The organism is Mesorhizobium sp. CA7 (assembly GCF_020165015.1).
Taxonomy (GTDB): Bacteria; Pseudomonadota; Alphaproteobacteria; order Rhizobiales; family Rhizobiaceae; genus Mesorhizobium.
In genome coordinates this window covers 112,699-168,676 of sequence record NZ_JAIUHH010000010.1, presented here as the reverse complement: position 1 = coordinate 168,676, position 55,978 = coordinate 112,699, and the positions used below count along the sequence as shown (strand labels likewise).

At 57.9% G+C, this 55,978-nt stretch carries 60 protein-coding genes and 1 pseudogene (1 of these 61 cut by a window edge); 36 read left to right on the top strand and 25 right to left on the bottom strand.

Annotated elements, in window-relative coordinates; genetic code table 11:
* Positions 1-88: 88 nt before the first annotated feature.
* Positions 89-580, bottom strand: coding sequence for an endonuclease domain-containing protein (locus tag LB552_RS18965; RefSeq protein WP_224609252.1), 492 nt, complete (start codon positions 578-580; stop codon positions 89-91).
* A gap of 25 nt (positions 581-605) precedes the next feature.
* Here LB552_RS18965 and lepA point away from each other — a divergent pair, with 25 nt between their 5' ends.
* Together lepA and LB552_RS18955 are read left to right on the top strand one after the other, a co-directional pair.
* Positions 606-2,411, top strand: coding sequence for a translation elongation factor 4 (gene lepA, locus LB552_RS18960; RefSeq protein WP_224609249.1), 1,806 nt, complete (start codon positions 606-608; stop codon positions 2,409-2,411).
* 47 nt (positions 2,412-2,458) lie between these two features.
* Positions 2,459-3,622, top strand: coding sequence for a DNA cytosine methyltransferase (locus tag LB552_RS18955; RefSeq protein WP_224609246.1), 1,164 nt, complete (start codon positions 2,459-2,461; stop codon positions 3,620-3,622).
* On the opposite strand, the gene LB552_RS18950 is transcribed toward LB552_RS18955, so the two are convergent.
* Together LB552_RS18950 and LB552_RS18945 are read right to left on the bottom strand one after the other, a co-directional pair.
* A complete protein-coding gene (locus tag LB552_RS18950) occupies positions 3,609-4,283 on the bottom strand; it encodes an MAE_28990/MAE_18760 family HEPN-like nuclease (RefSeq protein WP_224609243.1) in 675 nt (224 codons plus the stop codon). The genes LB552_RS18955 and LB552_RS18950 overlap by 14 nt on opposite strands.
* Positions 4,280-5,338 (bottom strand): DUF262 domain-containing protein, encoded by a 1,059-nt coding sequence (locus tag LB552_RS18945; RefSeq protein WP_224609240.1) that lies wholly within the window; start codon positions 5,336-5,338, stop codon positions 4,280-4,282. The genes LB552_RS18950 and LB552_RS18945 overlap by 4 nt, the downstream gene beginning before the upstream one ends.
* Before the next feature lie 34 nt (positions 5,339-5,372).
* Between LB552_RS18945 and LB552_RS18940 the strand changes: the two genes are divergently transcribed.
* The 12 genes from LB552_RS18940 to LB552_RS18885 all read left to right on the top strand — a co-directional run bounded on the left by LB552_RS18940 (position 5,373) and on the right by LB552_RS18885 (position 15,832).
* Positions 5,373-5,819 (top strand): very short patch repair endonuclease, encoded by a 447-nt coding sequence (locus LB552_RS18940; protein ID WP_318012052.1) that lies wholly within the window; start codon positions 5,373-5,375, stop codon positions 5,817-5,819.
* A gap of 80 nt (positions 5,820-5,899) precedes the next feature.
* Positions 5,900-6,412: a hypothetical protein gene (locus tag LB552_RS18935; RefSeq protein ID WP_224609237.1), complete on the top strand. Its 513-nt coding sequence runs from the start codon at positions 5,900-5,902 to the stop codon at positions 6,410-6,412.
* Entirely contained in the window at positions 6,409-6,930 is a 522-nt protein-coding gene (locus LB552_RS18930) for a hypothetical protein (RefSeq protein WP_224609234.1), read from the top strand. Before LB552_RS18935 ends, LB552_RS18930 begins: the two co-directional genes overlap by 4 nt.
* Positions 6,931-7,134: 204 nt before the next feature.
* Entirely contained in the window at positions 7,135-7,482 is a 348-nt protein-coding gene (locus LB552_RS18925; RefSeq protein ID WP_140845287.1) for a hypothetical protein, read from the top strand.
* A 175-nt stretch (positions 7,483-7,657) separates the two neighbouring features.
* Positions 7,658-8,029: a hypothetical protein gene (locus tag LB552_RS18920; RefSeq protein WP_224609232.1), complete on the top strand. Its 372-nt coding sequence runs from the start codon at positions 7,658-7,660 to the stop codon at positions 8,027-8,029.
* Positions 8,030-8,121: 92 nt separating this feature from the next.
* On the top strand, positions 8,122-8,712 hold the full coding sequence (locus LB552_RS18915; RefSeq protein ID WP_224609229.1) for an endonuclease domain-containing protein: 591 nt from the start codon (positions 8,122-8,124) through the stop codon (positions 8,710-8,712).
* 56 nt (positions 8,713-8,768) lie between these two features.
* Positions 8,769-9,395 carry a CDGSH iron-sulfur domain-containing protein gene (locus LB552_RS18910; RefSeq protein WP_224549836.1) on the top strand — a complete coding sequence of 209 codons (627 nt, stop codon included), beginning with the start codon at positions 8,769-8,771 and terminating at the stop codon, positions 9,393-9,395.
* Between the two features lie 53 nt (positions 9,396-9,448).
* The gene (locus tag LB552_RS18905) at positions 9,449-9,751 is read left to right on the top strand and encodes a cupredoxin family copper-binding protein (RefSeq protein ID WP_224609226.1); all 303 of its coding nucleotides are present in this window, start codon (positions 9,449-9,451) and stop codon (positions 9,749-9,751) included.
* A 328-nt stretch (positions 9,752-10,079) separates the two neighbouring features.
* Positions 10,080-12,101 (top strand): hydantoinase/oxoprolinase family protein, encoded by a 2,022-nt coding sequence (locus LB552_RS18900; RefSeq protein ID WP_224609223.1) that lies wholly within the window; start codon positions 10,080-10,082, stop codon positions 12,099-12,101.
* Between the two features lie 249 nt (positions 12,102-12,350).
* A complete protein-coding gene (locus tag LB552_RS18895; RefSeq protein ID WP_224609220.1) occupies positions 12,351-14,519 on the top strand; it encodes a malate synthase G in 2,169 nt (722 codons plus the stop codon).
* Between the two features lie 113 nt (positions 14,520-14,632).
* Positions 14,633-15,214: a DUF308 domain-containing protein gene (locus LB552_RS18890; protein WP_224609290.1), complete on the top strand. Its 582-nt coding sequence runs from the start codon at positions 14,633-14,635 to the stop codon at positions 15,212-15,214.
* 30 nt (positions 15,215-15,244) lie between these two features.
* Entirely contained in the window at positions 15,245-15,832 is a 588-nt protein-coding gene (locus LB552_RS18885) for a TetR/AcrR family transcriptional regulator (protein ID WP_224609287.1), read from the top strand.
* 28 nt (positions 15,833-15,860) lie between these two features.
* Here the strand turns inward: LB552_RS18885 and LB552_RS18880 are convergent.
* Positions 15,861-16,760, bottom strand: a pseudogene (locus LB552_RS18880) (YifB family Mg chelatase-like AAA ATPase); the annotation flags it as partial.
* Between the two features lie 122 nt (positions 16,761-16,882).
* Between LB552_RS18880 and LB552_RS18875 the strand changes: the two are divergent.
* From LB552_RS18875 to LB552_RS18850, 6 genes are all read left to right on the top strand, one after another.
* Positions 16,883-18,679 carry a recombinase family protein gene (locus LB552_RS18875; protein WP_224609284.1) on the top strand — a complete coding sequence of 599 codons (1,797 nt, stop codon included), beginning with the start codon at positions 16,883-16,885 and terminating at the stop codon, positions 18,677-18,679.
* Between the two features lie 387 nt (positions 18,680-19,066).
* Positions 19,067-19,567 (top strand): hypothetical protein, encoded by a 501-nt coding sequence (locus LB552_RS18870; protein ID WP_224609217.1) that lies wholly within the window; start codon positions 19,067-19,069, stop codon positions 19,565-19,567.
* A 10-nt stretch (positions 19,568-19,577) separates the two neighbouring features.
* Positions 19,578-20,009, top strand: a complete 432-nt coding sequence (locus LB552_RS18865) for a hypothetical protein (RefSeq protein WP_224609214.1) — start codon at positions 19,578-19,580, stop codon at positions 20,007-20,009.
* A 134-nt stretch (positions 20,010-20,143) separates the two neighbouring features.
* Positions 20,144-21,163, top strand: coding sequence for an SDH family Clp fold serine proteinase (locus LB552_RS18860; RefSeq protein WP_224609212.1), 1,020 nt, complete (start codon positions 20,144-20,146; stop codon positions 21,161-21,163).
* An 81-nt stretch (positions 21,164-21,244) separates the two neighbouring features.
* A complete protein-coding gene (locus LB552_RS18855; protein ID WP_224609209.1) occupies positions 21,245-23,989 on the top strand; it encodes a DNA polymerase in 2,745 nt (914 codons plus the stop codon).
* A gap of 598 nt (positions 23,990-24,587) precedes the next feature.
* Positions 24,588-24,959 carry a hypothetical protein gene (locus LB552_RS18850; protein ID WP_224609206.1) on the top strand — a complete coding sequence of 124 codons (372 nt, stop codon included), beginning with the start codon at positions 24,588-24,590 and terminating at the stop codon, positions 24,957-24,959.
* A 52-nt stretch (positions 24,960-25,011) separates the two neighbouring features.
* Here the strand turns inward: LB552_RS18850 and LB552_RS18845 are convergent, their stop codons facing one another.
* Positions 25,012-25,275: a helix-turn-helix domain-containing protein gene (locus tag LB552_RS18845; RefSeq protein ID WP_224609204.1), complete on the bottom strand. Its 264-nt coding sequence runs from the start codon at positions 25,273-25,275 to the stop codon at positions 25,012-25,014.
* Positions 25,276-25,380: 105 nt separating this feature from the next.
* Here LB552_RS18845 and LB552_RS18840 point away from each other — a divergent pair, with 105 nt between their 5' ends.
* From LB552_RS18840 to LB552_RS18830, 3 genes are all read left to right on the top strand, one after another.
* Positions 25,381-25,710: a hypothetical protein gene (locus LB552_RS18840; protein WP_224609201.1), complete on the top strand. Its 330-nt coding sequence runs from the start codon at positions 25,381-25,383 to the stop codon at positions 25,708-25,710.
* A 10-nt stretch (positions 25,711-25,720) separates the two neighbouring features.
* A complete protein-coding gene (locus tag LB552_RS18835; RefSeq protein ID WP_224609198.1) occupies positions 25,721-26,266 on the top strand; it encodes a hypothetical protein in 546 nt (181 codons plus the stop codon).
* A gap of 90 nt (positions 26,267-26,356) precedes the next feature.
* A complete protein-coding gene (locus LB552_RS18830; RefSeq protein ID WP_224609195.1) occupies positions 26,357-27,529 on the top strand; it encodes a hypothetical protein in 1,173 nt (390 codons plus the stop codon).
* A 14-nt stretch (positions 27,530-27,543) separates the two neighbouring features.
* Here the strand turns inward: LB552_RS18830 and LB552_RS18825 are convergent, their stop codons facing one another.
* Positions 27,544-27,855: an ArsR/SmtB family transcription factor gene (locus tag LB552_RS18825; RefSeq protein WP_224609192.1), complete on the bottom strand. Its 312-nt coding sequence runs from the start codon at positions 27,853-27,855 to the stop codon at positions 27,544-27,546.
* A gap of 438 nt (positions 27,856-28,293) precedes the next feature.
* On the opposite strand from LB552_RS18825, the gene LB552_RS18820 reads away from it, so the two are divergent.
* Entirely contained in the window at positions 28,294-28,740 is a 447-nt protein-coding gene (locus LB552_RS18820) for a hypothetical protein (protein ID WP_224609189.1), read from the top strand.
* Positions 28,741-28,785: 45 nt separating this feature from the next.
* On the opposite strand, the gene LB552_RS18815 is transcribed toward LB552_RS18820, so the two are convergent.
* The 6 genes from LB552_RS18815 to LB552_RS18790 all read right to left on the bottom strand — a co-directional run bounded on the left by LB552_RS18815 (position 28,786) and on the right by LB552_RS18790 (position 34,238).
* Positions 28,786-29,040, bottom strand: a complete 255-nt coding sequence (locus LB552_RS18815; protein WP_224609186.1) for a hypothetical protein — start codon at positions 29,038-29,040, stop codon at positions 28,786-28,788.
* A 284-nt stretch (positions 29,041-29,324) separates the two neighbouring features.
* Positions 29,325-30,254, bottom strand: a complete 930-nt coding sequence (locus tag LB552_RS18810; RefSeq protein ID WP_224609183.1) for a hypothetical protein — start codon at positions 30,252-30,254, stop codon at positions 29,325-29,327.
* On the bottom strand, positions 30,255-31,502 hold the full coding sequence (locus tag LB552_RS18805) for an MBL fold metallo-hydrolase (protein WP_224609180.1): 1,248 nt from the start codon (positions 31,500-31,502) through the stop codon (positions 30,255-30,257).
* A 23-nt stretch (positions 31,503-31,525) separates the two neighbouring features.
* Positions 31,526-31,981: a hypothetical protein gene (locus LB552_RS18800; protein ID WP_224609177.1), complete on the bottom strand. Its 456-nt coding sequence runs from the start codon at positions 31,979-31,981 to the stop codon at positions 31,526-31,528.
* Positions 31,982-32,185: 204 nt separating this feature from the next.
* On the bottom strand, positions 32,186-32,803 hold the full coding sequence (locus LB552_RS18795; RefSeq protein ID WP_224609175.1) for a TIR domain-containing protein: 618 nt from the start codon (positions 32,801-32,803) through the stop codon (positions 32,186-32,188).
* Between the two features lie 4 nt (positions 32,804-32,807).
* On the bottom strand, positions 32,808-34,238 hold the full coding sequence (locus LB552_RS18790) for an SIR2 family protein (RefSeq protein WP_224609172.1): 1,431 nt from the start codon (positions 34,236-34,238) through the stop codon (positions 32,808-32,810).
* 212 nt (positions 34,239-34,450) lie between these two features.
* On the opposite strand from LB552_RS18790, the gene LB552_RS18785 reads away from it, so the two are divergent.
* Positions 34,451-35,443 carry a hypothetical protein gene (locus LB552_RS18785; RefSeq protein ID WP_224609169.1) on the top strand — a complete coding sequence of 331 codons (993 nt, stop codon included), beginning with the start codon at positions 34,451-34,453 and terminating at the stop codon, positions 35,441-35,443.
* An 81-nt stretch (positions 35,444-35,524) separates the two neighbouring features.
* Positions 35,525-35,965, top strand: coding sequence for a MucR family transcriptional regulator (locus LB552_RS18780; protein WP_263481686.1), 441 nt, complete (start codon positions 35,525-35,527; stop codon positions 35,963-35,965).
* Between the two features lie 15 nt (positions 35,966-35,980).
* Here LB552_RS18780 and LB552_RS18775 read toward each other — a convergent pair whose 3' ends face one another.
* The gene (locus tag LB552_RS18775) at positions 35,981-36,349 is read right to left on the bottom strand and encodes a YybH family protein (protein ID WP_224609167.1); all 369 of its coding nucleotides are present in this window, start codon (positions 36,347-36,349) and stop codon (positions 35,981-35,983) included.
* A gap of 120 nt (positions 36,350-36,469) precedes the next feature.
* A complete protein-coding gene (locus LB552_RS18770; protein ID WP_224609164.1) occupies positions 36,470-36,802 on the bottom strand; it encodes a hypothetical protein in 333 nt (110 codons plus the stop codon).
* Between the two features lie 174 nt (positions 36,803-36,976).
* Between LB552_RS18770 and LB552_RS18765 the strand changes: the two genes are divergently transcribed.
* From LB552_RS18765 to LB552_RS18750, 4 genes are all read left to right on the top strand, one after another.
* Positions 36,977-37,444: a hypothetical protein gene (locus LB552_RS18765; protein ID WP_224609162.1), complete on the top strand. Its 468-nt coding sequence runs from the start codon at positions 36,977-36,979 to the stop codon at positions 37,442-37,444.
* 147 nt (positions 37,445-37,591) lie between these two features.
* On the top strand, positions 37,592-38,278 hold the full coding sequence (locus LB552_RS18760) for a thermonuclease family protein (protein WP_224609160.1): 687 nt from the start codon (positions 37,592-37,594) through the stop codon (positions 38,276-38,278).
* Positions 38,279-38,296: 18 nt separating this feature from the next.
* Positions 38,297-39,280: a HEPN domain-containing protein gene (locus LB552_RS18755; protein WP_224609157.1), complete on the top strand. Its 984-nt coding sequence runs from the start codon at positions 38,297-38,299 to the stop codon at positions 39,278-39,280.
* Positions 39,281-39,314: 34 nt separating this feature from the next.
* Positions 39,315-40,436: a hypothetical protein gene (locus tag LB552_RS18750; RefSeq protein ID WP_224609155.1), complete on the top strand. Its 1,122-nt coding sequence runs from the start codon at positions 39,315-39,317 to the stop codon at positions 40,434-40,436.
* A 17-nt stretch (positions 40,437-40,453) separates the two neighbouring features.
* On the opposite strand, the gene LB552_RS18745 is transcribed toward LB552_RS18750, so the two are convergent.
* The 11 genes from LB552_RS18745 to LB552_RS18695 form a co-directional block, all read right to left on the bottom strand.
* Entirely contained in the window at positions 40,454-41,059 is a 606-nt protein-coding gene (locus tag LB552_RS18745; protein WP_224609152.1) for a hypothetical protein, read from the bottom strand.
* On the bottom strand, positions 41,059-41,544 hold the full coding sequence (locus tag LB552_RS18740) for a hypothetical protein (protein ID WP_224609150.1): 486 nt from the start codon (positions 41,542-41,544) through the stop codon (positions 41,059-41,061). The genes LB552_RS18745 and LB552_RS18740 overlap by 1 nt, the downstream gene beginning before the upstream one ends.
* A 107-nt stretch (positions 41,545-41,651) precedes the next feature.
* Positions 41,652-42,287 (bottom strand): recombinase family protein, encoded by a 636-nt coding sequence (locus LB552_RS18735; protein WP_224609147.1) that lies wholly within the window; start codon positions 42,285-42,287, stop codon positions 41,652-41,654.
* 103 nt (positions 42,288-42,390) lie between these two features.
* Entirely contained in the window at positions 42,391-42,630 is a 240-nt protein-coding gene (locus tag LB552_RS29895) for a DUF6527 family protein (protein WP_411966304.1), read from the bottom strand.
* A gap of 217 nt (positions 42,631-42,847) precedes the next feature.
* Positions 42,848-44,302 carry a HesA/MoeB/ThiF family protein gene (locus tag LB552_RS18725; RefSeq protein WP_224609142.1) on the bottom strand — a complete coding sequence of 485 codons (1,455 nt, stop codon included), beginning with the start codon at positions 44,300-44,302 and terminating at the stop codon, positions 42,848-42,850.
* On the bottom strand, positions 44,299-44,727 hold the full coding sequence (locus LB552_RS18720) for an E2/UBC family protein (RefSeq protein ID WP_224609139.1): 429 nt from the start codon (positions 44,725-44,727) through the stop codon (positions 44,299-44,301). Before LB552_RS18720 ends, LB552_RS18725 begins: the two co-directional genes overlap by 4 nt.
* Before the next feature lie 2 nt (positions 44,728-44,729).
* Complete coding sequence (locus tag LB552_RS18715) at positions 44,730-44,969, bottom strand: multiubiquitin domain-containing protein (protein WP_224609136.1); 240 nt, start codon at positions 44,967-44,969, stop codon at positions 44,730-44,732.
* Positions 44,970-45,198: 229 nt separating this feature from the next.
* The gene (locus LB552_RS18710) at positions 45,199-45,432 is read right to left on the bottom strand and encodes a hypothetical protein (protein ID WP_224609133.1); all 234 of its coding nucleotides are present in this window, start codon (positions 45,430-45,432) and stop codon (positions 45,199-45,201) included.
* 169 nt (positions 45,433-45,601) lie between these two features.
* Positions 45,602-45,961, bottom strand: a complete 360-nt coding sequence (locus LB552_RS18705) for a hypothetical protein (RefSeq protein ID WP_224609130.1) — start codon at positions 45,959-45,961, stop codon at positions 45,602-45,604.
* Positions 45,954-46,181 carry a hypothetical protein gene (locus tag LB552_RS18700; protein WP_224609128.1) on the bottom strand — a complete coding sequence of 76 codons (228 nt, stop codon included), beginning with the start codon at positions 46,179-46,181 and terminating at the stop codon, positions 45,954-45,956. The genes LB552_RS18705 and LB552_RS18700 overlap by 8 nt, the downstream gene beginning before the upstream one ends.
* A gap of 237 nt (positions 46,182-46,418) precedes the next feature.
* Positions 46,419-47,618 (bottom strand): DUF4339 domain-containing protein, encoded by a 1,200-nt coding sequence (locus LB552_RS18695; RefSeq protein ID WP_224609125.1) that lies wholly within the window; start codon positions 47,616-47,618, stop codon positions 46,419-46,421.
* 571 nt (positions 47,619-48,189) lie between these two features.
* Between LB552_RS18695 and LB552_RS18690 the strand changes: the two genes are divergently transcribed.
* The 6 genes from LB552_RS18690 to LB552_RS18660 all read left to right on the top strand — a co-directional run.
* Positions 48,190-49,026: a glycoside hydrolase family protein gene (locus LB552_RS18690; protein WP_224609122.1), complete on the top strand. Its 837-nt coding sequence runs from the start codon at positions 48,190-48,192 to the stop codon at positions 49,024-49,026.
* Positions 49,027-49,041: 15 nt separating this feature from the next.
* Positions 49,042-50,127, top strand: coding sequence for a trypsin-like serine peptidase (locus LB552_RS18685; RefSeq protein ID WP_224609278.1), 1,086 nt, complete (start codon positions 49,042-49,044; stop codon positions 50,125-50,127).
* 1,490 nt (positions 50,128-51,617) lie between these two features.
* Positions 51,618-52,706, top strand: coding sequence for a hypothetical protein (locus LB552_RS18675; RefSeq protein ID WP_224609120.1), 1,089 nt, complete (start codon positions 51,618-51,620; stop codon positions 52,704-52,706).
* A gap of 10 nt (positions 52,707-52,716) precedes the next feature.
* Positions 52,717-53,634, top strand: a complete 918-nt coding sequence (locus LB552_RS18670; protein WP_224609117.1) for a trypsin-like serine protease — start codon at positions 52,717-52,719, stop codon at positions 53,632-53,634.
* A gap of 74 nt (positions 53,635-53,708) precedes the next feature.
* Positions 53,709-54,878, top strand: a complete 1,170-nt coding sequence (locus tag LB552_RS18665; RefSeq protein WP_224609114.1) for a trypsin-like serine peptidase — start codon at positions 53,709-53,711, stop codon at positions 54,876-54,878.
* Between the two features lie 115 nt (positions 54,879-54,993).
* A protein-coding gene (locus LB552_RS18660) for a S8 family serine peptidase (protein WP_224609111.1) crosses the window boundary here: on the top strand, positions 54,994-55,978 show its 5' portion. The gene runs 935 nt beyond the window's last position; only the first 985 of its 1,920 coding nucleotides appear in the window; the start codon lies at positions 54,994-54,996; its stop codon lies off the right edge, out of view.

Sequence of the window (55,978 nt, the reverse complement as noted above, 5' to 3'; positions counted from 1 at the left end):
TCCCTTCTCCCCTTGTGGGAGAAGGTGGATCGGCGCGCAGCGCCGAGACGGATGAGGGGTGCTCCAGCGGAGCGAGACCTCCACCCGCTCACCGCCAGGGCTGCAGGCTAGTGTCCTTCACATAGGCGATGATCGTATCGCAGACGCCGCTCATATCTTTCAGGATATCGTCGTTCCAAAAGCGCAAGATCCGAAATCCTCTCGCCTTCAACTCAGCTCCACGCTCCAAATCCGATTCCGAGTCCGCGTGCTGGCTGCCATCCAGCTCGACGATGAGCCGCGCCTCGAGACAAGCGAAATCGGCGACGTATTTTCCAATGGGCACCTGCCGGCGAAACTTGATCCGATCGAGCCTGCGGTCGCGCAATTCCTGCCACAGCTTGTGCTCAGCCTCCGTCATCTCGCGGCGGAGCGTCCGGGCAAAGCTGCGTTTGGCTGGGTGATGGGCTAGTGCGGCATTGCGCCAGACTACCTGGCCGCTGAGTTCCGTCCAACACCCCTCATCCGTCTCGGCGCTGCGCGCCGATCCACCTTCTCCCACAAGGGGAGAAGGGAAAAAGGCGTTCCGCTTGCCCCTCAACCCCGCCCCTGCTAAAGCCCGCCGCATGACGACGCCCCTCGACCACATCCGCAATTTCTCCATCGTCGCCCATATCGACCATGGCAAATCCACGCTTGCCGACCGGCTGATCCAGCTCACCGGCACGCTGGAGGAGCGCGACATGAAGGAGCAGGTGCTGGACTCGATGGATATCGAGCGCGAGCGCGGCATCACCATCAAGGCCCAGACCGTTCGGCTGAACTACCGCGCCAAAAACGGCGAGGACTATGTGCTGAACCTCATCGACACGCCCGGCCATGTCGATTTCGCCTATGAGGTGTCGCGTTCGCTGGCCGCCTGCGAGGGCTCGCTGCTGGTGGTTGACGCCTCCCAGGGCGTCGAGGCGCAAACTTTGGCCAATGTCTACCAGGCCATCGACAACAACCACGAGATCGTCGTGGTGCTGAACAAGGTCGACCTGCCGGCGGCCGAGCCCGAGCGCATCCGCGAGCAGGTGGAGGAGGTGATCGGCCTCGACGCCTCCAATGCGGTGCTGATCTCGGCCAAGACGGGGCTTGGCGTGCCCGACGTGCTGGAGGCGATCGTCCACCAGCTGCCGCCGCCGCGCGAGGGCGACATCGCGGCACCGCTCAAGGCCATGCTGGTCGACAGTTGGTACGACGCCTATCTCGGCGTCATCGTTCTGGTGCGCGTCATCGACGGCGTGATGAAGAAGGGCCAGACCATCCGCATGATGGGCACCGGCGCGAAGTACCTCGTCGAGCGGACGGGCGTGTTCAAGCCTGCCCGCGTCAATGTCGACGAGCTCGGCCCCGGCGAGTTCGGCTTCTTCACCGGCTCGATCAAGGAAGTGGCCGACACCCGCGTCGGCGACACCATCACCGAGGATCGCCGCCCGACCGCCAAGGCGCTTCCCGGCTTCAAGCCGGCGCAGCCGGTGGTGTTCTGCGGCCTGTTCCCGGTCGATGCCGCCGATTTCGAGGATCTGCGCGCCGCCGTCGGCAAATTGCGGCTCAACGATGCGAGCTTTTCCTATGAGATGGAAACCAGCGCCGCGCTCGGCTTCGGCTATCGCTGCGGCTTCCTCGGTCTGCTGCATCTGGAAATCATCCAGGAGCGGCTGGAGCGTGAGTTCAACCTCGACCTCATCGCCACGGCGCCGAGCGTCGTCTACCGCCTTAACCTCAATGACGGCTCGGTGAAGGAACTGCACAACCCGGCCGACATGCCCGACGTGGTCAAGATCGCCTCGATCGAGGAGCCGTGGATCCGTGCCACCATCCTGACCCCCGACGACTATCTCGGCGGCATCCTGAAGCTTTGCCAGGACAGGCGCGGCATCCAGGCCGATCTCTCCTATGTCGGCAAACGCGCCATGCTCACCTACGACCTGCCGCTCAACGAGGTGGTGTTCGATTTCTACGATCGGCTGAAGTCAATCTCCAAGGGCTACGCCTCCTTCGACTATCATCTGACCGATTATCGCGAGGGCGACCTGGTGAAGATGTCGATCCTGGTCAATGAGGAGCCGGTCGACGCGCTGTCGATGCTGGTGCATCGCACGGCGGCGGAAAAGCGCGGCCGAGCCATGTGCGAGAAGCTGAAGGAGCTGATCCCGCACCATCTGTTCAAGATCCCGATCCAGGCCGCAATCGGCGGCAAGGTCATCGCCCGCGAGACCATCTCGGCGCTCAGGAAGGACGTCACCGCCAAATGCTACGGCGGCGACGTGACCCGCAAGCGCAAGCTGCTCGACAAGCAGAAAGAAGGCAAGAAGCGCATGCGCCAGTTCGGCAAGGTGGATATTCCCCAGGAGGCGTTTATTCAGGCGCTGAAGATGGGGGATTGAGAATTTTATCCCTCGAGTTCTATCAACGGTGCGGCTAAAATGCCGAAATGATTCGAGAATCCAAACCTTTGCGCCTGGTTAGTCTGTTCAGCGGGATTGGCGGTTTCGAGCAAGGCTTGGAGAAGGCTGGATTCAGCACGACTCTGATGTGTGAGTCGGATCCTGTTGCAAGAGCGGTTCTGGCCCATCGCTTTCCCGAAGTTGAGATCGCACCCGATGTGACGAAGCTCAACTCAATTCCCAATTGCGATATAGTAACGGCTGGATGGCCTTGCCAGGATATTAGCTTGGCGGGCGGCATGAAGGGCTTGAGGGGAGATCGTTCCAGTTTAATAGGCGATGTTTTCCGCTTGATTGCAGAAAGCGATCACAAGCCAGAGTACGTCTTGCTTGAAAACGTGGCATTTGCTCTTGATTTGCACAAGGGAGAGTCCGTCAGGTTCGTAACCACTCAACTTGAGCAACTTGGCTATCGCTGGGCGTACCGGATACTAGACACTAGGTACTTTGGCCTCCCACAACGTCGTCGCCGTTTGTTCGTGCTAGCATCACTCCACGACAAGCCAGAAGCAATCTTGTTGGATGGCATTCAGGGCGAAGCCCGATCGAATTCGCCAGAGCCGAAAATGGTTGGATTTTATTGGACTGAGGGAAACCGGGGTCTTGGATGGTCCCCTGAAGCCATCCCTCCTTTGAAAGGTGGGTCGGGTCTCAGTATACCTTCTCCGCCTGCTATCTGGGATCGTCACACATCGAGTTTCGTCTCGCCAGGTATCAAAGATGCTGAACGTCTACAGGGCTTCGAACGAGATTGGACTGAGGCCGCTGACGCTTTTCCAAAGGGAACTAGAAAAAGGTGGCTATTGGTTGGGAATGCTGTAAGCGTGCCCGTTGCCCAATGGATCGGCCAAAGGATTATAGGCGCAAGAACAGGTGTGGACGACTGGAAAACAGTGCCGCATAGCGATCGCCTTCCAAAGGCTGCATACGGTGGTCCAAATGCCCCGGTTACGGAACTGTCTGTGACCAGCGAGGGGCCGGCACACCCAGATATCGCGAATCTGAGCGACTTCGAACTTAGTGATTTCTATCCAGTGTCAAAAAGGGCAATCGCAGGCTTCACCGGTCGCTTTGAAGTTGCCCCACTTCGGAAAAATCAAGAATTCCTTCAGGACTTGCGCCGGTATTTGAGCCTCCCTAAGGCTGCTTGAGATAGCCCTTCGAGTCTCTGTAATGCTCAAGCGCTGTCACATAGGAAAGCATAAATTCTCTCACACGGCCTAGCATCTCAAGAAGGTCGGAAGCAGTGACCTTCTCGCCCGCCTCCGCAAACGATTCTAGACCGTGAGCTAAAGCATTGCGTCTTTCTCGCACATTTTCAAGATCGCTACCGCCTAAAGTATGCGGAGGCGCTGCCCAGGTAATCGCCAAGCTGTCCTTCAATCGCACGGCAGTTGTCTGGCCAAAGTTTCCGCTGAACGGAAGGCGGTCTTTTTTGGATTCTTCCCAAGACGGCCGCCCCGTCATGAATGGCACGAAATCTGTCAGAAGATTGCCGTGATTAGTTCCTGCCTGCATCCTATCGAGAAATGCCGCCTGTACGACGTCCAACCTCCAGTAGTCTGTTACGTCGCTGGATGGAATATTCTCTAGCTCGATCTGCTCGCGGATAGATCTCATGACGGAGCGCATCGCACTCTCAAGGGCATTATAAAGCATCACATATGTCGTTGCTCTCAGAGAGGCAATCAACTGCCGCTTCTGGTGATAGCTCCTGGTATTTGCTTTCTGACGCTTTTCCAGCTCCCGCGTGGAGTCCAAAATAGCTTCAAGTTCATCCAGTTTTGCCCTAAGGGTAACAGTCTCGTTCATGCCTGTTCTAAAATTTTGTCTCGCACGAATTCAATTCTAGACCTGAGGCGGGGGCCGCTATTGCTAGCATCTGTTCGTACAAGTTGGTAGAAATCTGGCTCATCCAACCAATCAAAATTCGCACTGTCTAATTCAGGACGTTCGCGCAACGCCAAACAGGTTCCCACGGAGATCGCTTCGAATCGGACCCTCGGAACCTGCTGCGTTTTCTCGTTACGAAAGAACGCATTTGCTGAGTTATCGGCGATAAAATTCATAACTCGATCAAATTCCGCGGACATGGCGCTTGCCTCGTTTGGAGTAAGGCCTTGATTATACTTCTTAAAATAGCTATCAATAAACCGACGAACGTCATGTGTAAATAGTTTATAGTAATTAGAGTACACAAAAAATCGAGCTACCAATTCCTGTCGCTCACTTTCCCAGTTTTTATTTCCGCGGGAGCCTTTGCCTGGGGCGAGAAGCTTAAAAACCTCTCGATTTGCGCAGTCAATAACGAGATCGAGGAATGGTCCCTGGTACGCTCCTTTTCTTATTTCGGCGTCACTTAATTGCTTCGATGACGTATTTATCCTACGAAACAGTTCGACACGGGAGCTTTCATCGGTACCTTCTTCGAGGACAAACGACCTAATTGGGCTATTTAGAAAGCGTTTTTTCGTAACTGAGGGTAGTTTGCTGAACTTAAGACCATTTAACGAGTCAAGCTTCTCTAAGTTAACAAGCCGAAAAACATCATTCTTAAAATCGACAAGGGTACGTATCCGTTGCGATCCGTCAACGACCTCAAGTCTCCCGCCGACTTCGTAGAAAAAGATCGGGGGTATGGGAATACGCAGCAGTAAACTCTCTATGAAATACGATTTCTGATCATTGTTCCACTGTAGCGAGCGCTGGTACGTTGGAACATATATATCGCCCTCATCAGGGTTATCGTCTTTATATTTCCGTATTAGCGTGTCCACCGGAAAATCGGTAACCAGGTAGCGGACCTCGTTACGAGCTGTTTCCACCGCATCCTGGATGTCGGATTCACTGAGTTCCTGATTCGTCATAATGTCATCGCATTGCTGAGCCGATGCATTTCTAATGCCACAGAAAACATCCTTTCAAAAGATGACGCTGTTTGAAAACGTTCCCGCTGCCAGACGTCACCTGATGTCGAAGGTGCGCTCGAAAAATACCAAGCCGGAACTCATCCTTCGAAGGCACCTTCACTCCCTTGGATATCGATATCGATTGCATCAGGCCAAGTTGCCTGGGTCACCGGACATCGTGTTTGGGCCTAGAAAAGCTGCCATCTTTGTGCATGGCTGCTTCTGGCACCGGCATCACGGCTGCCCAAAAGCGACAACCCCAAAAGCCAGAAAAGAGTTTTGGGAAGCCAAATTTCGAGCGAACATAGAGCGAGATGCGAGGAAGATTTCTGAGCTAAGTCAGATCGGTTGGAGAGTTATGATAGTATGGGAATGCGAGACGTCGGACTTAGAGTCGCTTAACCCAAAAGTTGCCAGCTTCCTTGAGGCACATAGTTAGATCGACATACTTTCATCCTCAATCTCGCTTCTCCAGCGCTCCACATCGGCGTATCCTCTCCCCAGCTTGGGGCGACGCACATGCGCTCCACCTCGGACACCATCGCCGCGATCGGCCTCGCCATCGGCGGCGCTTTGGGCATCGCGGGCACGTTCGTTGCCGGCGATGCGCTGCGCGAGACGCTGTGGACCATCGATGGCGTCGGCATCGTCGTCGCCACGGCGCTGCTCACCATGAAATACCAGCGGCTCGGCAATGATCTCGTCGCGGCCGGGTTCCTCACCTTCCTGGCCGGCGAAAGCCTGCTTCTGGCCGGCAATGCGGCGGGCCTGCAGGCCAGCGTGCCTTCCTATGCCGGCGGCATTGCGTTGTGGGCGGCGGGGCTGGTGATGGTCAGCGCGCAGGCCACTTTCGCGCTTTGGATACGGCTCATGGCCTCCGTCGCCGCCGTGCTGTTCTCCGTCTCCGTCCTGATGATCCTGTGGGGCGCGCCGCTCTTGCCCATCTCGGCGCCGCTGCCGGCGCTCGGCTATCCGTTCCTGGTGCTGACCTTCATCGGCTGGATCTGGGCCTTGCTGAAGCCGGAGCGTTGAGCGCGAAGGCGATGCCCGCGCCGCTCGAAATCCGTAACAGCCCGTCGGGAAAGATCCTGCCCGCCGTCGGGCCGTTCCTGCTCGGCGGCATTTTCGGCTTCGGTGCGCTGCAGGGCGTGACTTGGGGGGCCAACAGCGGGCATGTGCTGTGGATCGCGCTGCTCGCTGTCGCCTGCCTGGGCCTCGGCGTATTCATCGCTCGCGGCGCCTTCGACAATTCGGTCAAGGTGGTGCTGAACCGCCAGGGTTTCCGCGATGCTCGCGCCGGCGACGTGCTGGTGCCGTGGAGCAAGGTGCGGAGCGTGCGGCTCGCCGCCGGCGGCAAGGGCGCGGCGATGCTCAATTTCGAGCTCACCGAGGAGCCGCCCGACGCAATCCGCTATTCCTCCGCCAACGCCTTCGGCCTGATGCCCTTCGGCCGGAACATCGTGCATATGGAAATCTCCTCGCTCGACGTGCGGGGAGAGGAGATGGTGGACGCGGTGAGGACATTCGCGCCGCATGTGGTGAGGCGCTGACTTTCCCTTCTCCCCCTGTGGGAGAAGGTGGCCGAGAAGCGGCCGGATGAGGGGTGTTCCAGCGGAGTGAGACGTCGGCTTTCCCTGGAACACCCCTCATCCGTCTCGGCGCTGCGCGCCGAGCCACCTTCCCCCACAAGGGGGGAAGGGGAGGTCGCGCCTCGCGCCCACCCGTGCTCTACTTCCCTCCTGGGGGACCTTGCCATGATTCGCGCTCTGCTCGCCTTCCTTCTGCTCACCTCGCCGGCTTTAGCCGCCGACATGTCGGTCTTCGTGCGCAACCAGCGTTCGGACGGCGTCGCGGTCGAGCTGTTCAGCCGCGACAGCCAAAAAGTCTGGCCGGGCGACGACAAGGTGTTCCTCATCCGCCCGAAGGCGCGAAAGTCCGTGCCGATCTCCTGCGAGCCGGGCGAGCATATCTGCTGGGGCGCCTGGGTGAATGGCGACGATTCCGTCACCGCTGGGGTCGGCCCCGACAACGACCAGCCCTGCGACACCTGCTGCTTCATCTGCACCGAGCATTCGACCGAGACGGTGGATCTGGCGGAGTAGCGGGGCGTCGAAGCTGCCAATCTCCCCCCAAGAGGGGGAGATCGGCCAATCGCTACGGTCTCACCAATCACCCCAAATTGCGTCAGCCATTTTTCGCCGCCACCCCTTGGCATATGCGCCCGCCATGTCATCATCCAGCCATCGGCCGCAGGGGCCGATTCGACCGGGGGTTCTCATGTCTTCCACCTTCGCGCGCCGCGTTGCCGCCGCGCTTTCGCTTGCCGTCCTCATCGCGCCCGCCGCCCGTGCCGGCGACGTCACCTTCCAGATCAAGAACAATCATCCCAACGCCATGCGCGTCGAGCTCTACAGCCAGGACCGCGACTATGTCTGGCCGGGCGAGGGCAAGGATTTCTATCTCGACGACGGCGAGACCAAGCAATTGCCGATCTCGTGCAACGAGGGCGAGAAGATCTGCTACGGCGCCTGGGTCGACGGCGATGAAGAAACCTATTGGGGCGTCGGCCCCAACAACAAGGAAACCTGCGAGGACTGCTGCTACACCTGCAGCGGCGGCCAGACCGAGGAGATCGACCTGGAGGAGTAGCTCTTCTCCTTCTCCCCTTGTGGGAGAAGGTGGATCGGCGCGCAGCGCCGAGACGGATGAGGGGTGCTCCAGCGGAGTGAGACGCCGGATATTTGAGCCATCACCTACATCGGCCAGTCTTCTGCCATGCCCCCCAACCCGTAACCCCGGCCAAAAGGAATTTCGCTCGGTCGATGCGCCGTGAGTCGACCGACGCGGAGGACCGTCTATGGCAGGAATTGCGCGGTCGTCGTCTCGACAACATCAAATTTAGGCGGCAAGTGCCGATTGGTCGGTTCGTGGCGGATTTCCTTTGCGCCGAGGCCAAGCTCGTCGTTGAGATTGACGGCAGCCAGCATGCGGAATCGCGCCATGACCAGGAACGCGATGCCGAGCTGAAAGTCAGGGGCTTTCGCGTGCTGCGGTTCTGGAACGACGATGTGCTGAAGGATTTGGATGCTGTCTGCGACACCATCATTGCCTATGTGAGGGATGAGAGTCTGCAACCCTGGCGGCAGCGGTGCATCGGCGTTCCTGCCAAGCTGGAGCACCCCTCATCCGTCTCGGCGCTGCGCGCCGAGCCACCACCCGGCCCTTCGCAGGCTCAGGGCGTTCGAAGCTCGAAAAGCCAAGCAATTGGCTTTTCGTCCGCTAACGCGGACCGCTTCTCACCCCACAAGGGGAGAAGGGGAGTTCATTCTTGACGCCCCTCTCACCATCGCCCTAGCCTCGCCTCAACCCAACAGGAGACCCCACCCACATGGCAGGCACGGTCGAAGGCGAGAAGATCGACGTTTCCTTCAGCGGCAAGCGTTGCATCCATTCGCGCAATTGTGTGCTCGGCAACCCGCATGTCTTCGTGCCCAACGCGCCGGGCGAGTGGATCCACCCTGACGCGGCAAGCGTCGAGCAGGTCGTGGCGCTGGCGGAAAACTGCCCGTCGGGCGCCATCACCTACACCAGAAAAGATGGCGGGCCGCAGGAGAAGCCGCCGCTGGTCAACACCGTGCGGTTGCGCGAGAACGGGCCGCTGGCCGTGCATGCCGAGATCGTGCTCGGCGAGGAGACCTTCCTGCGCGCAACGCTCTGCCGCTGCGGCCTGTCGCAGAACAAGCCGTTCTGCGACAACAGCCACATCAAGGCCGGCTTCACCGCCACAGGCGAGCCGCCGCTGAAGGAGGCGCAGGTGCTGGAGGCGCGGGACGGCCCACTGACGGTCACGCCTACCGTCAACGGCCCGCTCAAGGTTGAAGGCAATGCGGAGATCGTCACCGGCACCGGGCATACCATCGCGCGGACCACCAAGGTTTTCCTCTGCCGCTGCGGGCATTCGGCCAACAAGCCGTTTTGCGACGGGTCGCATAAAAGAGTGGGGTTCGTGGCATGACAAACGCCGCGCCCGCCTTAGCTTAGGGGGAGGACTCTCAGGAGGAATCCACCATGCGCACCATGCTCGCCCTTGCCTTGCTTGCCGTCGCAATGCCCACCTTCGCCGCAAACCACGCGGTTGAGATCAAGGACATGAAATTCCATCCGGCCAAGATCAGTGTCGCCGTTGGCGACACCGTGACCTTCACCAACGCCGATTCCAAGACGCACACCGCCACGGCGGATGACGGTTCCTTCGATACCGGCCAACTCGCCAAAGGCAAGCGCGCCAAGGTCAAGATATCGGCCGCCGGCGCGCATCCGTTTCATTGTGCGATCCACAGCTCGATGACGGGCACCGTCACGGCGAAATAGGAAACGCCGGCGCTTGAAAGACTGCTGCGCAGGCCGGCGCGAGGCCCCCCTCTCTGCCCTGCCGGGCATCTCCCCCTCAAGGGGGGAGATCAGATGTCGCCGCCGCTTTCGCCAAACCGCCAACGTAGCAAGGAGAGCGCCGGCGCCCAGGCTGCCAATCTCCCCCCTTGAGGGGGAGATGGCCGGCAGGCCAGAGAGGGGGGCCTCGCGCCGACGTCTCAATAAAGATCCGGCGCCAGCGCTCTTGGCCCACCCTTCCAACCTTTATCCATCCGCCCGTATCGGCTAAGGGCTTCGCAACAAGCCCTCGCCCCGGACTGCATGCAAAATGACCGCCAAGCCTCCCCCTCTCTTCCTCGGCATCGACACCGGCGGCACCTACACCGATGCGGTGCTGTGGTCGGAGGAAGGCGGCCCGAAGGGCAAGGTGCTGGCCAAGGCGAAGTCGCTGACCACGCGCCATGATCTCGCCGTCGGTATTTCCGGCGCGGTCGACGCGGTGCTGGAACAATCCAGGACCGATCCTGCCTCGATAAAACTGGTTTCGATGTCGACGACGCTCGCCACCAACGCGCTGGTCGAGGGCCAGGGCGGGCGCGTGGCGCTGGTGATGATCGGCTTTTCCGAGGCCGACCTCGCGCGCGACGGGCTGAAGACGGCGCTTGGCACCGATCCGGTGGTGTTCTTGCCCGGCGGCCATGACGTGCATGGCAATGCGGCAAAACTGGACCTTTCCGGGCTCGAGGCGGCGCTGCCGGAACTGGGCGGCTCGGTGTCGGGCTTTGCCGTCTGCGCCTATTTCGCCACCCGCAATCCGGCGCATGAGTTGGCGGCCCGCGACCTGATCCGCGACAAGACCGGCCTGCCGGTCACCGCCAGTCACGAGCTTTCGGCCAAGCTCGGCGGCCCACGCCGCGCGCTCACCACCTTGCTCAACGCGCGCCTGATCTCGATGATCGACCGGCTGGTGGCGGCGACCGAAGGGTTTCTGGCCAAGCGCGGCATCGCCGCGCCGTTGATGGTGGTGCGCGGCGACGGCGCGCTGGTGTCGGCGGCGTTTGCCCGCCAGCGGCCGATCGAGACGATTCTGTCCGGCCCGGCCGCCAGCCTGGTCGGCGCGCGCCACATGACCGGGCTGGACGACGCCATGGTCTCGGATATCGGCGGCACCACCACCGATGTCGCCGTGCTCGACGGCGGCCGGCCGCGGCTTGATCCGGAAGGCGCCACCGTCGGCGGCTTCCGCACCATGGTCGAGGCTGTCGCCATGCGCACATTCGGCCTCGGCGGCGATTCCGAAGTGACGCTGGAAGACGGCGCGCTCGACCCGAAGATCCTGCTTGGGCCGCGCCGCCTGGTGCCGCTGGCGCTATCCGGCATGGTGCATGGCGAGGCCGTCACCGCCGAGCTGGAGCGCCAGCTGCGCACGCCGAATCCCGGCCGCATGGACGGGCGCTTTGCCCTGCGCACAGGCGTGCCGGACCGGCTCGCCGCCGGCCTCACCGGGCCGGAAGCGAAGCTCTACGAGACGATCGGCGCCACGCCGCTGGCGCTTGACCGGCTGCTCGCTTCAAACGCGCAGAACGCCACGCTGAACCGGCTGGTCGCGCGCGGGCTGGTGCATATCTCGGGCTTCACGCCGTCCGACGCCGCCCATGTGCTCGGCAAGCAGGGCAATTGGCACGCCGCCATCGCCCGGCTCGGCGCCGAGCTTTTCGCCCGCCGCCGCGACGGCCGCGGCCAGACGATCGCGGCGACGCCGGAGGAGATTTCCGATCGCGTGCTCGTCACGCTGACCCGCTGGTCGGCCGAATATATTTTGGAAACCGCCTTTGCCGAGGACGGGCTGGACGGCGCCGCCACCGTCGCGCATGCGCTGGTGCAGCGCGCGGTCGACGCCCATCCCGGCATCGCCCGCTTCACCGTCGCGCTCGACCGCCCGGTCATCGGGCTCGGCGCCTCGGCGCCGCTGCATTATGCCGGCCTGCCGCCGCTGGTCGGCAATGGCTGCATCGTGCCGGAAGACACCGATGTCGCCAACGCGCTCGGCGCCGTGGTCGGCCAGGTGCGCGTCTCGGCCGAAGCCCGCATCAGCCAGCCCAAGGAAGGCCTGTTCCGGCTGGCGTCAGGGCAGACGGTGCGCGATTTCACCGAGGAGGACAAGGCGATCGAAGCGGCGCAAGCCGATGTGCGGGCGCTCGCCGCCGATCGCGCCAAGGACGCGGGCACCGACAGCGCCGAGATTCACGTTTCCACTGAGTTCAAGGTCTCGACCATCGAGGGCCAGCGCATGTTCATCGAGGCGCATGTGGTGGCCGTGGCGTCGGGGCGGCCGCGGATTGCGGTGTGAGCGCCTTTTCCTTCTCTCCTTGTGGGAGAAGGTGGCCGCGAAGCGCGCCGGATGAGGGGTGCTCCAGGGAAAGCCAGCGTCTCACTCCGCTGGAACACCCCTCATCCGTCTCGGCGCTTGCGCGCCGATCCACCTTCTCCCACAAGGGGAGAAGGAAAAGGCCGCGCCCCTCTACACCCTAAGCTGAATTGACCCCGCAACCCCAAACATGCCAAACGCCCGGCAAGCCACCTATCTGGAGACGTGCAGATGACCGACCGCATCGAGATCGCCGGGTTGCGGATTGCCCGGGAGCTCCACGACTTCGTCGCCGAGGAGGCGGTAGTCGGCACCGGCATCGACGCGGAAAAATTCTGGACCGGCTTTTCAGCCATCGTCCACGACCTCGCGCCGAAGAACCGCGCGCTGCTCGCCAAGCGCGACGCCATGCAGGAAAAGCTCGACTTCTGGTATCGCGCCAATGGCGCGCCGATCGACATGGAGGCCTACAAGAATTTCCTCAAGGAGATCGGCTATCTGGTGCCGGAAGGGCCGGACTTCAGCGTCAGCACGGAACATGTCGATCCCGAGATTGCGGTCGTTGCCGGGCCGCAGCTCGTCGTGCCGGTGATGAATGCGCGCTATGCGCTCAACGCCGCCAATGCGCGCTGGGGTTCGCTCTATGATGCGCTCTACGGCACCGACGCCATTCCCGAAACCGGCGGCGCCGAGAAGGGCAAGGGCTTCAATCCGGCGCGCGGCGCCAAGGTGATTGCCTGGGCGAAGGATTTCCTCGACCAGTCGGTGCCGCTGACAACAGGCAAATGGGCCGGCGTCAACGGGCTGTCGGTGGCGAATGGCGCGCTGAAAGCGGGCGAGGGCGCCGGCGCCACGACGCTCGCCGATCCAAGGCAGTTCGTTGGCTATCGCGGCGATGCCGCCAATCCGGAAGCGGTGCTTCTGGTCAAGAACGGGTTGCATATCGAGATCGTGATCGACCGCGCCAACCAGATCGGCAGGACCGATCCGGCCGGCATCGCCGACGTCCTCCTCGAGGCCGCGTTGACCACCATCCAGGACTGCGAGGATTCGGTCGCCGCCGTCGATGCCGAGGACAAGGTCGTCGTCTATCGCAACTGGCTTGGCCTGATGAAGGGAGACCTGGCCGAAGAGATCACCAAGGGCGGCAAGACCTTCGTCCGCAAGCTCAACACGGACCGCACCTACACCTCGCGCGGCGGGGGCACGCTTACGCTGCCCGGCCGCTCGCTGATGCTGGTGCGCAATGTCGGCCATCTGATGACCAATCCGGCGATCCTGGATCGCGACGGCCATGAGGTGCCGGAAGGCATCATGGATGCGGCGATCACGGCGCTGATCGCGCTGCACGATGTCGGCCCGAACGGGCGGCGGATGAATTCCCGCGCCGGCTCTATGTATGTGGTGAAGCCGAAGATGCACGGACCGGAAGAGGTCGCCTTCGCCGTCGAGATTTTCGACCGTGTCGAGGCGCTGCTCGGCATGGCGAAGAACACCATCAAGATGGGCATCATGGACGAGGAGCGGCGCACCACCGTCAACCTCAAGGAAGCGATCCGCGCGGCGAAGGAGCGCGTGGTGTTCATCAACACGGGCTTCCTCGACCGCACCGGCGACGAGATCCACACCTCGATGGAAGCCGGCCCGATGATCCGCAAGGGCGATATGAAGCAGGCCGCCTGGATTTCCGCCTATGAGGCCTGGAATGTCGACACCGGCCTGGAATGCGGGCTCGCCGGCCACGCCCAGATCGGCAAAGGCATGTGGGCGATGCCGGATATGATGGCGGCGATGCTGGTTGAGAAGATCGCGCATCCCAAGGCCGGCGCCAACACTGCCTGGGTGCCGTCGCCGACGGCGGCGACGCTGCACGCCACGCATTACCACAAGGTCGACGTGCACGCCGTGCAGGCGGCGCTGAGGAGCCGGCCGAAGGCGAAGCTCGACGATATCCTGTCGGTGCCGGTAGCAAGGCGGCCGAACTGGACGCCGGACGAGATCCAGCGCGAGCTCGACAACAACGCGCAGGGCATCCTGGGTTACGTCGTGCGCTGGATCGACCAGGGCGTCGGCTGCTCGAAAGTGCCCGATATCAACGATGTCGGCCTGATGGAGGACCGCGCCACGCTGCGCATCTCCTCGCAGCACATCGCCAACTGGCTGCGCCACAAGGTGTGCTCGGAAATCCAGGTGAGAGACTCGCTGCAGCGCATGGCGGCCATCGTCGACCGCCAGAATGTCGGCGACCCGCTCTACCGCCCGATGGCGCCGGATTTCGACAATTCCATCGCCTTCCAGGCCGCCTGCGACCTGGTGTTCAAGGGTACGGTGCAGCCGAACGGCTATACCGAGCCGGTGCTGCATAAGCGGCGACTGGAGCTGAAGGCGCGCGAGCAGTAGCGCGGCGCAAGCGGGCGCCGATCACGTAAATGAGATATCGAGGTGATCGGCGAGGCATTGACGATTTTCAATCTACCTACTAGTTGGTAGGCAATTGAATGAAAGGAACCGTCATGCCTGCACGAATGAACCATGCCCAGTCCTCAAACGGCTGGCTCAAAAGCTACTATTTTCTGCGGTTTGCCGTGTCGGCGGCCTGGGTCGCGGTAGCCTTCACCTTCGCGAAGTCGGTTCCGACGCTCGCCGCGGTCATGCTGGTTGCCTATCCCCTCTGGGACGCGCTCGCGAACTATATCGACGCGCAGCGCAGCGGCGGCTTGGGCCGCAACAAGTCGCAGTTGCTTAATCTCGCCGTCAGCATCCTCACCGCGATCGCGGTTGCCATCGCGCTTGGCCGCAGCATGAATGCGGTGCTCGCGGTCTATGGGGTCTGGGCGGTCGTCTCCGGCGCGTTTCAGCTTCTCACCGCGGCGCGTCGCTGGAAGAGTAACGGCGCCCAATGGGCGATGATCCTGAGCGGCGCGCAATCGGCGCTGGCCGGCCTCTTTTTTGTCAAGATGGCGGGCGGCGCCGAGGCCATCGGCATCGCCAATGTCGCGCCCTATGCCGCTTTCGGCGCCTTCTACTTCCTCGTGTCCGCCGTGTGGCTGTCGGTCAGCGATATCCTTCGCAAGTCGCCGCAGGCCGTGCGTTGAGATTTCCTCCGCCGGAGGTTAGGCATGTCTATGGACAAGCCGTCGAACACCGCCGATGACATACTGGCCGCCGCGCGAAGCTTCATCGTCGCCGGCGGCTATAACGGATTCAGCTATGCAGATATCGCCGACGTGGTCGGTATCCGCAAAGCCAGCATCCATCATCATTTCCCGAGCAAGGTCGACCTGGTGCAAAGCCTGGTCAGGCGCTACCTCGAGGATGCCGTGACGGGCATGACGGAGCTCGAGCGCAGTGTGCCTGCGCCGCCTCAGTTGCTGCGCACCTATGCCGACTTCTGGGCGCAGTGCATCGAGGATGCGAGCAGGCCGATCTGCGTCTGCGCGCTGCTTGCCAGCGAGCTTCCGGCCCTTCCGCCTGAGGTGGCCGCGGAGGTCCGGGCCTATTTCCGGTTTCTCTCGGGGTGGCTGACCGGCGTCATCGAGCGCGGCGCCGCGCAAGGCACATTGACGATCGCCGCCGCGCCGCGCGTGGAGGCGGAAGCCTTCATGGCGACCGTGCACGGGGCGATGATTTCCGCGCGGGCCTATGGCGATGGATCGAGCTTCGCCATGATCCTGGCACCGACGCTGCAGAAGCTGATCCCGGCGCAAGATTGAAGAGGGATGAAAGCCCGATACGCCCGCTTCACGCCGCCTGCGCCATGCGCTCCGCGCTCATCCTATAGGAGATCGCCTCGGCGAGATGGATGCGGCCGACGGTTTCGCTGGCGTCGAGGTCGGCCAGCGTGCGCGCCACCTTCAGCACGCGGTGATAGGCCCGCGCCGAAAAGCCGAGCTTTTCGCTGGCGTCCTTGAGCAGCGTCAGCCCGGCGCTATCGGGCTTGGCGATCTCCTCGATGATCGAGGGCGGGCAGTGCGCGTTGGTGGTGGCGCCGGCGCCCAGCCTTTCCAGCCGCTCGCGCTGCATGGCCCGCGCACGCGCCACGCGCTGCGCCACCGCCGCGCTCGTCTCGGCCTTGTCCGGCCGGATCAAGTCGCTTGCCGACACCGCCGGCACCTCGATCCTGAGGTCGATGCGGTCGAGCAGCGGGCCGGAAATGCGCGCCTGGTATTCGGTGCGGCAGCGGTCGCCGCGCAGGCAGCGATAGCCGGGCTCGCCCGACATGCCGCAGCGGCACGGATTCATCGCCGCCACCAGCTGGATGCGCGCCGGATAGGTGACGCGGTGGTTGGCGCGCGCGATCATGCAGTCGCCGGTTTCCAGCGGCTGGCGCAGCGCATCCAATGTCTGCGGCGTGAATTCCGGCAACTCGTCGAGGAACAGCACGCCGTGATGGGCGAGCGAGACCTCGCCCGGACGCGCGCGCAGCCCGCCGCCCACCATCGCCGCCATCGAGGCCGAATGATGCGGGGCGCGGAACGGCCGCCGGTCGGTCAGCTTGCCTTCGCCGAGCTCGCCAGCAACGGAAGCGATCATCGACACTTCGAGCAGCTCCTTCGGCGCCAGCGGCGGCAGGATCGAGGGCAGGCGCTGCGCCAGCATCGACTTGCCCGAGCCGGGCGGCCCGACCATGAGGATATTGTGTGCTATTAAAATCATTTAATATAGCACGTTATCAAGGTAGTGTAGGGTATTAAATTGGAATGCGGCGGTTGGAAACTGACATCATTGTAGCGTATTAAGTCGTACCAAAATCGGAGGTTCCCCTGAAAAGACCGCTCGCCTATTCCTACGTCCGGATGTCCACCGACATCCAGCTTAAGGGCGACAGTTTGCGACGGCAGACGGAGAGGTCCAAGCAGTACGCTGTCGAACATGACCTTGAGCTAGTCGAAGACTTCAGGCTAGAGGATATCGGCGTTTCGGCATTCAAGGGTGACAACGTCTCCTCGGGCGCCCTTGGAAAATTCCTAGATGCGGTGAAGACTGGCAGGATTCCAAAGGGTTCGTACCTTCTGGTGGAGTCTTTTGACCGCCTTTCCCGCCAAAAGCTCAATGCCTCGGTCTCTCTGTTCTTCGACATCACCTCGAACGGAATCAATCTCGTCACTCTATCCGACAACCAGCTCTATAAGGCAGGAGAAGCAGAATTTGCGCAGCTGATCATGTCGATCGTCGTGATGGCACGTGCAAATGAAGAATCGGAGATGAAAAGTCAGCGGCTTTCCGCTGCCTGGGACGCCAAACGAAGGGCTGTAGGCGAAAAGAAGCTTACCGGTCTTTGCCCTGCGTGGCTGGAGCTGTCAGAGGACCGCAAAAATTTTCACGTGATCGACGATCGGGCACATGTTGTCAGACGGATATTCGAGGACAGTGCCACCGGCCTAGGATCATTCGTCATTACGCGACGGCTGAATGATTCCGGTGTCCCCGCATTCGGGAGATCAACCGGATGGGTACAGTCTTACGTCACCAAGATTCTCCAGGCCCGGGCGGTACTTGGCGAGTTCCAGCCACATACCAAACAGAATGGAAAGCGGGTTCCGCTCGGTGATCCGATTCCAGACTATTACCCACAAATCATCGATGAGGACTCGTTTCTTCGAGCACAATTTGCCCGCGGAAAGCGCAGGATCGAAGGTGGAGGACGCAAGGGAGAGGCGTTGCGCAACCTGTTCACCCACCTAGCTAAATGCGGGTACTGCGGCTCTCCGATGCATTTCCTAAACAAGGGCATCGGCCCGGGGGGTGGAACTTACCTGAAATGCAGCCAGGCCTTGCGCGGATTGGATTGTGTTCCGACGGCTTGGCGGTACCAGGATTTCGAAAGGTCGTTTTTCCTATTCGTCAAGGAGATCGATCTGGCTGAGATGCTAAGGGCGTCGTCGCAAAAATCCGAGGTGCTGATCCTAGACGAACGTGCGGTCGCTTTGGCGGAGAAAAAGAGCGAGCTAGAACTAAAGCGAGAACGGACATATGCGCTGATCGACGACGGCGCCATTTCGGTCGAGTTTCTGACAACCAAATTGCGGGAATGCGAAGCCGAGTTGGTTTCAGTCGAGCAGCAGATCGCGGACGTTGATCGTCAGCGGCAGGAAATTCGCGAGCAGCAGTCTATTTCACCGGATGAGCTGCGGCTTTTGATCGACCAACTTCAACAGATGGACGGCCCTGAGGCGTTTTCACAGCGTTCGATGTTGGCAACAAAGCTCCGCGAAATCGTCGCAGAACTCAAGTTAGAGGTGGAGGGCTCCCGACCTCGGCAAGGCAAAGCCGCTGCCCTACTGGATGCTACGGATGTTGACCCGCAGGAGCGCAACCGGCTTTTAGATATCATCGAACGATCCGATCGACAGGCGCAGCGGTACAACAAAAGCTTCACTGTGGTTCTTACAGATGGTGTGTCTCGGCGGGTGATCCTGGAAAACGATGATCCGGCAAGTTTCGTCGCCGAAGTTCTCGTCAACAAAGACGGCGCAATCTCAGGCAGTGATCGCGGCATGCCGATCGGCCGGTCCGATGGGTGGGACAACGTATTCGACGAGCCTGCTTCGGCTCAGTGAGCGAGAGATTTTCTATTCCGCCGAAAGGCCTTGCGATCTCATCGCCATAAATAGGCCGTCGGGTTACCCGGCTATCTTCTCAGAACCTCCAGAACCACCTTTTCCGATTTTCTCAGTTTCCCATTCGACATCGGTTTTCGAGCGGTGCCGACGGCTTATCCTCGCACAACTTCGAACACCAAATCCATTTTCCGCCCACCGGATTCCGATGGGTCTATATCCCTTTGAAAAAAAGCCAATCTCATGTTGCAGTCATTCTCAAATCGCTCTCCAACGACCATCACATCTCAGTACGCCTGCTGGTTCGATGACAGGATCAATCAGTTCATCGACGAGCACAAAAGCAGGTTCGATTTCGTCTCAACATTCAAGAAACGGAACGGGTTCTTGATCACGATCTCATTCGATCACAGCCGTCGCATTGCGCGGCTTGAAGATTCCGCCTCAATCGACAGTCCCAAGCTGAAATCGGAGCTGGATACGTTCACCGACATGTACAACCACATCTGCCGGCAACTGATTGGACGGAACTACCATCGACCGTCCTTCGATCCGTCAAAGCCACTAGCAATCGGTTGCCTGGACATGAACGGATCGAGATACTGGAGAGCGATGGGAGAGCTGGAGAACCCGCATATACATTCGATCTGGATTTTCAGAGATGAAGTTCGAGAGCGTTTTCAAAAACTGTTAGCCGACAAACAATGGTTTCAAGCGTTCAAGGAACGGTTCTCGATTAGGGAGATGGATATCCAGGCTCTCGATCACGATCATCGAAATTCGACGGGTGAGGGTCGTGCGACTTCGTACATAGCGAAATTCATAGGGCACAATAATTCAGAGCTGTTGGTCAGTGACGATTTTAGGGTGTTGCCGATCAATCGTTGAGGAGATTCAATTGATTAATCCAGTCGAGGGCAGCGCCGTGATTTCAGTCACGCTGAGCGAGGTCGCCAACTACGTTAGCAATCATTGCAAGGCCAATGACACGCCAGAACAGACGCTTAACCGGCTGTTCCACAAACATCTGAATGGTAAGGCGCTATGGAACAAGAATGTGCCGCAGCTAAATTCAGAAAATACAACCGTAGCGGTCGAATACAGGTCGAAACAGGCTCTTGCTGAGCTTGCCAACCCCAATGGCGAGTGCCGTGACAGTGATGGTCCCATGGTCATCGCATCATACCTAGGATCCGATTATCTGTTAGATGGCAATCATCGCGGCCGGGCTTGGAAGCAATCCCAGGCGAAGGGCAACCACATGACTTATATCATCACGGTGGGTGATCCGGGTAAGGTCGAATCCGATCCCGATGAGACTACCACCTAGCCAATTAGGGGTGTCCTACAAGAATTAGCTATTTTTTCTTCAGGGGGACTTGCGCTGACAACTTGTCGCACCTATCTACCCGTTCCGCCTCCAGGGACACCCCTGCTAGGCGCCAACGGAGGGACTCGAAACGCATGGCAGGATCTTCATCCTCGAAAACTCAACTCGGCAAACTTGGCCTTAAGGCCTCAAAGGAATACTCCAGCGACATATATGTGTACGCTGGAACGATAGACGAAAAAGGGTACGAAGCGCTTCGCAAGGAAGTGCTATTTGCCCAAAGATCAGACAACGTCATACTAGTTCTGATCACCACCGGCGGCTCTGATACCGCTGCTTTCAAGATCTCCAGACTTTTTCAAACGCTCTACGACAACTTCGATATCTTCATTCCGGCTCAGTGCAAAAGTGCCGGAACGATCGTTGCGCTTGGCGCCAATCGACTATTGATGTCTCCATTCGCGGAACTCGGGCCGATTGATGCGCAAGGATTGCAACGAGATGAACTCGGAATCGTGGATTCCAGTTTGTCCACACAAGCCTCTCTTGAAGCCGTCATGCAGGCGTCAGCCAAGTTCTTCGAAACTTCCGTTGTCAATCTCATCGCGCTTAGTCAGGGCAGTATCAGCTTCAGGCTCGCTTCGGAAATATGCGGATCAATGGCGACCAGCATCGTGTCGCCGCTGGTTGCAAGGATAGACCCTGCAGTTCTCGGCAGACAGAAACGCGGAACGGAGCAGGGAATCAGGTACGGAAGCCAATTGGCATCAGTGTCAGGCAATGCTGACGAAGGTACGGTGATCAGCTTAGCTCAGGGCTATCCTTGTCATGATTTCGTGATCGACTTCGCGCAAGCGACGTCCCTATTCCGGTATGTTCAGCTGGCAGAAGGCGCTCTCTTAGCGTTGGCAAATGAGCTTGGCGACGGGGTCCGCCAACCATCCGAGGGGGTCATAAACATTAGGACCCTTCACAGAACAAAGCTGCCGATGGCTCCTGAGACGCCGGATTGCGACCAGGGGCCAAAAGACTCCGGCTCGATACCCGACGACGACGGGTGGATTCCGGACAATGACGAGATGCCAGACTGTGGCATCGAAACTGTGCCGTATCCCGGCTGGTCTGACGGGCCAGAAGGTCGGCGGCAGGCATAACTCTCCCAATTTGGTTGAACTCAGGGTTTCGCCCTTACGGGGCGAAGCCCCTTCAGCTTGCGCAAAACAAAGGGAGATTTCATGGACATTCTTAAAGAGCCCGCCGTTACTCACGAGGCAACTGACCCAACCGCACTTGGTGACATCGATGCGTTGCCTAGACCCGGCAAAACACAGCGAACATTTAACGAGCAAACATATTTCGCCACGATCGATCCAAACGATCAGCCCGTTAAAGTCGTCATCCCACCTGAAAACGTCCTGCTTCCGCCAAAACGTAAGGGAGGCAAGAAAAAGTCACCTATCACCGCACACCTGATCATTGGTTTCGACACCGAATATCAGTCCCGAGAGCCGGTCGGTCCGACCAAGGCCGAAGCCGCGGGCGCCCAGAACGAAATCCTCTCCTATCAGTTCTGCGCAAGGCTGATCACCCAAGACCAACGGGACGAAACGCCGGTCCAGTCCAGCGGGATCATAATTCCCAACGAAGGACAGCGGTGGCTTCTGCGAGATTTCATCGCGGCAGCTATCGGCACGTTCATCGGTGAGCATCCGGACAACAAGGTGCCAACCGATATCTACCTGGTCGGGCATTTCACCCGGGCAGACTTGCCGATGTTCGACGAATTTGCCGACGAGGCAAAAAGCACGATGAGCAACGTGCGCAGCACGTTCGTGTCGATCGACCGAGCTATTCCAATGGAGTTAGTCGATGAGCAGGGGCAGGAGATCGCCGAATTCAAGATCAGGATAAGGGACACGATCCTTCTGGCTCCCGCCAACGCGAAGCAGCTGGCAGATGTCGGCAAGATGCTCGGCTTCAACAAGATCGAACTGGCGGGCACAGCGGCGAAAGAACGAGAAATCAAGTCGCAGATGAAGCGATTTCGGGCGGAAAACTGGCCACTCTTCCGCGAATACGCGATCCGAGACGCGGACATCTGCACGCAGTATGCCGAGCAGCTGATCCGCCAGTACGACGAGCTATTCGGGAAGTTCGCCATGCCTCTGACGCTAACCTCGTTCGGTTCCAAATTGGCAATCTCACAATGGGAGCAAAAGGGATGGAACCCCGATGACGTGCTGGGCCGCGAGGAGAAAAAGGTCCAATCGTTCAGCAAAAAGCTCGGTTATTCAGTTACCAAGACGATCCATCCTCACCAGGAACTGGTCTACTACGAGCTGGATTTCGTGTCAGAGGCGTATCATGGCGGTCGAAACGAGCAGTTCATGTACGGGATCTGCGATGAGGGGACCTGGCGGGACCACGATCTAAGCTCAGCCTATCCAACGGCGATGACGCTTCTGTGCAAGCCGGTCTGGGAGAAGATAGAGAGGGATGTAGCAATCGACAAAATCGACGCGCTGGACCTCGCTTACGCATCAGTCGATTTCGAATTTCCACAATCGGTCCGGTTTCCTACTCTGCCAGTTCGAACGGCCAACGGGATTATCTTCCCACGAAAGGGACGTGCCTGTTGTGCGGCTCCCGAATTGGCCCTGGCGAGGCAACTCGGCGCAAAGCTGGAACTTCGTCGTTCTGTTAGGGTGCCTGTCGAACAAGGTGTCGGGGTATTCTCCGACTTTATCAACGACTGCATTAGCCGGAGGAAGGAATTCAAGAAGGGAACGTTCGGCAACCTGTTCTGGAAAGAGGTCGGAAACAGCACGTATGGCAAGACTGCGCAGGGGTTGCGCAAGAAGCGGGTCTATGACCTTCGCGCTGATGACATGGTCGAACTGCCAGAGAGCGAGCTAACCCAGCCATTTTTCGCCGCGTTCATCACGTCATACACTCGGGCCGTTCTCGGTGAAGTACTCAACAGGTTTCCCGATACCGTCCAGGTTTTCAGCGTGACGACTGATGGGTTCTTGTCCAACGCCAACGACGCAGACCTGGAACACGCCAAGGCCGGACCAATTTTCGACTCGTTCAAGAAGGCAAAAGCCAAGCTTGGCCGTGACGATCCACCCATGGAGGTCAAACATACAATCCGTCAGCCTGTTGGTTGGAGGACTAGAGGGTCGGCAACGCTGAAGCTCGGCGACAAAGCCGGCGAAAACATCGTCCTGCAAAAGGGCGGTATCAAGCTGGACACGCGGGACCTTCAGCCGGAAGAAGAAAACGCGCGGATTGTCGAACTGTTTTTCAACCGGACGGAAGGGCAGACACTGACCTACGAATCAGGTGTCGGGCTGAAGGAAATGATCCGCTTCGGTGCTGATTTCGTGATGAGGACGGTGACCAAAAAGCTGTCGATGGAATTCGACTGGAAGCGAAGGCCAATCGACCTCCTAGACAGATCGGTCGAATTCCAGGGGAAGACCTACACCCACTTGTCATTTTCTTCGGTGCCGCTCGAGGATTTCGACGAATTCCAAAACGTCCGGGAGGCCTGGGACAAATGGGCCACGAATCCTTTCAGGATTCTCAGGTCCGTTCCGGACCTGAGAGCTTTCCAGCATTTTATCGACACCAAACGCAAAACCAGCGAATCGGTGTTGCGGTATTCCGGCAAAACCGATGGCGACCTAAAGAGGGCCAAGAGAGACCTTACACGGGCGTTCAAACACTACCAGGCAGGATTCGATCTGGTCCTGAAGCGTATGGGGAAAATCCGGCACAACAGATTCTGTGAAATCCTCAATGAGGTGGGAATTCCTTGCCAGTTATCCGACCTGGACAATGCCAAGCGGAACACATTCGAACCTCACCAATGGATTGAAAGTGACAGGTCGGTCGCGGCCTTGAACAGGTTAAAAAGGGAATATTTTTATGAATTGGATGTGGATTTGTTTTTGGCCCGGCAAACCCCGAACTAAATTTCAAAGGCCATCATCGTCTCAAATCCCCACACACCTCGTCAGACAGGCCTTCGAAATTTCGCCCGGGCTTTACCTGGCGGTGTGAATGGATTTAAATTATTTAAAAAATAGAGGAAAAGGGGTATATAGGGGTGAATGGGGTGTGGATTGTTTGAATTATTTATATATTTAGACGGCATCCCTTCGGGATAACCATCTTTTTCCGTAATTGTTTCTCTTCCCCACACCCATATAAAACTTTTACGGATCTCCTTTTTATCACTAAATCAACATCCTTTCGACGGTGTCTTTCTACAACTTGGAAGGTCATTCGGTCATCATTAAACGGGTTTACGAGAAAACCCACATATCCCAATTGATTTAACGGAATTCATCAATATTATAACGACATCCCTTCGGGATGGAGTTGATTTTCCGTAGTTGTTTCTCCTCCCACACCCATATGAAACTTCTACGGATTTCTTCTTTTTTTCATAAAATCAACGACAAAGCATCCGTTTCCCATAGTCCAAGGAGGGGGAACGAGGATCACCGTTGACCTTCTCAGCGATCTGACCGGACGCCGTTGTCGATCATCAACGGAAGGAGATCGCAAATGGCATTCGAAGGACTGAAACTGGTAGCAGCCCCTAAGCAGGCACCGTCTGATCCGGCATCCAAGCGTCGGCAAAGGCTGATCATGCAGATCGACCATCAGCTTTATATGGCTGAACCGGAAAACGTCAGCCGGAAGTTCCGTGGTCGCTGGTGGACCATCGATCTGGATGGCAAGCCGACGCTCGCAATCAAGTATGGCAAGGTTCCTCTGGAGCTTGCCAAAGGCAAGCATGCGATAGCATGCAGTGACATGACTGGCGTGATCGATGCGCTGAAGAAAGCCAGGGAAGCCGCGATCGACGGGACGTTCGACAGCCAGTTGACGGCTGTGTCGGAACAGGTGCGGGCCCGGTTCAAGAAGGGCCGTTGAACGCAATTCGGAAAAGGACCTGTCCCGCTGGAAACGCCGGGACAGGCCTTTGCTACGCCTTCTTTTTTCGACCTGCCTTCAAGATCGCCGGCTCCTGTTCGCCGGGATCAGGCTCGCGGAATAGCTGTGCGATGTGAACTTCGAGAGCGGTCGCGATCTTTTCTAAAGTTATGATGGTCGGATTACGCGCGCCGCGCTCCAGATACCCGACATAGGCACGCTCAACGCCCGCCGTGAGAGCCAGGTCATCCTGCGAGATGCCCCGTTCAACCCTCAACCGCCGAAGATTCCAAGCGACAAGTAACTGCACTTCCATTTTCAGGAAGCAATCAGTTGCCCTTGCCGGAAACCACGTAATATAAGACCATGATTATGGGTGAGGAGCTTGGCTTCTCAGGGTATCAGACTTGTTGGGGGAATGATGGACGAGACTGCTTCGCCGGCCGCTACGATCGACTGCCCGTATTGCTCGGAGCCGATCAATCCGAAATCCAAGAAATGCAAGCACTGTGGGGAAATCCTTGACCCTCAGATGCGAGAAATCGAGCTTCTAAAAAGCCAGCGAAACAGCCCGCAGGTTTTCATGAATGCCGGCGGCGGGGCTGCAGCCGCGGCTGCATCGGGGTTTGGCGGTCCGGTAAAGCGGTTCCCGCACTGGATTCACATCCTGCTGGTGATCCTGTCCGGTGGGCTTTGGCTACCAGTCTACATTCTGATGTATCTGTTCCGAAACAAGCGGTACTACTATTGAGGGCCGACGGATGAGAAATCGGTTCCTCAAGGCCTTCAGTCGTCACCTCCCCCACATCGTCGCGGCCGCAATGGCCGTCGCCATGACGGGTTCAGCATTCGCGGATAGCAGCTTTCGTGGGTTCACGGTTTCAGACAGTCCTGACCAGGTCGATAAGAACGCGAAGGAGGAGGGGCTGACCGTGAAGTGGGGGTCTCCTGTGTTTGATCCCGAAGGTAACGGTAAGCAGGCAACGCTCAAGGACGGTGACAACGCGTGCGGATGGATCACGTTCAATGGCGATCAGAAGATCCAGTCGATGGTGTTCGGAGAATGCTTCTTCGGCGGCGAGGGGATGGGCCTGCGTACGGTTACCCAGGAATTCGTCAATAAGTTCGGCGGTCCTGCCGAGATGGAGGTGATCTCCGACCCAATGTGCAAGGACGCGGAGCCGTTTCGGTTTAAAGGTAAGACGTCGGAAGGTGAACAGTTCCGGATCGAGCAGAGCTGCGCCAACTGGAAGTTGGAGGTCGTGGTCGAAATCAAACCGGGTTCGGGTAAGGGTCTGAAGTTCTAGGCCAGCCCGCGCTACGTTCACTAATTTCCCAACATTGAATCGACAGACATTCGCTGTTCGCGTTAGAGATATGGCCGGGGTGTTGGGGCTATGTTTCGCGTTTCTATCTTCCGTGTACTGTTGATTGTTGTATCGGCTTTGCTGGGTCCCCCAGCAGCCCGCGCCGGCTTGCAATTCGAAGCTGGGGAAGTCACGGGCGGGTTCCATTACGTGGTAGTCTCGGGCGACTTCGCTTTCCAAGAAGACCTGTCTGCTTTCGAAAACCTCGTCCGGGCCAACGGGGCAGTCGCTGTCACTTTCAAATCCCCTGGCGGAAACATCTACAAGGCGATTGAGCTCGGCCGGCTTATCCGCAGACTGGGCCTCAGCACGATCCAGTTCAGGGCCGGCGAGTGTGCTTCGGCTTGCTCCCTGGCGTTCCTGGGTGGTGTGCTGCGTTATGCTGATCCCGGATCAATAGGCGTCCATAAATCGTCGTTCCAAGGCGATGTTGCTCTAAGCACGCAAGATGCGGTTTCCGCCGTTCAGCAGATCACCGCCGACGTCATCACATACATGATCGAAATGGGCGTTGATCCTGCGCTACTGCAGCTTTCGCTACAGTATGACAGCAACGACATTCGCTATCTGTCAATGAGCGAGATGCTGAAGTACCGGGTCGTTACCTCCTCGCCTGGCGGTGACCGACCGGTCGTGGCGAGTCAGGCGCCATCCTACACCCCACCTCCGCCTGAGCCGGCACCTCCGACCGTTGCCTCCCAACCTCCACCAACTGCAAGTCCATCGCTCTCAATTCCCGATGCCCGTTCGGGCCGTGTCGGTCATCCCAGGGGGTCTGCGCCGCTAAAGGCACTGCCAGAACCGAGGTCAACCAATGTGGCTGTGCTGAGAAACGGAATCGCAGTCTCGATCATCGGCAATGCCGGTCGTTGGTATCGCGTCCAGGTCGGAAACAAGATCGGCTACATGCACGACACTTGGATTCATGTCGATCAGTACGACGGCGGGCCATTTGGGCGGCGTCATATCCAAGTCAAGAGCTTCGATAACTATGCCGAAGCCGAGGCCTATGTGCGCTCCGCATCGATCCCCCTCTCAGCCTATCTTGCCAACAATGGGTGGTTTGCTATCACGCTAAGTGACACATACGACGAGCCGATGGCCAAGGGTCTTGTCGGGGAGATGAAGGCGAGAGGCGCAATCCCAGACGACGCCTATTCGACGTTCGGCAATACCTACGTTCGCAAGGTGTGCTGTCAATAGCCGAAACCGACCGCCTACTGACGGGTTCTGCCGTGCAGAAGTTCGCACAGTGATGAGATTGCTTGGTCAATTCCCGGCTCATTTCGCTTATAGAAAACCCGCGTCCCGACCTTCGTAGCGGAGACCAGCTCGGCCTCTAACAGCCGGCGCATGTGCAGGCTGACCGACTCTTGCGTGATGCAGAGACGGCCGCAGATCAGCTTGTTGGTCAGGCCGGTCTGTCGAGCGTTGGGAACATCGGGAAAATACAGCTCGGGCCAGTTGAGAAAATCGAGGATCTTGAGCCTGCTTTCGCAAGCCAGGGCCTTGATTACGCGAGCGTCCATTGCCGTTCTCCATCAGTTCGTCCGATGGGCGGCGCTATCCTCAAGCAAGCGGATGTCGACAACGGCGGCTCGAAACCCGATTTCGGTCAGGTCGCCGCTTCGAGAGCTCGAAAATCCGAACTACCTCATTCGTCAGCTGCCGAGAGAGGCCCGATCTGCCGAGCACATCCGCTTAGCTTTCTCGACCTCTCTTGAACTTACCTTCAAAGCGTGCTAACTTACCTATACTTACTCATCATTTTCGGAACAGATTCATCGATGAAAAACGATAGGGAAGTTAGAAAGGCGGTCACCTCGTTGTTGGAAAGTGAGGGTTTTACGGTAAGCTCGGAGCCTGGTGGAAAAGGGTCTCGGGACTTGTCTCGCATTCGGGTTTCGAGAAACGGCGAGGTGTTCACTTGCGCCATCAAGACATCCACTAGTGGCCGAATATCGTTCGTGCGCGATACAGACGGCACCTACAAGGTACTCGACGAAGTGGACCGTGTTATCCATGCGCACCCATTGGCAGGCGATCCCTCCAAGGTGGCGATCAGCATGTTCGAGCGGGCCACCATCCGGAGAGCATTTGACAAAAACTTTAAGGCGCTGACCGACCATAACATGGGACACATACCGTCATGGGTAAATCCCGAACCGGAGGCCGGTTGGCGGCAGACTGGTTCTGGCTTCAAGGACGAAGCGCTTTGGCGAAAGACGGTGGCCCTTTCAGACGGCGCCAATTCTCGGGCAGGCCACCTCGCTTGGGGGACCGGCGATGTGGAGCTGCTTCCGACAGCATCCGATCCCAAGGTCGGGCCGCTAAGTATCAAGCAGGCCAAAGAAGGTCTTGCCGCAATGTTTGGTGTTTCGCCCGACAAGGTCGAAATTACTATCAAGGGATGAAGAGCAAGGAGAAGTGCGGCGGTTGTTGAATATTCGAAGGAACTCCTATCGGCCAAGGAGCCAGCGGCGATCAAGCAGATCAAAGTTAGTGCGCTGAGGCAGGGCCGGGCAGACATAGCGCGTCTTTGTGATGAGACGCTTGCCGACATTTCGGCCATAAAACAAGCTGGCGACAAGTTCGTCACCGAATTTCATTTCGTTTGCAGGGATGGAGAGAACTTGCGCCAGGAGGAAGATGGGCGCTTTTCGACCGGCAAATGGGTTGTCGCAGAGAAGCACGCTCGAATAGCTTCTCGTCATGGAGCTATCGTCGCTTTGCACACGGAGAAGGGCACGCCATCGTACTGGCAGGGTCGTATCGTGGATTGGAGGCCAACTATTTCTCCAGACGACAAAACGAAACATCGTGTTGAGTTCGTTTGCGCGGCCTCAACGATTCCGCTGGAATGGCGCGGGGAAGGGTCAGGGGAAAAAGGTTATCGATGGTCCGACGGCAGCCTCACAGCCGAATTGGATTGAAACCTTGACGGGGATAGCTGGGCGTAGAATTTCAGCCGAGACAGGGTGACGATCCAACGAGATTGTTAGAGCTTGGCCCGATCTAAAAGCGCTCGGAACTCTGCCAAGCCAACGACGCAGTCCTTGTGAAGGCCATAGCCGGCGAATCTCGCAACAAAAAAGCCCAACTCGAACTCCGTGGGCTGATCGATGGAACTAACTATTGTGCGAAGTTTTTTGCTACGTGGATTTGTGTTTGCGAGAAGAATTATCACCTCCGGTGTCCCAGACACCTTGACACCACTAAATGTGGTGCTTCTGTTGAACCTAAGCAAACCGAGTTGATCAAGTTGACGGAATTGTTGCTCTATCATTTCATTTAAGTCAGTACGGCTTTTTTGGTTGCAAAGAGCCCCGCTCAGATCTGCAAGGTGTTTATGCAATCCAGCTGTTCCGCCTAAGGCGCCATCGCCGTACTTCATTTCTATAAAGACCGGCGTGCATTGTCCTGTCCTTCTGCCCGAAGCCGGCCATCTGAGGCCGACCATGTCGAAGCGACCAGAGCGTGCGTCTCCTGCATACTCAATGTCCGTGATGAAATACTCGGTCTCGTTTGCGTTTCTCGAACGGTTGTTTTCCCATGCGACAAGCTGCTGGAATTCACGTTCCAATTTCGGATATTCGGCGTGGTGGCGGTTCATGATCTCCTTGAGATGCGGAAATGACTTCAGCCAAATCTGGCAGTCAGCCTCTGTTCCGAGGCATGTAGGCAATGTGCCGAGCAGTTCGATCTGCTCAGCCGGTGCACTTTTTCCGGCGTAATTTTTGTCGAACTCCGCGCGGTAGCCTCCGAGTTTCTGCTCGATCTTCATGAGATTGCCGCCTCGGTAATAAATCTTAATCGACGTCCCCCTCAACGCGAGCATGAGGGTGTCGTCCTCGCGCACCCGCTTTGTTAGGTGGCAAAGCATCCCGCTCTTCAGGTCGTGAAGAAATTCCTCGCAGATCGCTCTCATTCAAATCGCCTCCCACCGGCCATCTTCTGTTGGTGTGACATTGACAAACAAACTCCCGAACCGATCGGGGAAGAAAGTGTGGATCGGAATTAGCCGTTTCGGACTAATGGCAGCAGCAAGCCTTTTGAGGGAGTAAACGTCGGCGTGGCCAGACGTATGGATTGTCTCGGTCGGTATGCCGAACTCCCTGCATTTCGCGCTGAACTTGAGCCCGGCTTCCCTGGCTAGATAGCCTTCCCATTGTGACCAGATCGCCCGAGCGCCGGTGTGAGCACCCACCAGATGCAGGTCGCTCAACATCCAGGGACGCACGATCATTACCGATTTTCCGGTCTCGTCAGGCAACCTCTCGGGAAAAATGCGACGACCTTTGTAGGCTTCGACGATTGGCGCAATCCCGTTCCGAACCAGCATGCGCCGCTGTGCTTGCGGAATGTAGACTTTCACGTCCTGCCAATCGTCGGCCGGTTTTGGAATCGAGGGAGTTTCGGTCGCCTTGAGGACTTCCGCGCCGTAGGCATCCACGATCAACTGTCGTCCTGATCGTCTGGCGGCTCTATAGACGCTGACGACACGGTCAATGTTCTGCACCGAACAGGCGACCAGCAACATACCCGGTGTGCGGCTGGCAGCGTCGACCAGCCTTTGCTCTATTTCTGCCTCGGTCTCAAACCGACCTTCGTCGTCAAGCCTGCTCAGGCTCGATCCCTCCATCAGCATGACGTCTATCGACTCGGGTGGCTGCGCAATAAGCCGCTCAAAGAGCTTCGCCTTGCGTCCATGAGCGCGCACGTCCCCGGTATAGAAGAGCCGTTTGCCCCCTGCCTCGATGAGAAGACTGTAGGCATCGAAGCCTGAATGATCCATCAGATACGGGCTCACTCGAAACGGACCCAGGCTGAAGGGCTTTCGATGTTCGTAGGCTACTGCCGGATCGGGCGCATAGCCGTCTGGAATGAACGGAGCTGCGGCGCGCATGATTGCAAGCGTCCTCCGACCAAGATAGACATCGATTGGCTGTTTGACTTTCGGGAGCAGGCCCCAGTGGTCACGGTGCCCATGACTGAGGACGATCCCAAGCATGGTTGGATCGGGCTCCTGCAACCCTTTGACTGAGGGCAGCGCGGCGTCTTCGAACTCAAGGTCCAACGGAAGGCCGAGATCGAGTAGGATTCGATAGCCGTCCTGCTCCAGTTCTACGCAACTGCCTCCGATTTCTTTACTGCCACGATGGATACAAAGCTTCATTCCGCCCCCGTTCGAACCGACCCTCACCACTGTTCCAGCAGTTTCGACCTGACCGGCTGGTAGTGGCTGTCACTGCGAACGTCGAAAAGGTTCTCCGGGACGCAGAATCTCTTCCGGATCATTGCTATTTGCGACGAATTACGCAGTCGCGGATCGACGAACAGAATGAAGCGATTGGACTCCAGAGAAAAGGAGACTCGTCCACGAGGCCAGTCTTCGTATTCCGTCGAAAGCAGCTCGACGCTTAGCTTTTGAACACTGAGCCATTTCGGACCGAGACTTTGCATCGTTGACCAGAAATCGAAATGCCCGCCAGGGTGGACGATAGAAGGTCCGTAAATCTCGCCCTCTGCAAGATCAATCGCCTGCGCCAAGATTGCAGCTGTGCCAGCTTGGCCTCTGACAACCCAGAAAAACCCGATCTTGCCGCCGGCCGCCCCGGGGACCACGCCATTCATGATACCTTCGATCTTGGTCACGCTCAGTCTCCACGAACGGTCCAGCCTTCGGTGCTCGTTTGCGACAGATCGACCACCGGAAGCTATACGCTTCAGGCTTCGAGATATTTACACCCTCCCGACAAAAAGACGGCCTAGTTGCTCAAGAGCAACAGGCATCACGCCTTCAGGGAAGAGGGAAAGGACGGTCCGCGCGAACGGCCGCAATCGATAACGGCGACTTACTTAGATGAATGCTGGAGCATTGTTTGAGCGCATCGGCCGCGAAAGGTCGTATTGACAAAGCGCCCGGTCGTCATAGGCCGCGTCAATCATCGTCACGAGGTTGTTCAGATTTCCGGCGATTCGATCCCAGGTAGTTACTGAAACCTGGGCCTTTGGCGCCATTAAGTTGTCGATGATGCGAGAGGGAAGATAGGGATAGCGCCGTTCATATTCCGATCGGTCATCAACGTTGGTCCAGGAAGTGCAATCAGGATAGATCTGAGCCTTTTCCACTTCATGTGCCGCCGTCCAATACAAAGGGCTTATGGACGGAAGCTGGATAACAAGAACGCCGGATTGCTTGTTGACCGTGCCGTTATACATGCTGGAATAGATCTCCCAATCGACGTGCTTCCTTCCCCTAGTTTCCGTGCCAACCAGGACGATGGTCACGCTTGAATCCCGTAGATAGTCATCTCGGATAATCCTGCGAATGCTTTCTGTTGGAAGCGTATCGTTGACGTTGTTCGTATCAACGGAAACGTCGAGAAATAGGCCATACTGGTAGGCCCATTGCTGCAGTTGGTTCTTCGCCCACTGGTCGTTGGCGTGATGATAGCTAATAAAGACTTTATGCATCGGGTTACCTTATTTTCCGTGCGACGGCAGCGAGTTTCAGGATTGGGTCGATCAGTTCATTGAGATTCTCACGCGAGTTGCGCAATTCCTTCAGCGCATCGAGCGGAACTCCGTCTCCGTCAGCGCCATCATCGATCAAACGATCGGCTAGTTCAGCGGCGGCATAGCCGGTGGCGCCCACTGGAATACAGGTTACGCCGAGTTGCCGAGCGATTTCGAACTCACGGATCATCCCGTCAGCGATGACCGTGTCATCGCCAGCCTTCTTGTTGCCGAACAGGAACAGTGCGATGCCTGCGGACGATATTATGTCCTGGCGGTAGGCTTCCCACACTTCCTTCCGTTTCGCCTCGTCGGCGATGTATTGCGGAAAGGGGCGCATCAGCATTCGATCTTCGAGATGCCCCTGGCGGTCTGCGTAAATCGCTTCAAGCGCGCCGGTAAACAGGGCATTGCCAACGCCAAGGCCGATGCCGGTCGCAATTCGGAACTTGGCCGAGATTAATGCCGAGCCGAGAGTGCGCATAAAGCCCGCGACCGCTTGTTCGCCCCACGGTGTGAAATCGCTTGCGCTTGACGAGACGAAGATCGTCCGGCTGCGGTATTGCCGTTCAATCTCAACTAAGATGTGAGTAATTTCTCTATACTCGTCGACCAGTAATGGGCGAATGTTGAACCGCTTCAGATCTTCGAGAACAAGCGCTTGGCGAATTTTTCCGTATTCAAACTCGACCTCGCTCTCACCGTCGCGGCGGGTCCGGTTCCGAAAGATGGCGTAGTGACGACGTTGGTTAGTTTGGAACGTGATCCGCACTCGTGCCAGCACCTGTTCAAGGTTCGGGTCCGTAAAACTGAACCCCACGAACAGGAACGATTTCGACACAAGGTCGCCGGCTAGCGCATTAATGAACGCCCCGCGCTCGCCTGCGTAACGCTCGTAATCATCGCGCGTCGCAACTGCCTTGTCCGGCCGGTCAACATCCCCATGCATCTTGTAGACGATGGCATCGCGCCGCGGCTGTGTGTTCGCTAACTGCGGCACGGCCCATTTGACATCAACGATCTTGCCCGCGTCCTTCAACGCAGTCTCGATCAGTTTGTCGTAGTTGGTTGTCCAGTAGGTCGTAATTGGGAGCTTGGCTAATAACCGATGATTGGCGGTCGGTGGGTTATCCGCCGAGAAGGCGTTTACTATGGCCGTATGGAGGGCATGCCGATTCTGATGGTTTGCGTTCACGTGAAATTGCGCGACTGCTACGAGATCGAACTCTTTCTCAACATCGAGGCGGAGTTCTTCGGCGAGCGGTCGGACCAGATTGGCCCAGTCCACAAAGCCAGCAGGAGCGGATAGTCCAGCCCCAGCGAAGATTGCTGCGTTGCCTGCTTCGATTTCTGCAAGAAAGCTGCCAATAAATCCCTTTATGTCATCCCGCATCGATCGACTCTGCTCTCGCTGGTGGTCGCACGGTCTGGCAATAGGAAGTATCAGCCCCGTCCCCGTGCAAAAGATGGATGTGCAGAGGCGGATATTCAACCTCGGTCGGCACGTTATGCAGAGGTAGATTATCTTCTGGTGTCCGGGTCGCTCATAATCCGTTGCCCATGCGGACTGTCGGGAGGAAAACGGGCTATCAGGAGATAGCCGCCATGCAACACAATCGAATCAGTTCGGCGCTCGGCAGTAATGGGCCGGAGAAGTCAATAGTTGCGTTGCTGGCGCGACAAGACAGTACTCAAGTTCTGTCGATTTGGCAGAATGATCACGTCTGCGAATATCTGCTCGCCTCGGATAGCCGGCGACACACCTGGCATGCGTGGCTAGCCGTACATGGTGCGCACATTCGCGATGTCGCCGAAACCTATCGGTTCCTGACGTTCGCTAAATCACGGCAGATTCTCACCGACGCATTCGGCTCCTGCCCCGCTGGCATGGTTTCGACACTCGGCAAATTCGGACCACATGCTAGGCCGAAATATGCCTATGTCGCCCTACATGAAGTGCTCTTTGCCGGTGGATCGCTGGCAAACCACGTCTGCCAATCAGCAAAGATTCCCGATGATGAGCTTGTTGCGCTGGCTTCAGCCACTAGCCTGCCAGTGCCGGACCGAGTGATCCGCGCGCTGCTGAAGTGCAGGATGTCCGCCCAGGCAATGGCTGAGCTGCTGTGGGTGTTCTCAAGGCTGGCACCGATGCACGGCGAGCAGCAACTGGTTCGGTGCATTGTTCAGGGCCGCCAACCGGCGTCCATCCTGGCCAATCTGTTCAGCTTGGCGTCCTTTCCGGAACCACCATTCGAGCAAATTGGCGGGCTGATCCCGATCACCACGGCAGAGCAGCTGCGGAAAACGGGGGAGGAATTCGGTAACTGCCTGAAGGGCGGTGAGGAACTCGCATACGCCCTCGCATCGGTCCAATCCGGTCAGCGTTACTTCTACCGCTGGAACGGCGATCACCCGACGCTTCTCGGATTCTGTAGATGTGGCCCTACAGGGTGGATTTTGGCCGAGCGCTCCGGTCCGAAGAATTCACGAGTTTCCCCAGCTACGATCAACCAGATTGGTGAAGTGCTGGCCGGTGTTCCGAACGTCTTTGTCGGCAACGGAGGAGCTGGGATGCTTGAGTGGATATGTGCGAGATGAATCTCCGACAGCTACTTCCGTTGTTGATTAGATGATTGTCAAAAGCTACGACGGTGAGGGGCTTCCAAAAGGAGATTCATCTTGGCCGACGAAACGACCAGCCTGATCGAGTTAACCGCCGATATCGTTTCTGCTTACGTCGGCAACAACGCAGTGCCGGTAGCCTCATTACCGGAACTGATCCAGAGCGTGAATTCGTCGCTTTCGAGAATTGGCCAGCCCGCCGAGCCGGAGAAGCCGGCCCAGACTCCGGCCGTCAATCCGAAGCGATCTGTGTTCCCCGACTATGTCATTTGTCTCGAGGACGGGAAGAAGTTCAAATCGCTGAAGCGCCACCTCACAACGCATTACAATCTCACACCGGAAGAATATCGCGAGAAGTGGGGCCTAGCGCGCGACTATCCGATGGTTGCGCCGAACTACGCTGCTCAGCGATCGGCACTGGCGAAGTCGAGCGGACTCGGCCGGAAGGCCGTCGCCAAGCCGGTGAAGAAGGCGACCGCGAAGCGGAAGGGCAGCTAACGGAATTGCGGAGCGTTAACCGACAGCGTCAGTACTATTGAGACTGCACATCCGGATCAACCAGCCTCCGCCCGCCTGACGCTCAAAGACACTCAGTGACGTGCCGTTGCCGACTGCCTCCCCTTCCGAGTAAGCGGCCAGTGTCCAGGCAATGTTTTCCGAGCTGCCCGCTTCGATCACCTGAAGGGTCTTGTTGGGCCCGGCATGCTGAACCCAAATGCCGTGCAACGCCTCTATCGCCGCTCGGCCGCGTGCTGGAGGCCCGTAAGGTGAATGCACTTCTCCATCGTCGGTGAAGACGGCAGCGCAGCCGGCGGCATCTCCTGATCGATACGCCTCGACATACATGTCCCAGATCCCCTGGAGGTCATCGAAGGTCGACATGGTTTCTCCTTGCCGTATGAGGACATTTTAGCAACATCTCATAATACGGACTAGGCCCATCGGACCTGCGCTCGTCTCGCCAGATCACCGCATGGAGTCTTGGTTCCGCTCTGCCGCACTCTAATCCTCATCGCCCTCGATGAATTTGCTGAAGTCCGTTGGTATTTGGCGTGCCATGTCGATGACTTGACTTGCGGTTTTGCCGTTGAGAATGTGCCCGAGCATTCGATAGCCGTCAGCTTCCGACATCTGGTCGACACCGTAGTAGTCGCGCATCATGTTCATGGCGCCAATGAAGGCCATGCGCGTGTCGGGATTCGTGAGCGACACCTTAATGAGCGATTCCGAGAGGATGGCGGTCGACGGTGTCGAAAAATCTAACGTCAATTCGTCTGAGGCGACCGCAGGCGAGGCAAGAGCAAGAGCGGCGGCAAAAAACATTCTGCGGATCATATCTCGATAGGGTTCCTTCCGAAGTGACTCAGTCCTAGCTGGCCTATAGAACGCGAGGGCCGACGATGCCAGCTTGCAAATTGGCGAGCTGTAGCGCCATCTCACGAGTCGCCTCAACAAAGTTGTAGACATGCGCCGTGAAATACCCCCAGTATTTACCGGGGGGATCAATCATTGAAGGCGTTGGCGATTATTTTGAGCACGGCTTTGTTCCTGGCCGGATGTTCAACAAACACAAATATTTCGGATGGCCAACTGGCCGCGCTGGACACGAACGCGCTTTGTCATGCCCTCGCGAGCAGCACAGACGAGCAGTATCGAAGTCGAGTTACGGCGCTTCTGGTTCGGCGCGGTGCAACGGCCGAAAAATGCCTCAGGCTGATACGGACAGACAACGCCGTCGCGACTGGCATTGCCGTGGGAGGACTAGCCGTGGCCGCAGGCGCGGCAGCAAAGAACGGCGGCGGAGGCTATTATGTCCCACGACCACAGGCCTACGGCGTGGCATGGGATCAGTTTTACGGCCCGAACTATAGCCTGATATGGCGTTGCCGGGACGTGGCGACCGGCCAATTCGTCTACGACTACTATTGCGCCGGCATGCCGATGATCGACAGCACCTGGCCCGGATGGTCTGCTTAAGCGATGGACAGGTCTCGGCACGACAACCGTTCTGATCAATGGCGCAAGCGCACCGGCGCAAAACGCTCACGTGCACTGCGATGGGCCAGTGTGCCTCGCCGGCTGCTCTTCGTGACTGTTGCCGCAGCCTGTGCCTTCGCAACTGAGATGGTACTGAAGCACAACGAAAGCTTGCAAGAGATCACGGCCCCATACTTGCTAGCGCCCAAACCGGAGCCGATTACTGGCGTCGCCTCCGTCATCGACGGGGACACGATCGAGGTGCACGGTCAGCGCATCCGGTTCAATGGCATCGACGCGCCAGAGAGCAAGCAATACTGCGACGACGCCAAGGGCTTCGAATATCCATGCGGCCGGCGCTCAGCCAATGCCCTCGACAGCTTCCTGGCGGCCTCAGGGCCGGTGCAGTGCACATTCGTGACATGGGATCGCTATCACCGCTTTGTCGGCGACTGCCGGCGCGCCGACGGCGTCAGTGTGGCGGCCTGGATGGTCGAGCACGGCCAGGCGCTCGATTGGCCGCGCTACAGCAATGGCGCGTACGCCCAGCAACAGGCAAAGGCGCAGGCTGCGAAGGTCGGGATGTGGGTTGGTAACTTCCAGGCGCCATGGGATTGGCGTTCGTCACACGCTGATGGCGCGACCCCATCAAGCCAGCCGCTCGGCATCATCAGCCGAAAGCTGGTCGCACAGAGCGGCTATTCGTGTGAGCCGCGACGGTACTGCAGGCAAATCAGTTCGTGCGACGAAGCCCAATGGTATCTGCACAACTGCTCGTGGGGCGGTAAGCTGGATCGGGACGGCGACGGCGTGGCCTGCGAGACGCTGTGCTAAAGGGACGGAGCTGTCTGCATGGCCGCCGATAAGCCTCCTGTTCAATCGCTAGCTGATCTGCATGCCGAGTTAGCCTTGATCGACGAGGAGATGCGCAAGGCGGGTGTGAAATTTACCGGACGCGACATCCGCGGATGGCAAACCTTTTCCTCGCGAAGAGGGTTGGGGCTGCGGATGCCTTCTCCGATCAGAAATCCAAGCCCGGACGATCTCTCCTACGACGCGCTTTCAGCTCACATCTTCGCCTGGTTCGATCGGCGCTACGGGAAGAAGTTGAACATCGTCTATGCGCCATCAGCCGGAGTTATCGACATCGATGGCGACCTTTTCAGCCTGTCGGTTTCCATCATCTACGGACAGGTGAATGTTGAGGTTAATCCGCAGCGCCTAACCTTCAAATATAGCTCTCTTGTGAAGGACAGGTTTCCGAAAATGAACCTGTTACAAAGCCTCAAGGATCTAACCCAAGCTTACGCAGAGAGCATTCCGCCCGCGCTGTATGTCGATCTGGTGAAGCAATACGGCCTGATCGTAACGACCTACAACGAGATGATGGCGCATCATAGCGTGCCCCTTGTGGCTGAGGCTTCCGTCGACATTGATGCCGGCGCCGCCGCTCTGATGGACGGCATTTCTTTCGGTCACGCGCGTTGGTGTTTCCACCAAGCGGCGGAGAAGTCAGTCAAGGCGCTGCTCCAGCACGAGGGGGTGTCGTACTCAAGACGTGGGCACGATCTGAAGGAACTCATCGAACTCTCGACGAAACTCGCGGGCAAGGTCAGGGACTCGACGATTGCGACTGCTACATGCTCAAGCAAGGCTCGGTACGGAGAGGTCGTCACATCGGTTTCGGAAGCGATTCTCTCATATCGAAGCGCCCTTACCATTATTGATGCAGCTCTGAAGAAGATGCCGGGTAAACGGCTATTCAGAGGTATCGTTGTCTATCCGGGGCCATTCCCAGATAGTGAATTTGACCCCAAAATCGATGGACTGCCTTGATAGGACTATCGGCCCGTTGAGCAGTAGATTTTCTATGAATCGTACCGCACCGAAAGTCGCTATTTGCACGGATTGGTCCAGCCAAATTCCGCGCAATCCTGATGGAAGCGCGTTTTCCTCCATATTCACCGGAGGGTTAAGGGCTACCCAATACGAGCGAGAGCGCTGGGATGTGGCGCCCATCCTTGAGGGGCGCGTTCCTCATATTAAAGGCTATTTTTCCACGCGAGAGTTGCATGGATTCTTGCGTCAGTACGGGCTCACATTCATAGCCTTCAGTCAGGTCGGATGGTCCCGAGGTGCTTTCCATTCAACATGGATGCCGTGGACTCCTGGCAAAACAGACCATTCGGTTAGTCCGGCTGACACTTGGAGTAGTATCGCAGGCAATCTTTACAGGCTGCGGGCAGCGGCGGAACCACCGAATTCAGAACCAAACACCCATGATTCGATCGCCAATTTGGTCGACGCGAGGACGGACCCTGAACGCCTCTCAAGCGCGATCAGCCTTTCGCTGCGCAGTATCGACCTAAGCGTCGAGGCTATCGCGGATTACTATCATGAGCAGCTTGTCAATCTCATGGCTGCAGGCAGCACCAACGGCGAACTTGTCGCTACCACGCTCGACCAAAATCTTTTTGCCCATGTCAATTCGTTTCTCATGCACTTTGGAAGCGCCCGCGATTACCTCGCAACCCTATGTGCATCGCGGATAGGGATGGACTCTCGCATTGACTCCCTAGCTAGGCTAGTCGACTCGCTGCGCTCTGATCATCTGGACAAAGATCCAATACTGGCGGTGTTTACGACACTAGGTTACATCAAGCCCAAGGCATCGCCGTCGACCAAGTTTGAGGTCTCGGGTTGGATGCAGCAAGCCACAGAGCTGCGCAACGAATTCATGCATCGAAGGCCATTTGGAGCTAAGTTCCACGAACGAACGGGCTCAGCTCGAACGTTGGATAGCGAAATCGGTGTCTACAGATATGTTCGCCCAATCGTGGTAACGGATGCCAAGTACGACCTGCTGGATTTGATCGCTAAGCACTATCGCAAAATCGGGGAGCTGTTTGACAAAGCTGCGACGGCAACTGGGTACGACGCCGAGATTCCCACGTTCACCGACGTAGATATCATCTCCATTAAACAGTTATAGCCTACGGGGCGTGGCTTTTAGAGCTTGCAATTGACAACTTGCTGATCGCCTTCCTTCAATGTGCCTTTCCAAAGGCATTCTGAGTGCCTTTTTCGGGTTACCCGAACCACCACATCCCCAATCGAAACACGATAGAAGCCTTTCTCAGTTGCCTCGACATTCTCACCATTGATTTCGACCAGGTAGTCGATTGGAGGGACGGGCTTAACCACCACGGTCACGCGAGGAAACTGTTCCAAATGTAAAGAGACCAGTTCCGGCTGCAGCGCCTTGGCGACCACCGCATTCTCTTCGACACTATCCCATTTCAGATTGACTTCTCCTGATGACCAACGTGCAGTGACGCTGTCTGGACTGACCGCCACTAAACCAGCGGCACCAATCGCAGCGGCAATCCCGGCCCTCGTTTCCTCCCTAACGCGCGCACCCGATGTTTTGCTTAGAAAATCCTCGGCGGTGGCTCGCAGAGCAGCCTTCTGAACGGCCGGCGTAATAACCTCACCGCTCTTGTTCTCCCACGCGGAGATCAAGCGCTCATAACTCAGCTCTTCGGCGGCTGCCGGCGCGAACGTCGCAATCACCAGGGCGGAGGTCATCATCGCCATCCAAAGCGTGTTGATCATTATTGTATCTCCCTGATCCGCTGCAAAGCGATTAGAGCGACCAACAGTCCCAGCAGAAGGATCCCGGCCATGAAAAAATCGAAGCTGACCGAATACCTGTATTGAAGGAACTCGGCGTTGATTTTCTCCCAACAGCTATTAAACCACAGGTTCGCGATCCCAGCTTTCCACGAAATGCCGTACAGGATCGCCTGAGCCAGGCATGTCATGGAGCCAGCGAGTATTGCGAGAGTCCACGGTGTGGGACGCAAGCTTCCTTGAAGGCCCAAGAGCAGTGCAGCGCCGAGACCTATTAGGCCCGTAGAGAGTGTAATTCCGAGTTGAATGATGCTGTCGAGGAGTTCGACAGCCTTCAGAAAGGGATCGCTGGCAGCAGCCTCGTTACATGCCCCTTTGAAATTCTCTGACGGTACAGCAATGAATACCAAAACAGAGGCAATCGCCAGTGGAACGCCAACAACAGTAACCGGACCCCATTTGCCCACATGTCCCCTCCATTTCGAGCCACCACATCGCAAGTCATTGGGCTGCAGACGAGCCCCGGCTTAAGTTTAGGAGCTTTTGCCTTTTACGTCTAAAGAATCGACGACGCTCATCGCGAGCATGAAAGGGCAAGATAGATGTTCTTGGCTGTTTGAGGGTAAAATTGGTTGCCATTAATCGTGGTCAGGCCAGCCGCGTTTAGGCTACGCGCCAGCTCCGAGAATGACAGCGCTTCCCAGCCGGCCGGCAAAGACTGGCTAATTCTGGCGGCAAAGTTGGCTGCTTTCGCCTTGTTTGCGGCCGCCAAAACACTGCCATTCTGCCCAAGCTGGACTCCTCGTCGCTTGGCCTGCGCCAGTGCAGCCTTCGTTCGTTCGGAAATGAGCCTGCGCTCTTCCTGAGCCAGCGCCGCGAAAATATGCAGCTGGAAGTCCGTTGCATTCGGCATCTCGACGATGACGAGGCGGACACCCTTTTCCATCATCGCGGATATGAAGCTGACACGCCTGGAAAAGCGGTCCAAACGGGCGATTAGCAGGGAAGCTCCGGCCTTTTTGGCGGCGTTTATCGCTTTTGCCAGTTCAATTCGTCGATCGTTCCTGCCTGACTCCACCTCAACGAATTCTCCGACCAACTCGCCATCGGCGCCAGCAAATTGCCGCACCATCTGTTGCTGAGCCTCTAATCCGAGCCCGGATCGGGCCTGTTTTTTGGTCGAAACGCGGTAATAGCCGACGTATTTCATGGGGCTCCGTCAAACATAAACGCTGGTTTATGTTTTAAGGGCTCCTCGTAAATGCGTTTCAAGACAACGCTTCCGCTGCATGCAAAGGCTCAGCTCAGGTGGCCTATGCGCGCTTAGAATACATATCAGGTCGAGCCATCCATGGCTCCGTTCCTGTATCTCGCGTCCAGTACACACGACCGTCGCTGATCCAAAAGTGGCTCATACAGCCCTTGTTGCGCCACACCGAGGGCGAAAGGGTCGCACGACCGGTTGCACTTAGTGACAGGCGCCATCGTGGGTTGTGCGGCGGCTGCATGGGCAGAGAGATCACCTCGCCGCAGCCGCATGGGCAACGAAACATCGTCCAGAGAGGTTTGTCCTGATAGACGACGCTTATGAGTTGCCGGGCGCCGATGGAGGCATTCGCAGGCGTCTTCGTAACGACCTCGCAGCTTTCGAAATAGATAGATGGTGGCGGTTCCTTCTTGGTTTCAGGCTCAAGCTCAGGGGTTGCTTCCTGCCGCGAGACCCCGCCTAGAAACGCACGAAATCTATCTGCGAGCCACTTGAACATGATGTTAGGTGATTTTCCCTAGCGCCGGCATGTCGAGCCGGTACCCGCGTTCACGCTTGAGCTTCAGTCCTTCAGGACCGCAGCAGAAGCAATCGGGATCATCCGAGTGCGCGTTGCTATGGATAACCATGTGAACGAAGTCATACCAGATATTGTCCTTCAGCAGGTCGCCTGGGATTTTGCGAAACGGCCGCACTAGGTCCATCAATGTAGCAACTGCGGTGTCCGCTGATGCGCTCGTAAACGGTCCCACTCCTGGCGCCAGCTCTCCGCCACCGACCAGATAGTATTCCTGCTTGAGCGTTTCCTTATCGAGTTTCGCAAGTTCGGGGCGCGCTCTCAGTTCACGTTCGTAGTCGAGCTTCTGTTGCGTGACTACCTTCTGGCAGCGGAGACATTTGCCGTCCTCCGGAAGGATGCAGCTGATTCGCCCGCGATGGTCCCGAAGATACGGCTCTCCGTCGGCGCCGGTGTCGATCTTGCCGGTGAGACCGATATCGATGAATGCCAAGGCGTAGTAGTAGGTGGCCTGATTTAGGAGATCGCGCCCTGCAACGTCGTCCGTGCATCCGAAGATCACGTCTACACCTGAGATGGCATCGATGGCATCCGGCGACTTGTCCAGATACTCGCCAATGGCCGACACAGAAACGCCAGGCAACTCCAGAGATTGAAGGTAGGCGGTCAGCGCCTTTGCCTTATTGCGCTTCACATCCTGGGCGCGATAGCCGCGCACACGGTTCAGATTGGTCACCTCAAGTACGTCGCCGTCGATCAAGATGAGTTCGCCCACGCCCGAGCGGGCCAGTAATGTCGCAACCGAGGAGCCTGTGCCACCCACACCAATAACAGCCACACGCAGCGACTGGAGCTTGCGATTGAATGGTGCGCCAAAAGCCGCCGCCTGACGTTTGAGGACCTCGGAGGGCGCACTCTCTTCGCCATAGATATGCATATCCAGGTTGGCGCCAAGCACAGCCACGTGCCGTACCGCTTCTGTTTGCTGCGGCGTGTCACCCCGCCGTACGCGGGCACGCCATCTTCCACCCGCCCAGAGAAGCGCAACAAGTGCAACAGAGTTGCCGTTGCAGCCGGCATAACCCTTCAAGATGCGCTTCTCGTTGTCCTCGTCCTTTTCCGAGAATTCGAGGAAACCGCCGGGATGATTGTGCACGAAGCCGAGTTCGAGGCCCTCCTGCTCACAACGAAAGTAGACGTCTTGCATCTTGCGAAGATTGATCCGCAGGTGCACCGGCGAGCTGTCGAGTACCCAGTCGTCTTGCATCTCGATGATGTCGACACAGACGAATCTGATTGACGGTCGAAGGCCCACATGATTGCGCTCAAAACGGCGGAACAGGACAACCGCTCCGCGCTCATGGCCTTCCGGATGACCATCGAGCCATGCACTCAAGCATTCGTGCTGCGTGCCGAGCAGGGTGATACGATGTCCGCTCATGTGCGCTTCGCATCCGGATATGCGAACGCCCATGTAATGCGGTCAATGATGGTTCGAATATTGTCGACCTTTGGCTTCCATCTGACGCCGGGCTCGTTCCAGTGACGAGACCAACGCGTGTACTCGATGCTGAGATGAGTACGCGAATCCTGGTTAGGACCGGTTGTGCCGATGTTTGGAATTGGCTTACCGTCCGCACGTGCGAGTTGCGGATGAACCCAGAACATATCTCCACCCGACGTGTTGTAGTCGGGCGGAATGACGTAGAGCACATCCACGGTCGCTCGCAGCTGCCCGTTCGCGGTGTAGATACCTTCAGGCAGTGGAAAATCGCGAAATATGAAAAAGCGTGACGCCTCGTCCTCGGTGAACGCCAGGCCCGAATCTTTGACTATCTGGTAATCTTCATCGAAGAGGAGCGCCATCTTTAGAAGTTGCCCGCCTCGGAACTGGCATCCTGCGCATAGAACTTCTCGATACCCGGCTCTGCGAGATCGATCTTCTCGTCATTACCAACTAGACGGCCGGGAAGATTGCGGACCTTAACGTATAGGTCCATTCCCTCCGGAATACCTGGCCCAACTCTCCGCACTTCTGCGCCAGTGATGAACTGCTCGTCCCAGTGATAAGTCTCGCTTTCGATCTTAAACTGATATTTCCTAGCCATGATTATCATTCCTGCCTTTCCGAGAGCATTGTTAAATATACTATAAAGCGTCGTGATCAACCGACCGGCGAATCGAGTAGCAAGTATAGGCTAAAATGGCACACTTGAACAGACCGTGAACAGGTTTGGGTGCATACTTCCAGCCGCACGCAGGCATGTCATTGTATCAATTGCTGACGGGCAGGTATGAGAAAGTGGTGCGCCGACGAAACATCGGTTTTTCCGATCACTAATCGCCTTCTGATTGGCCGGACTTCGAAGGATCGGCGGCGCAATGCCACTCAGTTGCGATGCAGGCGATTGCGGGGCTTGAGCATGACGCGACACCCTGGCTGATTTTGCAGATGCTGCATCCATCATTGAACTGCTGGCAGGTCGGGGTCGCCCGTATCTTCTCGGCGAGTGTGCCGCTGGCAAAAGCCTGACCAGCAAAAAGAATCGGAACGGCCACCAGTACGGTCATGCTCGCATGAAGGCGTCCAGCTGCTGAGGTCTTATTCATGAGTTTCATCGCGGATGATGTACGGGCAATGTGCCGGGCGTGTCGACGCTGTAAAATGCGATCTGTAAGGGTGTTGTCCTCTCTGAACGCGGAAAAGGCCCTTTCCGGCCAGGGGCAGCAACGAAAATGATCACGTGTAGCGCTTAGCTGCCTGCCGTTCGCGGTGGCATCGGTTATGAACCAATTCCGTGTTCTCGACCGTATAACCATCTGCGGCGTTAAAGCGGTCCAATTCGGAGTAGGCGATCGGCATTGCCTCGTTGCAGTGAGCGCAACGCCCCCCCTGCTGCGCCCATTTCTTCTGCTTCAACGCCCGACGCTGCATCGGTTTGCCGCGTTCGTCGTAGATCAGTTCCTTAAACACCTTCCGACGATAGGCGAAAAGCAGGTCTCGATCGTCGCCCGCAAACTCCCTGAGCTTGCCACGGATATCGGCCAGGACTTCGTTGGCCTTCAGAAGCTCATCGGCAGTGAGCCTGCGATTAGCCACCTAGCTTGTCCGAGTGCACATGCCGCACGGCGTCCTCGACTATGGACCACAACTCAGGCGGACAGGGCTTAACCTTAGAGGCGGTACTGATACGGTTAGGTGCGGTCTTTCGAGTCAGGCCCAAAACAGCCTTCACGTCGGCGATGTGGCATGTTTCGACCTTCTTGCCATACTTGTCGAGAACATAAGCTCGCTCGCGCTTGTATCCGGCTTTGTCCATGCGACCTCCCTACGCTTGCTTGAATAGCATACCTGATCCATGATTCCAGCGTGGCAAAGACTGGGCGACCCGAGACATACACCAATGCGGTAGCCGCCGCCGATCTCGTGTACGAGCCCAGGTTGGTTGAGCGCCTAAAAGGTTGGAGCATCGCGCTCTATGGCCTTCATTTTGTGGAAGAGAGGGCGGCGGCGTAGCTGGCTTGACCTTCTTCCCACCACCGCCTGCGTGCACGCATCACAGAGGGTGATACTCGACCAAGATCTTGTCATCCTTGTCCTCCAAGGTGACGAGCGCTGTGAACGACGTCCGTGACCCGCGAATGGACAACATGCAAACGCGGGTCGTAGCCGTCTTCCCCGTTTCCGAAGAACTGAAGATGTCCACGACCTTGCCGTACAGGGCTACGAGTTCGTCGTTCTCGTCCATCAGTCTTTCGACCTGCGTCTTCAGGTATTTACTATCACAGGTGGGAAGTCCTCCACCCAGATACGCCGTGCCGTCGAATAATCCGGGGGCCGTGAGATACAAATAGCCCGCAAAGCCGACGACCCAGATGGCGACGTGGTACATCGGCTCGGACAGCGCTCGTGCTCTCGCAATCAGATAGCCGGGCGTGAGTAATATCCAGGCTGAGGCGAAATGCCGACCCGATTTTCGCACGAGCCCGGCATCGTAAGCGCTCAGGGTAAAGATCGCGGCAATGGTGATCCAAATGCTGAAATTATCGTCGAGATTGCGGCCGGCATTTTCCCACGCACGCTCGGCCAGGTAGATGATCATTGGTGACAGCGTTATCAGCCATACTGCGGTGCTCGGGGGGTACGGTTTTTTGACTTCTGGCGGCAAAGGTGGCGAAACGTCAATCAGCGTTCCCGTCTGCAAATCGAAGGCCGATAGCGGCTTCCATTCGTTCCCGAGACGCTCGGACCAGACCAGCGTGTCCGGCTCTATGCTGCCGCGCTGCCTCAGATCGCGGATTACGCTCCACGCCACCGGGCCGGCTTTCTGGCCCTGCGTGACGTAGAACCATTCGTTGCGGGGTATCTCGGGAGGAGTCGTGACAGTCGGGGTTTCAACGGGGGCTTCGACCTCTGTTACCACTGGTGCTTCAGGCACTGTTACCAACGCCACTTCTGGTGCGGTTACAGCTGGCGCGTCCGGTGGCTCGGTGGGTACAGCAAGCAGAGCCTCTCGGCGGGCAAAATGGAACTCCACCCGCTTGAGTATGACGTATAGGGCCGCCAACACAGCCCCACCGAGTGAGATGAACAATACGACTCGGTTGCCCTTTTCGAGCGGGTATCCCAGAAGTTTTGCCGTGAAGGAAATGCTCAGAAGAACCAGCAGGAACCAAATGATCGGATAAGTGATCAGCGCCCAAACGAACGCTCCCGTCTCACGGTAGTCTATAGCCGCGCTTTGCTGCTTGTTCACTGGTGCCCCCACCCCGGATGTCCCGATTCCGCTATACACGTTCTCCGTCGTTAAGTGCGAGGCGTCTTTATCTTTTTTCCTGCGCTACTCCCAGCCACTGTCACCAACCTGAGGAACGCCGACTTCTGGAATAGGGTCCGTGCTGAATTCGACCTCCGTTATCCCGAGAACCTAGGAACCGTGCCTGCGCTCCGACGCCGAGGCATAGCGGAATGTAGAGCGTCAGCTCGCTTCCCGTCAGGCGTAGTCACCTTCGATTTAGACGCCCTGCCATTCGCATGGCTGCTACATAATCTGGCGGTCCGCTGCCTGTCCCATTTCGGAGATTCAAAAATTAGCTGCGAATGATCAGTCTACCCAAAGGCCCTTTCGGCTTCGATCGCCGGCCGTTTAATTATCCACACTAATAGCAAAGGCAATCCGCCGGCAGACTCGCGTCATGGCATTCATAGCGGAATGATCGGCGGACGCTTGCAGTAGCTCGACAATAGACCGGAAAATCCCTCTAGACAGTCGCGTATTAGTCGTCCAAGATATAATATTGTCGGCGGTCGCTGTGGAGGGGGGATCAATGGCTATTTCTCGCCGAATGTTTCTTCAAATTTCCATGGCCTCGCCTGGGCTTGCGTTACTGCCCAACCGAGTATTCGGTGCAGCCGCAGATGACTTCGCCACATTGCTTAAAGAATTGCAGAGCCAGCCCAATCTGGCGATTGGAGGCATTGGACACAACGAACTTGCCGCCGCCCGCGTTGCGGGGCTAGAGACAGCACCACTTCAAGGCGCGAAATCCAGCCGCCAAATATCGCCAGAGGCTGTGGACCTCATCATCGCGAGCGAAATTACGGACGAGCGAACATATGAACGTCGCTATAGGGGCGTGATTTGGCCGAGGGGTCATTCCGGGCCGACCTGTGGAATCGGATACGACATCGGTTTTGTAACAGTCGGCGGTCTGCGCTCGGATTGGGAGGGATATATCGGAAAGCCCGTGGTGGACGCGCTAGCAAGTGGCTGTGGCGTGACGGGCACTGCCGCTCGTGATCTTTTGCCTAGCTTTGCAGGAACCGCAATCGATTGGGAAACGGCGCTTCGTGAATTCAAGACAGAGATGCTGCCTCGGTATACGGCAATTGTCGAGCGGTACCTGGACAACACGGATCAGCTTTCGGCCAAAAGCCTGGGCGCGTTGGTGTCACTTGTCTACAATCGCGGAGCTTCGTTTCGTCTCAATGGAGACCGATTCACCGAGATGCGAGCCATCCGCGATCACATGCACGCCAAGGCGTTCGACCAGATTCCGCCTGAGATCCGACGGATGAAGCGTTTGTGGGCCGCTGATCTTAGTGGCCTGTGGGTCCGTCGAGATGCTGAGGCGGCCCTATTTGAAGTCGGACTTGCTTCTTAGTTGCAAGGTGCTTCCGTGCGCCCACTCCTAGTTTTCGCACTAGAAATTCTACTTTCAACAGCAGCGTCGGCTCAGGACGATCACCCCGAGCAGTCGCTGGGGCCTCGTCCGACCACGTCCTACGAGGCGGTTGACGGGCTCTCTCAAACTTCCAGGTATCGCCTTGCCTCGCACCCTGTTGGCGGCATCCTTGTAAAAGCTAATGGGCGCGAAGATACGGTTTGCACAGGCATGCTTATTAGTCCCGAGTTGGTCCTGACGGCCCGGCATTGCTTCATGCAGAAAGACCCGGATACTGACGAGTTGGTTCCGCTTAACCCGTCCCAAGTTTGGATCACACTCGATTACGTGTCCCAAGCACAACCTGATAATCCTGTCGAGTTGGACCCGGTGCCGGTGGAGCTCGGCAAAGGTGACTTAGACTACGCCGTTCTGAAAACCAAAGCTTCGGTTGAGGTTTCGACCCGCAATATTCCTGAAGTAGGCAGCGCGCCGACGCCGGGGGCTGATTTGTTCATCATCCACGTCCCAGTCGGGCAACCACTCCAACTCGACCGCACGGGGTGTCACGCCACAAGCACACCGGTGAACGGTGACTTCCTTCGTCATGTTTGTGACACGCTTGAAAGCAGTTCGGGCGCTCCTGTTTTTGACGACAGCCGACATCTGGTGGGGATCCACATCCGGGGCGGCAAGTCCAGGGACGCCGACTCCTTCAATGAAGCGGTGCTTCTCTCTAGCATTCTAAATGCCAGTGATCTGGTCCGTACGGCTCTCCAACGCCACGGAAATGACACGCCTGCCACGGGGGACATCGCCACGGCAGCGCCCCCCACCGAAACTTATCGGCTGTCTGACGACCCCTCCGTCTTCATTCGAACCGGCGCCACCTGGAGCTTGCAGCCCAACGATGGCAGCGAAGCCCGCCGTCTAGTTCCCCAGAACGATCAGACCAATGACTATATTCTATGGCTGCCCAGCGCGGATGCTATGTTCAGTTTCCCCAAGAGCGGCGGAGCCGTGAAACTTAAGCGCAGCGGAGAAAGCATATGGGAGGACTTTGGAACAGCGACCCTTTCCGCGGCAGAAGCGCACAACTGATTGTCGCGCTATCTGCGCTTTTGGTAGCTCCCGGGACCACCCTTGCGGGTCAAGTAACCGTGAAAGACGGCACAATTTATGTCGATGGAGACGTAAGCTTCGGCGAGCTCCCGCCAGGACTCGAGAGACGCCTTTCCCCTGGCTTGTCGTCCAAGGAGACATCGATGATTCTAGGTGGCCAACCCAACCTCGTGGTTCGTGGAAAATTGATGATGACGGCACCTCGGGCGGGCTTCAGCCGCTTCGTAGCCGTTCACTCACTGCAGCTGGACCCTAAGGCTTCGATTGTGACGAATGGAATTAGTCTCGAGATCGATGCGATCGAGATTGAAAGTAGCGGTGGATCGATTGCTGCCTTCGATACGTCAGCTCCCCAGTCGCCAGCCCCGGTCGGGAATGACGGAAGCCCCGGACAGCATGCCGAGACCGTTATTTTCAGCGGCAAGCTCGCTGATGGCAGTTTTCTGCGCATCGACCTAAGTGGGCAGGACGGACAGGCGGGCGGGGCCGGGGTCCAAGGCCCGCAAGGAGCTACGGGCGCCCGGGGCGCGAATGCGGCCGATCACTTATTCGATTGTGCTCACGGAGGCGGCACTGGCGGAAAGGGCTCTCCCGGTGGAGCAGGCGGGAACGGCGGTGCAGGTGGCAGTGGCGGGGATGGCGGCATACTGATCCTTCGGGGCGACCTCATCAGCCAACGTCTGCAAATCGACTTTACCGCCAACCCCGGAAAGGGAGGGCTTGGTGGCCAGGGCGGTCAAGGCGGCAGAGGAGGCAAAGGCGGCCCGGGCGGCAGCGGTTCAACTTATTGTCGTGGCGGTAACGCAGGCCCAGATGGACCTCCGGGGCCGGCAGGCCAAGGTGGCGCCAAGGGCAGCGATGGACAGCAAGGTCGAATTGCTGCCGAATGATAGGAACGAAACTCGACGCCTGTCCCCTGCTGGTCTCAAATCTGGCCATCCGATGTGGGCCTAGGCGGTGTTTTTGGACCTCAGCTGTTGCGCGGCGTCTAATTAATTAGACGGCCCACCGGCTTAAGCAGCTTATTTTTGAAGAACGCCGTCACCCATCAGCGGGTATTCGTCGTCATTGCTGAGATCGCGCCATAGCCGTAAGCCTGCAGCGCCCGGCGCAGGCCTCTTCGCCCCAGCCGAGGGCCTGCAGTCGTCGTCCTCGGCGAAGCCACCTCGGTACGCCCTGTTGATGAAAGCGTTGGGCGCCTGTGGTCGAAAGTCTTTTATTTTAGATACTTAACGAAATTTGCTCTGTCGGGGAGTGTAATCTTCAGATTCCGATTGAAAAAGTAGAACATTAGAATATCGTTATGAGCGCGGAAAGGTCGAATTTTTGTTTGATTTTGCTGGCCGAATTGAGTTGTCGGCTGTGATCTGTTGAGCCACGCCGTCGTTAAGGCGGCTGGAGTACATTGAGCATCCATCGTTCTAGAGGGGGGTGGGGTGGGGAAAGTTACAATATTCCAAGCCATATTTTTGGCCGGTTGGTTGCTACTTGTTTCAATAGGATCGAGCGGTTGCTCGACTGTATCGAGCTACGCAGGAACTGAGAGCGCCGGCGAGAACAGCGGCCAGGCGAGTGGTGCTTACTACCTGCAAAAGCAATTGTTGGTTGCGGCCTTCTCCGGCTCAGCAACTTCTCCCACGGCCATCGTCACAACCCGCACCGTTCCCGATGAAAAGGCCGAGATGCGTGTCGGCATGAACCTGTCGGCCTTCGCCGACGACGACATCAAGGTAGAGTATGCCAACGGCCTGCTGGCCTCCGTCGGTTCCACCAATATCGACAAGACCGGCCAGATCGCCATCGAGGTCGCCAAGATTGTTGGGCGCTTCCTCGACACCACGCCCGCGGAGCCGGCTGCGCACACTTTTGTCTTCGATCCATATGATCCCGAGGAGGCCGCCCGCACTAATGCCGCGATCAGGAAGATTTATCCACGCGCCTGCGTCCAGGTCGAGCTTTGGCCGGGCCGCTGGAGCCCGGGCTGCGGTCCGGGATCCACTGGCGTCGCCGTAGCGCACGCGCTAGGTCCGATGTCGCCCGGGATTTATTATCGCCGCGCTCTACCGCATCAAGTGCAGGTCAATGTCGGCGGGAGCCCTGTCACCCAGGACTATTTGGCGTTTGCCAACGAGTCTCCGGTCTACCGGGTCGATGTCAAGCGCACGCTTTTCGTTAAACGCCAGACCACCATCGCCTTCACGCAGGGCGAATTGACCAGCGTCCAGGTGGTGAAGGATTCCGAGGCTCTAGCCGTCGCCCAACTGCCGATCGCGATTGCCGACGCCGTGATTGCGGGCCCTGTCGACGCGCTCACCCAAAGGACGGCCGTGCAGAACGCGCGCGCCAACCTCTATAACGCGAGGGCAACCGCGCTCAACGCCGAAACGGCCCTCAAGAAAGCCCAGGCGGCGGCGAACCCGCAGGCGGCCACGGGCAGCGGCCAGAATCTGGACACCGCCGCGCCCCAAGACCTGACTAGGCAGGATATCGAGGACTGCCGCGAAATCTCGGCCGATCCTGCCGTCTGCGCGGGAATAATTCGAAGGGGGCAGATCTAGGGGCGTATCGATGCAGCGTTTTCGCCTGCTTTGCATTCTGGCTGCCTTCTTGATCGGGGTGACGCCTGCCTGGGCGGGTCCGATGGATGGGGGACGTTGGCCGGATGGCTCCAAGCTGCCGGAGGAAAGCACTGGCCAGGAAATCTGGAACGGCACCCCAAGTAGCAACCAGTTGATCGTTGGCCTTTATTACAAGGACCGGGCTGGCGTTCCGCGCATCTGCAGTGGCCTCATCGTTGCTGGGGATTTCATCCTCACGGCCGCTCATTGCACCTGCCAGCAAGAGACGCGATTTCTAGTGACGCGCAGCGACCATCTAGACAATGCCTTCTGGAAGTCAGCGAACCTGGTTTCGCGCTTTTCGGACAACATATGCGCCGGATTGTCCGCTTCGGGCGATGATCTCGCTCTTTTGCGGCTCACATCGCCATTTGTGATCGAGCCAGGCGATCCGACTTGCACTACCTTCGATCTGATCGGAAACATCCGGTACGCAGCGGCTTGGTATGACAGCGTGCCACCGTCTTTTCGCGCTGGCGGCTTCGGGCTCAATGGCGACTTCCAGAACTCGCAAGGGGTGCGCCGCGAGGCGTCGATCAGCACGCTGTCCTTTTACTGTGCGAGCAAGGTCTTTCAGTCGGCCGGATGCCGCAGGTTCAAGGAATTCGTGCTGGGGAACACCGCCACGCAGACGAGGCCGTTCCTTGCTTGCGGCGGGGACAGCGGCGGTCCGGTCTACCGGGTCGAAGGCTCGCATTTCGTGCCGGTCGGCGTCGTTTCGAGAAGCGTAGTTGTCGGCTCACGCGTCTTTACCGCGGCGGCGTGCGGCACCGCGGGCGTCTTTACGCATCTTGGCCGCACGGAGGTGATCGACTGGCTGCGGCAGTTCATCAAGGCTGGTGGACGCGATTGCGGGGTCGTCAAATGAGTTCGGTGCTGCACGACCACCCATCCAGTCCACGGTCCAGGCCAGGGCCTCGCTTGCATCCTCTCCTGGCGCCATTGGCGCTGTTGTTCCTGTTTGTCGGCCAAGTTGCGTTCGCCGCCAGTCAGCAATGCAAAAGCAACGAGGCGCTGACGGAATTTGGCCGCTGGTTCAATCCCTCCGTCACGGTGAAGCCGGGGGAAATAAAACCGGTATCCCATCCCGCCAACTATGTGACCAAGGCGCTGCGTCTGCAGATCAGCGTTGCCGGGCAGCTCGATCCATCGGCCAGGGTGATCGTCAGGGACGAGGCATATCATTTTCTGGCCAGTTTCGCCGCATCCGATCTGCCGGCAGAGGCAGTTGCTGTTCGCGATTTGTGGACCGGGAACCTGCCCGCCAGCGACGTGACCCTGGAATTTCGCAGCCCCGCCTCGAACGCCACCGTGTCGGTGACAACGGCCGTAGCCCTGCCGCCGACGACAACGGGTGAGCGCGTCTTCTCGCTGCAAGGTGCCATTGCCAACTGGAAATTCGCCTACAAGTCGCCGCACACGTCGCTCACGCAGGCACGCTTGGTCGGTGATGAGGTCGGTATGATGGTAGGCGGCAATCCCGACAACCAGCACTCTTGGTGCTGTTCGGCGGTAATTGTGGGGGACAATATTGCTCTGACCAACTGGCACTGCGGCGGCGGCGTCGACGAACAGCATTGGAGCTCCCGGACATGCGCCGCGACCATATTCGATTTCGGCTGGGATGATGGGGCCGTACGCAGGCAGTATTCATGCGCGAAGGTGCTTCTGGCGGATGAAGGGCTAGATTTCGCCTTGATCGCTCTCCGCCCCGTTCTTGGCGGCGGAGGCGTCAACGGCGCCTCCGTACCAGCAAGCGTCTTCAGTGGAACGATCGATGCCAACGAACCGGTCTTTCTCGTCCATCATGCGCTTTGCGAGGAAAAGCGTGTAAGCAGCCAGTGCAAGGTAGTGGAGAAGCAGCGGACGGGTTGGCGCGCAACCAACGGCGACCCCAGCGAATTCTCCCACAATTGCGACAGCGAGACAGGGGCTTCAGGCTCGCCAGTCTTTGACCTTAAGGGCCGCGTCATCGGGTTGCACCATTTGGGTTTCGACACAGGGCCGAACTGCACCCCGGACCATGTCAACAAGGCCATACGAATGGACCGGATCAAGGCCTTTATCGGCCATTCCGATCCGGTTCTACTGCAAGCGCTGCATTGGGATTAGCACGTGTCGTCCAAAAATGGGCAGCGGTTTTGCTGACGACATGAGCGGAACATGAATCCGAAGTGCGTCGGAGGTTTCAGTTGCCTCTGCCCTTTGGAAGCTCGGGAGGCATACCATGGTGAAGTTCGCACTTGCCTGTCTTTATCTGTTTTTGTTGCTTCAGTTCCCGGCCCGCGCCGATGAGATGGCGCAGGGTGGCTCTGGAATCCTGTTGTCATTCGAGGGTGGTCAGGCGAACCAGAACCTGGCAGCGGTCTTGAAGTCGCTCGAGGATGAGCGCGTGCTTGGCCGGCGCGAATATGTCGTCCAGCCAAACGATTCGATCTGCAGCATATTGCAAGGCCTGAACTACCCGCCACCATGTGGCGGCTATGACACCTTCGTGCAATACTTCAACAAGGGCCTCGATCCGAGCCGTCTGCAGGTCGGCAGCAAGATTGTTCTGCCCGATCTCGATTTTACGAAATTCACCGCCGTGCGGCGCTACGAGGGACATCCCGGCGATGACACCAAGGTTGACGGGCTCGAATCGGCCTGGAAGCATCTGGACGCAAGCAAGAAGGCCGTCGGCCCTGCCGCGAAAGTCGTCACTTATGATGCCTACCAGACATTCGTCCCAACCACCTCGGACGACCGCTCGGTCAAGACGATAAAACGTATCGGCGAAAGCAAGATACCCAACCTCGCGGTCGATTTGATCCCGGCCACCCCGCTGGAGCAAAAAGTGTATTCCCTGGCCGACAAGGTCAAGGAGGCCTGTCTGGTCGGGAATTTTCCGGCGACGCTCGAGTATCAGTCATTGTCGAGCTATGACGAGGCCGCGTTAAGCCATGCCCCCAATACGACACTACAGCCTGTCGCGGTTCATCTGATAGACGAACCGCTGCTCGAATTCCCGACAGCCAGCGACCTCGCCGGCAAGCCATGCCGTTGGGGCCAGTTCGACCAACTCGTGCATCATTCGACCCTTCTGGCCAGCATCATCGCCAGCCCGGATATCGGCAACGGCTTCATCGGGCTGGCGCCGAACGCACTGATCAAATCGGTGGAGTGGGTGAAAGCGGGAAACGCTGGTGGCTTGGTTCCGGCTCAACCTGAGC

Excerpts from the sequence above, each read along its gene's own strand:
- lepA (WP_224609249.1), top strand. The coding sequence starts at position 606 with ATGACGACGCCCCTCGACCACATCCGCAATTTCTCCATCGTCGCCCAT.
- LB552_RS18955 (WP_224609246.1), top strand. The coding sequence starts at position 2,459 with ATGATTCGAGAATCCAAACCTTTGCGCCTGGTTAGTCTGTTCAGCGGG.
- LB552_RS18950 (WP_224609243.1), bottom strand. The coding sequence starts at position 4,283 with ATGAACGAGACTGTTACCCTTAGGGCAAAACTGGATGAACTTGAAGCT.
- LB552_RS18945 (WP_224609240.1), bottom strand. The coding sequence starts at position 5,338 with ATGACGAATCAGGAACTCAGTGAATCCGACATCCAGGATGCGGTGGAA.
- LB552_RS18940 (WP_318012052.1), top strand. The coding sequence starts at position 5,373 with ATGCCACAGAAAACATCCTTTCAAAAGATGACGCTGTTTGAAAACGTT.
- LB552_RS18935 (WP_224609237.1), top strand. The coding sequence starts at position 5,900 with ATGCGCTCCACCTCGGACACCATCGCCGCGATCGGCCTCGCCATCGGC.
- LB552_RS18925 (WP_140845287.1), top strand. The coding sequence starts at position 7,135 with ATGATTCGCGCTCTGCTCGCCTTCCTTCTGCTCACCTCGCCGGCTTTA.
- LB552_RS18920 (WP_224609232.1), top strand. The coding sequence starts at position 7,658 with ATGTCTTCCACCTTCGCGCGCCGCGTTGCCGCCGCGCTTTCGCTTGCC.
- LB552_RS18910 (WP_224549836.1), top strand. The coding sequence starts at position 8,769 with ATGGCAGGCACGGTCGAAGGCGAGAAGATCGACGTTTCCTTCAGCGGC.
- LB552_RS18905 (WP_224609226.1), top strand. The coding sequence starts at position 9,449 with ATGCGCACCATGCTCGCCCTTGCCTTGCTTGCCGTCGCAATGCCCACC.
- LB552_RS18900 (WP_224609223.1), top strand. The coding sequence starts at position 10,080 with ATGACCGCCAAGCCTCCCCCTCTCTTCCTCGGCATCGACACCGGCGGC.
- LB552_RS18895 (WP_224609220.1), top strand. The coding sequence starts at position 12,351 with ATGACCGACCGCATCGAGATCGCCGGGTTGCGGATTGCCCGGGAGCTC.
- LB552_RS18890 (WP_224609290.1), top strand. The coding sequence starts at position 14,633 with ATGCCTGCACGAATGAACCATGCCCAGTCCTCAAACGGCTGGCTCAAA.
- LB552_RS18885 (WP_224609287.1), top strand. The coding sequence starts at position 15,245 with ATGGACAAGCCGTCGAACACCGCCGATGACATACTGGCCGCCGCGCGA.
- LB552_RS18860 (WP_224609212.1), top strand. The coding sequence starts at position 20,144 with ATGGCAGGATCTTCATCCTCGAAAACTCAACTCGGCAAACTTGGCCTT.
- LB552_RS18855 (WP_224609209.1), top strand. The coding sequence starts at position 21,245 with ATGGACATTCTTAAAGAGCCCGCCGTTACTCACGAGGCAACTGACCCA.
- LB552_RS18850 (WP_224609206.1), top strand. The coding sequence starts at position 24,588 with ATGGCATTCGAAGGACTGAAACTGGTAGCAGCCCCTAAGCAGGCACCG.
- LB552_RS18845 (WP_224609204.1), bottom strand. The coding sequence starts at position 25,275 with ATGGAAGTGCAGTTACTTGTCGCTTGGAATCTTCGGCGGTTGAGGGTT.
- LB552_RS18840 (WP_224609201.1), top strand. The coding sequence starts at position 25,381 with ATGGACGAGACTGCTTCGCCGGCCGCTACGATCGACTGCCCGTATTGC.
- LB552_RS18835 (WP_224609198.1), top strand. The coding sequence starts at position 25,721 with ATGAGAAATCGGTTCCTCAAGGCCTTCAGTCGTCACCTCCCCCACATC.
- LB552_RS18830 (WP_224609195.1), top strand. The coding sequence starts at position 26,357 with ATGTTTCGCGTTTCTATCTTCCGTGTACTGTTGATTGTTGTATCGGCT.
- LB552_RS18825 (WP_224609192.1), bottom strand. The coding sequence starts at position 27,855 with ATGGACGCTCGCGTAATCAAGGCCCTGGCTTGCGAAAGCAGGCTCAAG.
- LB552_RS18815 (WP_224609186.1), bottom strand. The coding sequence starts at position 29,040 with ATGACGAGAAGCTATTCGAGCGTGCTTCTCTGCGACAACCCATTTGCC.
- LB552_RS18810 (WP_224609183.1), bottom strand. The coding sequence starts at position 30,254 with ATGAGAGCGATCTGCGAGGAATTTCTTCACGACCTGAAGAGCGGGATG.
- LB552_RS18805 (WP_224609180.1), bottom strand. The coding sequence starts at position 31,502 with ATGAAGCTTTGTATCCATCGTGGCAGTAAAGAAATCGGAGGCAGTTGC.
- LB552_RS18795 (WP_224609175.1), bottom strand. The coding sequence starts at position 32,803 with ATGCATAAAGTCTTTATTAGCTATCATCACGCCAACGACCAGTGGGCG.
- LB552_RS18790 (WP_224609172.1), bottom strand. The coding sequence starts at position 34,238 with ATGCGGGATGACATAAAGGGATTTATTGGCAGCTTTCTTGCAGAAATC.
- LB552_RS18785 (WP_224609169.1), top strand. The coding sequence starts at position 34,451 with ATGCAACACAATCGAATCAGTTCGGCGCTCGGCAGTAATGGGCCGGAG.
- LB552_RS18775 (WP_224609167.1), bottom strand. The coding sequence starts at position 36,349 with ATGTCGACCTTCGATGACCTCCAGGGGATCTGGGACATGTATGTCGAG.
- LB552_RS18770 (WP_224609164.1), bottom strand. The coding sequence starts at position 36,802 with ATGATCCGCAGAATGTTTTTTGCCGCCGCTCTTGCTCTTGCCTCGCCT.
- LB552_RS18760 (WP_224609160.1), top strand. The coding sequence starts at position 37,592 with ATGGTACTGAAGCACAACGAAAGCTTGCAAGAGATCACGGCCCCATAC.
- LB552_RS18755 (WP_224609157.1), top strand. The coding sequence starts at position 38,297 with ATGGCCGCCGATAAGCCTCCTGTTCAATCGCTAGCTGATCTGCATGCC.
- LB552_RS18750 (WP_224609155.1), top strand. The coding sequence starts at position 39,315 with ATGAATCGTACCGCACCGAAAGTCGCTATTTGCACGGATTGGTCCAGC.
- LB552_RS18745 (WP_224609152.1), bottom strand. The coding sequence starts at position 41,059 with ATGATCAACACGCTTTGGATGGCGATGATGACCTCCGCCCTGGTGATT.
- LB552_RS18735 (WP_224609147.1), bottom strand. The coding sequence starts at position 42,287 with ATGAAATACGTCGGCTATTACCGCGTTTCGACCAAAAAACAGGCCCGA.
- LB552_RS29895 (WP_411966304.1), bottom strand. The coding sequence starts at position 42,630 with ATGTTTCGTTGCCCATGCGGCTGCGGCGAGGTGATCTCTCTGCCCATG.
- LB552_RS18725 (WP_224609142.1), bottom strand. The coding sequence starts at position 44,302 with ATGAGCGGACATCGTATCACCCTGCTCGGCACGCAGCACGAATGCTTG.
- LB552_RS18720 (WP_224609139.1), bottom strand. The coding sequence starts at position 44,727 with ATGGCGCTCCTCTTCGATGAAGATTACCAGATAGTCAAAGATTCGGGC.
- LB552_RS18715 (WP_224609136.1), bottom strand. The coding sequence starts at position 44,969 with ATGGCTAGGAAATATCAGTTTAAGATCGAAAGCGAGACTTATCACTGG.
- LB552_RS18710 (WP_224609133.1), bottom strand. The coding sequence starts at position 45,432 with ATGACCGTACTGGTGGCCGTTCCGATTCTTTTTGCTGGTCAGGCTTTT.
- LB552_RS18700 (WP_224609128.1), bottom strand. The coding sequence starts at position 46,181 with ATGGACAAAGCCGGATACAAGCGCGAGCGAGCTTATGTTCTCGACAAG.
- LB552_RS18690 (WP_224609122.1), top strand. The coding sequence starts at position 48,190 with ATGGCTATTTCTCGCCGAATGTTTCTTCAAATTTCCATGGCCTCGCCT.
- LB552_RS18670 (WP_224609117.1), top strand. The coding sequence starts at position 52,717 with ATGCAGCGTTTTCGCCTGCTTTGCATTCTGGCTGCCTTCTTGATCGGG.